This is a genomic window from Bacillus cereus group sp. MYBK108-1 (assembly GCF_051917185.1).
Lineage (GTDB): Bacteria > Bacillota > Bacilli > Bacillales > Bacillaceae_G > Bacillus_A > Bacillus_A cereus.
The window spans coordinates 1-46,822 of record NZ_JBQAHZ010000036.1 but is presented as its reverse complement, the minus strand read 5'-3'; the positions used below and the strand labels follow the sequence as shown (position 1 = coordinate 46,822).

Below are 46,822 nucleotides of genomic sequence, written 5' to 3'. Positions count from 1 at the left end.
ATGATGGCAGAGAGGTCACACCCGTTCCCATACCGAACACGGAAGTTAAGCTCTCTAGCGCCGATGGTAGTTGGGACCTTGTCCCTGTGAGAGTAGGACGTCGCCAAGCAAGAACCTAAGTTATTTTGACTTAGGTTTTTTTGTGTTTATTTTTATTTACCGAATGCTATAATCCGTAAATTTAATAAAGCTACAGACGAAAAAAGAATGAAGTAGAGACTCTTTAAAATAATAGTAATGATTTTTTGTGTTCCTGATTTTCCTAATGTCGCTAAAGTAATACTTAAAATAGGACACATTATTTCTATCATAAGTATATATTTTAAATAATGAGATGCTATAAATAAATATTTAATAATTACAGAAATTACTGCAATAGAGAAAAATAAATAGGATAATAGCAAAGTTCTTTCTTTAACAGTTATCCTCCTTAGAAATTAAATCGTTATAATAATACAAGAGTGTATATATTTTGATTAAAAACATACTGAAGTGCTATTTAAACGATAAATACATAAAATAGATCTCTAGAAATATATATTCTAATTCCCTTTTCTTCTTGTATATAGTTGCAATTCTTCTTTTGAATATAACTAAAACACGAACGTTATTGACTGCTAATAAAAAAACATTCGATTATTTATTGACATTGTTTATGAAATATTGTTAATATAGCCATAGAAACAATAATATAAGACCTCATATAATCGCGGGGATATGGCCTGCAAGTCTCTACCTAACGACCGTTATTCGTTAGACTATGAGGGAAAGTCACTCGGTATTTTTCTATTCACAAGGGATACGTATGCCTGAGTAGAGCGCTTTCTCTCATAGTAAAAGAGAAACTGTTCTATTTCAGGCTTTTTTTATTTGAATCGGGGGGATTCTAATATGAAATCACTAGTTGGAGTCATAATGGGAAGTACGTCAGACTGGGAAACAATGAAATATGCTTGTGACATTTTAGATGAATTAAATATACCGTATGAGAAAAAAGTTGTATCCGCTCATCGGACTCCGGATTATATGTTTGAATATGCAGAGACGGCTCGTGAACGTGGATTGAAAGTTATTATTGCTGGAGCTGGTGGAGCAGCACATTTACCAGGAATGGTTGCAGCGAAGACAAATCTTCCTGTAATTGGAGTTCCAGTTCAATCAAAAGCATTAAACGGCTTAGATTCATTATTATCCATCGCCCAAATGCCAGGAGGTGTTCCAGTTGCAACTGTTGCAATTGGTAAAGCCGGTTCAACGAATGCTGGATTACTTGCCGCACAAATACTTGGATCATTCCATGATGATATACATGATGCATTAGAATTGAGACGAGAAGCGATTGAAAAAGATGTGCGTGAAGGTAGTGAGCTAGTATGACGAGAATCATTTTACCTGGAAAAACAATCGGTATTATTGGAGGCGGCCAGCTAGGAAGAATGATGGCATTGGCAGCTAAGGAGATGGGATATAAAATTGCTGTTTTAGATCCTACAAAGCATTCGCCATGTGCACAAGTTGCTGATATTGAAATTGTTGCACCATATGATGATTTAAAAGCAATTCAGCATTTAGCAGAAATAAGTGATGTTGTCACATATGAATTTGAGAATATTGATTATAGATGTTTACAATGGCTTGAAAAACATGCGTACTTACCACAAGGTAGTCAGTTGTTAAATACAACGCAAAATCGTTTTACAGAAAAGAATGCGATTGAGAAGGCTGGGTTACCAGTAGCAACGTATAGATTAGTTCAAAATCAAGATCAGCTTACAGAAGCAATTGCTGGGTTATCATTCCCTTCCGTCTTAAAAACGACGACAGGTGGATATGATGGGAAAGGGCAAGTTGTTTTAAGAAGTGAAGCTGATGTTGAGGCAGCAAGAAATCTTGTGGATAAAGCAGAATGTATTTTAGAGAAATGGGTGCCTTTTGAAAAAGAAGTATCAGTTATTGTGATTCGTAGTGTAAGTGGTGAAACAAAAGTGTTTCCAGTAGCAGAAAATATTCATGTAAATAACATTTTACATGAATCTATCGTTCCAGCTCGCATTACAGAAGAGCTTTCTCAAAAAGCAATTGCGTATGCAAAGGTACTTGCGGATGAATTAGAACTTGTGGGAACACTAGCTGTAGAGATGTTTGCTACAGATAATGGTGAGATTTATATTAATGAATTAGCGCCAAGACCTCACAATTCAGGACACTATACACAGGATGCATGTGAAACGAGTCAATTTGGTCAACATATTCGAGCAATCTGTAATTTACCTCTAGGAGAAACAAATTTGTTAAAACCAGTTGTCATGGTAAACATTTTAGGCGAACATATAGAAGGGGTCCTAAGACAAGTGAATAGATTAACCGGGTGCTATTTACACTTGTATGGAAAAGAAGAAGCAAAAGCACAGCGAAAAATGGGGCATGTTAATATTTTAAATGATAATATTGAAGTCGCTCTAGAAAAAGCGAAGAGTTTGCATATTTGGGACCATCAAGAACAACTGTTGGAGGGAAAAAGATGATTAGTCGTTATACACGCCCTGAAATGGGTGCGATTTGGACGGAAGAGAACAAATTTAAAGCGTGGTTAGAAGTTGAGATTTTAGCTTGTGAAGCATGGGCTGAGCTTGGCGATATTCCAAAAGAAGATGTTAAAAAAATTCGTGAACATGCATCATTTGATATTGATCGTATTTATGAAATTGAAAAAGAAACACGTCATGACGTAGTTGCATTCACTCGTGCTGTATCAGAAACGCCAGCATTAGGCGAAGAACGTAAATGGGTTCATTACGGTTTAACATCTACAGATGTAGTAGATACAGCATTATCTTACATCTTAAAACAAGCGAATGAAATTATATTAAAAGACTTAGAGAACTTTGTAAGCATTTTAGCTAACAAAGCGAAAGAGCATAAATACACAATCATGATGGGAAGAACACACGGTGTTCATGCAGAACCAACGACATTTGGTTTAAAACTTGGTCTTTGGTATGAAGAGATGAAACGTAACGTAGAGCGTTTCAAACAAGCTGCTGATACAGTTCGTGTTGGTAAACTATCTGGTGCGGTTGGTACATATGCAAATATCGATCCATTCGTAGAAAAATATGTTTGTGAAAATTTAGGATTAGAAGCAGCACCAATTTCAACACAAACATTGCAACGTGATCGTCACGCACACTACATGTCAACACTTGCACTAATTGCAACATCTATCGAAAAGATGGCAGTTGAGATTCGTGGTTTACAAAAGAGTGAAACACGTGAAGTTGAAGAAGCTTTCGCAAAAGGTCAAAAGGGTTCTTCTGCAATGCCACATAAACGTAATCCAATTGGTTCTGAAAATATGACTGGTTTAGCTCGTGTTATCCGCGGTTATATGATGACAGCTTACGAAAATGTTCCATTATGGCATGAGCGTGACATTTCTCACTCTTCGGCAGAACGCGTAATTTTACCAGATGCTACAATCGCATTAAATTACATGTTAAATCGCTTTGGTAATATTGTTAAAAACTTAACTGTATACCCAGAGAATATGAAACGTAATATGACAAGAACATACGGCTTAATTTATTCTCAGCGCGTAATGCTTACACTAATCGACAAAGGTATGGTACGTGAAGAAGCTTATGATATCGTACAGCCTAAAGCGATGGAAGCTTGGGAAACACAAGTACAATTTAAAGAGCTTGTAGAAGCTGATGAGCGTATTACAAGCAAGTTAACACAAGAAGAAATTAATGAATGCTTCAACTATGAGCATCATATGCAACACGTTGATACAATCTTTGAACGCCTTGGATTAAACGAAGCGTAAAATTTCATATGGCACAGAATAGAGTCATTCTGTGCCATTCTTTATAAAAATATTATTCACATTTTTCAAACTACAGGGGGCTTGCGAAATGCAAAAGCTAGAATTGCTGTATGAAGGTAAGGCAAAAAGAATTTATCGTACAGAATCAGCAGATATGGTTTGGGTAGAGTACAAAGATAGTGCGACTGCTTTCAATGGGGAGAAAAAAGAGACGATTACAGGAAAAGGTCGTTTGAACAATGAAATTACAACTTTATTGTTCAGAAAGTTACAAGAAGTGGGAATTAAAACACATTTTGTTGAGAAGTTATCTGAGACAGAACAACTTGTTAAAAAAGTGAGTATTATTCCTTTAGAAGTTGTCACAAGAAATGTAATTGCAGGAAGTCTTTCAAAACGATTAGGAATGGAAGAGGGAACTGTACTTGCAGAACCAATCGTAGAATTTTACTTCAAAGATGATGATTTAGGAGATCCGCTTGTAACGGAAGATCATATTCGTGTATTAAACGTTGCATCGCCAGAGCAAGTAAGTGTATTACGAGATATGGCTCTACAAATCAATCAAGTGTTGATTGATCATTTCGCAAGCTGTCGTGTAAGATTAGTAGATTTCAAATTAGAGTTTGGTGTAACGGAAGAAGGAGAAATCATTTTAGCGGATGAAATTTCACCAGATACTTGCCGTTTATGGGATGAAACGAGCAATGAAAAGTTTGATAAAGACGTATTCCGTCGTGATCTTGGAAATTTAACAGATGCTTATGAAGAGATTTTAAAACGTTTAGGGGGAATTTCACATGTATAAAGTTAAGGTATATGTAACATTAAGAGAAAGCGTATTAGATCCACAAGGAACAGCAGTAAAAGGAGCACTTCATAGTCTTTCATTCACAGAAGTACAAGACGTTCGAATCGGAAAGTACATGGAACTAACAATTGATAAATCTGTATCTGATTTAGATAGCAAGGTAAAAGAAATGTGTGAAAAACTATTAGCGAACGTTGTAATGGAAGACTTCCGTTATGAAGTTGAGGAGGTTGTCGCACAGTGAAATTTGCCGTAATAGTATTTCCGGGTTCGAACTGTGATGTCGATATGTTCCATGCAATTAAAGATGAGCTTGGCGAAGAAGTAGATTACGTTTGGCACGATACAGAGAATTTAGATGAATATGATGCAATTCTACTACCAGGTGGATTTTCTTATGGTGACTACTTACGCTGCGGTGCTATCTCTCGCTTTGCTAATGCAATGAAAGCAGTGCAAAAAGCTGCTGAGCAAGGAAAGCCGATTTTAGGTATATGTAATGGATTCCAGATTCTTGTTGAATCAGGATTACTACCAGGAGCGTTAATGAGAAACGAAAACTTAAAATTTATGTGTCGCACTGTTCAGTTACGTGTTGAAAATAATGAAACGATGTTTACATCACAATATGGAAAAGATGAAATAATTAATATTCCAATCGCGCATGGTGAGGGGAATTACTATTGTGATGAAGCGACTCTTAAACAATTAGAAGAGAACAATCAAATCGCATTCCGTTACGTAGAAAACCCTAACGGTAGCGTTTCAGATATTGCTGGTATTGTAAATGAAAAAGGAAATGTACTTGGTATGATGCCACACCCAGAGCGTGCTGTAGATGAATTACTTGGCGGTGCTGAAGGGTTAAAAGTCTTTCAATCTATCTTAAAACAGTGGAGGGAAACATATGTCGTTAATGCTTGAACCAAATCCAACACAAATTAAAGAAGAGCGTATATATGCGGAAATGGGGCTAACAGACGAAGAGTTTGCCATGGTTGAAAAGATTTTAGGTCGTCTGCCAAATTATACAGAAACAGGGTTATTCTCTGTAATGTGGTCTGAACATTGTAGTTATAAAAATTCAAAACCAGTGCTTCGAAAATTCCCAACAACAGGTGAGCGTGTTCTACAAGGGCCTGGGGAAGGTGCTGGAATTGTAGATATCGGTGATAATCAAGCAGTTGTATTTAAAATGGAAAGTCATAACCATCCTTCAGCTATTGAACCATATCAAGGAGCTGCAACAGGTGTTGGTGGTATTATTCGTGACGTATTCTCTATGGGAGCACGTCCGGTAGCTCTATTAAACTCACTTCGTTTCGGTGAATTACAGTCACCACGTGTGAAATATTTATTCGAAGAAGTAGTAGCAGGAATTGCAGGATACGGTAACTGCATCGGTATTCCGACTGTTGGCGGCGAAGTACAATTTGATCCATGTTACGAAGGAAATCCACTTGTAAATGCAATGTGCGTAGGTTTGATTAACCACGAAGACATTAAAAAAGGACAAGCACATGGTGCTGGTAACACAGTAATGTACGTAGGAGCATCAACTGGTCGTGACGGTATTCACGGTGCAACATTCGCGTCGGAAGAACTATCTGAAAGCTCAGAAGCGAAACGTCCAGCGGTTCAAGTAGGGGATCCATTTATGGAAAAACTTCTTATTGAAGCGTGTTTAGAATTAATTCAATCTGATGCACTTGTTGGAATTCAAGATATGGGTGCGGCTGGTTTAACATCATCATCTGCAGAAATGGCAAGTAAAGCAGGAATGGGTATTGAAATGTACTTAGATGATGTACCACAGCGTGAAACAGGAATGACACCATATGAAATGATGCTATCTGAATCACAAGAGCGTATGTTAATTGTCGTGAAAAAAGGTAGAGAACAAGAAATAGTAGATTTATTTGAGAAGTATGGTCTTGCAGCGGTTACGATGGGGAAAGTAACAGAAGATAAAATGCTTCGTTTATTCCATAAAGGTGAAAAGGTAGCTGAAGTTCCAGCAGATGCTTTAGCAGAAGAAGCACCAATTTATCATAAGCCATCAAAAGAAGCAGCATACTTTGCTGAATTCCAAGCAATGAAAATGGAAACGCCAAAAGTAGAAAATTATAAAGAAACGTTATTCGCTTTATTACAGCAACCAACAATTGCAAGTAAAGAGTGGGTATACGATCAATACGATTACCAAGTTCGCACAAGCACAGTTGTTACGCCAGGTTCAGATGCTGCAGTTGTACGTGTACGCGGTACAGAAAAAGGATTAGCAATGACGACAGATTGTAACTCTCGCTACATTTATCTAGACCCAGAGATGGGCGGTAAAATTGCAGTAGCAGAGGCAGCGCGTAATATCGTATGTTCTGGCGGAGAGCCACTTGCAATTACAGATTGCTTAAACTTCGGTAACCCAGAAAAACCAGAAATCTTCTGGCAAATTGAGAAATCAGTAGACGGTATGAGTGAAGCTTGTCGCACATTACAAACACCAGTTATCGGCGGAAACGTATCGATGTATAACGAGCGTAGTGGTGAAGCTGTATATCCAACACCAACTGTTGGGATGGTCGGACTTGTGCATGACTTAAAACATGTAACAACACAAGAGTTTAAGCAAGCTGGTGATTTAGTGTATGTAATTGGTGAGACGAAAGCTGAGTTTGGCGGAAGTGAATTACAGAAAATGATTCACGGCAAAATTTTCGGTCAATCACCAAGTATCGATTTAGATGTAGAATTAAAACGCCAAAAACAAGTATTAGAAGCAATTCAAGCTGGTCTTGTTCAATCTGCACATGATGTTGCTGAAGGTGGTTTAGCAGTTGCGATTTCAGAAAGTGCAATTGGTGCTAAAGGCTTAGGTGCTACTGTGAAATTAGATGGAGAAGCAACAGCTGCATTATTCGCTGAATCACAGTCTCGCTTCGTGATAACTGTAAAACGTGAAAATAAAGAGGCGTTTGAGAAAGTGGTAGAAGCAATCCAAGTTGGAGAAGTAACAAGTACAAATGAAGTAACAATTCATAATGAAGAAAATGAAGTATTACTTACAGCAAATGTAGATGAAATGAGAAAGGCTTGGAAAGGGGCAATCCCATGCTTGCTGAAATAAAGGGGTTAAACGAAGAATGTGGCGTTTTCGGAATTTGGGGGCATGAAAATGCAGCACAAGTTTCATACTACGGATTGCACAGTTTACAGCACCGTGGGCAAGAAGGTGCAGGCATTGTCGTAAATAATGGGGAAAAAATCGTCGGTCATAAGGGGTTAGGTTTAATATCAGAAGTGTTTTCAAGAGGTGAGCTAGAAGGATTAAATGGAAAATCAGCAATCGGACATGTACGATATGCAACAGCTGGTGGAAGTGAAGTTGCTAACGTTCAACCATTGTTGTTCCGTTTTTCCGATCATAGTATGGCGTTAGCTCATAACGGAAATTTAATTAACGCAAAAATGCTTCGTCGTGAATTAGAAGCAGAGGGCAGTATTTTTCAAACTAGTTCAGATACAGAAGTACTTTTACATCTTATTAAACGTAGTACGAAAGATTCTTTAATTGAAAGTGTAAAAGAGGCTTTAAATAAAGTGAAAGGTGCGTTTGCGTATCTTTTACTAACTGGAAATGAAATGATCGTTGCATTAGATCCGAATGGGTTCCGTCCGCTTTCAATTGGAAAGATGGGGGATGCTTACGTTGTAGCATCTGAAACATGTGCTTTTGATGTAGTAGGTGCAACATACATTCGTGATGTAGAACCGGGTGAATTACTTATCATTAATGATGAAGGAATTCACGTAGATCGTTTCACAAACGATGTAGAACATGCAATTTGTAGTATGGAATACATTTACTTTGCACGACCAGATTCTAATATTGCAGGCGTTAACGTTCATGCAGCACGTAAGAATATGGGGAAACGTTTAGCGGCAGAAGCTCCTATTGAAGCAGATGTTGTTACTGGTGTACCAGACTCTAGTATTTCAGCTGCGATTGGCTATGCGGAGGCGACAGGTATTCCATATGAGTTAGGATTAATTAAAAATCGTTACGTTGGACGTACGTTTATCCAACCTTCTCAAGAACTGCGCGAGCAAGGGGTTAAGATGAAGCTTTCCGCAGTAAGAGGTGTAGTTGAAGGGAAACGAGTTGTTATGATTGATGACTCTATCGTAAGAGGAACGACAAGTAAACGAATTGTTCGTATGCTTCGGGAGGCTGGAGCGACAGAAGTTCACGTAAGAATTGCTTCACCACCTCTGAAATATCCATGTTTCTATGGCATTGATATTCAAACGAGAAAAGAATTAATTGCAGCAAATCATACAGTAGAAGAAATCCGTGAAATGATCGGAGCAGATTCTTTAACATTTTTAAGTGAAGATGGATTAGTAGATGCAATTGGACGTCCATATGAAGGAAAATATGGCGGCCTATGCATGGCTTACTTTAATGGGGACTATCCAACAGCTCTTTATGATTATGAGCAAGAGCTTTTAGAAAGTATGAAATAAGAAAAGTGAGAAAAGCTTCTACTTCTTTTGATGTAGAAGCTAGCTCCTTTCTTAAAATAGCCCGCCCTGGATGGGGAGAAATTAAAAGACGAGGTGTAAATAACGATGGCGAATGCATATAAGCAAGCAGGAGTAGATATTGAAGCTGGATATGAAGCGGTATCTCGCATGAAAAAACACGTACAAACAACTATGAGAAAAGAAGTACTAGGCGGTTTAGGCGGTTTTGGAGGTATGTTTGATCTATCAAAATTTGCATTAGAAGAACCTGTATTAGTATCTGGAACAGATGGCGTGGGAACGAAATTGATGCTCGCTTTTATGGCAGATAAACATGACACAATTGGTATTGATGCAGTAGCAATGTGTGTAAATGATATTGTTGTCCAAGGAGCAGAGCCGCTTTTCTTCCTTGATTATATTGCTTGCGGTAAAGCTGAACCTAGTAAAATTGAAAACATCGTCAAAGGTATATCAGAGGGCTGTCGCCAAGCTGGTTGTGCATTAATCGGTGGAGAAACAGCTGAAATGCCAGGAATGTATTCTACGGAAGAATATGATTTAGCTGGTTTTACAGTTGGGATTGTTGATAAAAAGAAAATTGTAACAGGTGAAAAGATTGAAGCTGGTCACGTGCTAATTGGCTTAGCATCTAGCGGTATTCATAGCAATGGTTACTCTTTAGTACGAAAAGTGTTACTAGAAGATGGGGAACTATCTTTAGAGCGTATTTATGGCCGCTTAGAACTACCTCTTGGTGAAGAATTATTAAAACCAACGAAAATTTATGTCAAACCTATTTTAGAACTATTGAAGAAACATGAAGTATACGGTATGGCGCATATTACAGGTGGTGGATTTATTGAAAATATTCCACGCATGTTGCCAGAAGGAATCGGTGCCGAGATTGAACTAGGATCTTGGGAAATTCAGCCGATCTTTAGTTTGCTTCAAGAAGTTGGAAAACTGGAAGAAAAAGAAATGTTCAATATTTTTAACATGGGTATTGGTATGGTAGTAGCAGTGAAGGAAGAAGATGCAAAAGATGTTGTTCGTCTTCTTGAAGAGCAAGGAGAAATGGCTCGTATTATTGGACGTACTATACAAGGAGCTGGCGTTACTTTTAATGGGGGCACAGCACTATGAGTAGATTAGCAGTTTTTGCTTCTGGAAGCGGATCTAACTTTCAATCTCTCGTTAATGCGGTAGAAGAAAAAAGATTGGATGCAGAAATTAGTTTATTAGTATGTGATAAACCAGAAGCACGCGCTGTTGGACGGGCAAATTATCATCATATTCCGTGTTTTGCTTTTTCAGCGAAAGCATATGAGTCAAAAGAAGCATTTGAAAAAGAGATATTAAAGAAGCTAGAAGAATATGAAATTGATTATGTTATTTTAGCTGGATATATGCGGTTAATCGGGCCGACGTTACTAGAAGCATACGGCGGGAAGATTATTAATATTCATCCATCATTACTACCGAGCTTTCCGGGTAAAGATGCTGTCGGTCAAGCGTTAGAAGCAGGTGTGAAAGTAACTGGAGTAACAATTCATTATGTAGATGCAGGTATGGATACAGGGCCAATTATTGCGCAAGAAGCAGTGGTTGTTTCTGAAGGGGATACGAGAGAAAGTTTACAAAAGAAAATTCAACAAGTTGAACATAAATTATACGTAAATACAGTGAATCAAATTGTTCAGTCTGTGAAAGAATCAACTGTTAACTAACATACAACCAGGGGTGAAGGATAAATGAAAAAGCGTGCATTAGTAAGTGTTTCAGATAAAACAGGAGTAGTAGAATTTGTTAAAGGGTTACTAGAACAAGGGATTGAAGTTATTTCAACAGGTGGTACGAAAAAGTTATTAGAAGAAAACGGTTTACAAGTAATTGGTATTTCTGAAGTAACTGGTTTCCCTGAAATTATGGATGGCCGTGTGAAAACGTTACATCCAAATATTCATGGTGGTCTATTAGCAGTTCGTGATAATGAAACACATGTAACACAAATGAATGAATTAGGTATGGAGCCAATTGACTTTGTTGTTGTTAACTTATATCCATTTAAAGAAACAATCGCTAAGCCTGATGTAACATTTGCTGATGCAATTGAAAATATTGATATCGGTGGCCCGACAATGATTCGCTCTGCTGCGAAAAATCATAAATTCGTATCTGTAATTGTAGATCCAGTAGATTATGATATTGTGTTAGCAGAACTGAAAGAGAACGGTGAAGTAGCAGAGGAAACAAAACGTAAACTAGCAGCGAAAGTATTCCGTCATACAGCAGCGTATGATGCGTTAATTTCTAACTACTTAACAGAGAAAATGGGTGAAGAAAGTCCAGAAACATTAACTGTGACATTTGAGAAAAAGCAAGACTTACGTTATGGCGAGAACCCACATCAAAAGGCAACTTTCTATAAAGCGCCATTCGCAGCAACTTCTTCTGTTGCATACGCAGAACAATTACACGGTAAAGAATTATCGTATAACAATATTAATGATGCAGACGCAGCACTTAGCATCGTAAAAGAATTTACAGAACCAGCAGTAGTAGCAGTAAAACATATGAATCCATGTGGTGTTGGAGTAGGAACTGATATTCACGAAGCATATACTCGCGCTTATGAAGCAGATCCAGTATCAATTTTCGGCGGTATTATTGCAGCAAATCGTGAAATTGATAAAGCTACAGCAGAAAAGTTACATGAAATTTTCTTAGAAATTGTTATCGCACCTTCGTTCTCGCAAGAAGCTTTAGAAGTGTTACAAAGTAAGAAGAACTTACGTTTATTAACTATAAATATTGAAAAAGCGACAAGTGCAAGCAAAAAACTAACTTCTGTACAAGGTGGACTTCTCGTTCAAGAAGAAGATACGTTATCATTAGATGAAAGTACAATTTCAATTCCAACGAAACGTGAACCTTCAGAGCAAGAATGGAAAGATTTAAAACTAGCTTGGAAAGTTGTAAAACATGTGAAATCAAACGCAATTGTTTTAGCGAAAGATGACATGACAATTGGCGTCGGTGCGGGACAGATGAACCGTGTAGGTTCTGCAAAAATCGCAATTACACAAGCTGGTGAAAAAGCACAAGGTAGCGCACTTGCATCTGATGCTTTCTTCCCAATGCCAGATACATTAGAAGAAGCAGCAAAAGCAGGAATTACAGCAATCATTCAACCAGGCGGATCAATCCGTGATGAAGATTCTATTAAAGTGGCAGATACGTATGGGATTGCTATGGTGTTCACTGGCGTACGTCATTTCAAACACTAATAGAGGATGTTTAAAAAGTCCGGTTAAGATAACCTTCGCATGTCGTCGTTGCATCGCCAGTGCGGTACTCATGTAGGAAAGCTACACTCCGTGTCCTCCTGGCAAATGCGCCTAGACCTGCTCGGTTCTCTTAATCCTCCTTTTTAAACCTTTATTGAGATGGATGTTTAAAAAGTCCGGTCGAGATAACCTTCGCATGTCGTCGTTGCATCGCCAGTGCGGTACTCATGTAGGAAAACTACACTCCGTGTCCTCCTGGCAAATGCGCCTAGACCTGCTCGGTGCTCTTGATCCTCCTTTTTAAACCTTTATTGAGATGGATGTTTAAAAAGTCCGGTCGAGATAACCTTTTATTGATATGAAAAAGCAAACTAGGAGCATAGCTTCTAGTTTGTACTTATTTAATTATTGGGGGATGAAATATGAATGTTTTAGTAATTGGCCGCGGTGGGCGTGAGCATGCTTTAGCTTGGAAGTTTGCACAATCTGAAAAAGTAGAAAAGGTATATGTAGCACCAGGTAATGAAGGTATGAGAGATGTTGCAACACCAGTTGATATTGATGAAAATGATTTTGATGCATTAGTTTTATTTGCAAAAGAGAATAATGTTGAGTTAACTTTCGTTGGACCAGAAATTCCGCTTATGAATGGAATTGTTGATTGTTTTAAAGAAGAGGGACTTCGCGTATTTGGTCCGAATAAAGCGGCTGCTGTTATTGAAGGTAGTAAAGCTTTTACAAAAGAGCTTATGAAAAAGTATGATATTCCAACTGCGGCGTACGAAACCTTTACAGATTATGAAGAAGCAGTACAGTACATTCAAAAAGTTGGTGCACCAATCGTTATTAAAGCTGACGGCCTAGCTGCGGGTAAAGGGGTAACGGTAGCAATGACGCTTGAAGAGGCATTACAAGCTGTGAAAGAAATGCTACAAGATGTGAAATTCGGCGCGGCAAGTAAGAAGGTCGTTATTGAAGAGTTTTTAGATGGACAAGAATTTTCATTAATGGCATTCGTGAATGGAACAACTGTACATCCAATGGTAATCGCCCAAGATCATAAAAGAGCTTTTGATGGTGATAAAGGTCCAAATACGGGCGGAATGGGTGCATATTCTCCAGTACCACAAATTCCAGAATCAGCAGTTCAAGAAGCGATTCAAACCGTATTACATCCAACTGCTAAGGCGATGATTGCAGAAAACCGTTCGTTTACAGGTATTTTATACGCAGGTCTTATTTTAACAAATGATGGTCCGAAGGTAATTGAATTTAATGCACGCTTCGGTGATCCTGAAACAGAAGTTGTATTACCTCGCTTAGAAAATGATTTAGTTGACGTATGTAACGCTGTATTAGATGAAAGTGAACTAACGTTACAATGGTCAGAAGAAGCTGTAATCGGTGTTGTACTTGCTTCTAAAGGATATCCAGAAGCATATAAAAAAGGTGATATTATTAGTGGACTAGATGCACTGCAAGATGTGATTGTTTTCCATGCAGGTACAGCAATGAAACATGGGGACTTTGTAACGAACGGTGGCCGTGTATTATTTGTTGCTTGTAAGGCAAATAGTTTACAAGAAGCAAAAGATAAAGTATATAAAGAAATCGGTAAAATTGAGAGTGATGGTCTATTTTATCGAAGTGATATAGGATATCGTGCAATTGGGCATGAGATGACGAAAAGTTAATATGTAAAAATCCCGCTGAGGAATCAGCGGGATTTTTTATGCATCTTTATCTTTTTTTAATTTCCCTTTTTGCTTTGCCATTTCTCGAAGTAAATACTCGATGTGTGCATTGACGCTACGAAATTCATCATTTGCCCATTTTTCGATGACTGCGTGTAATTCAGGATCAATACGTAATGGAAAGCTTTTCTTTTTAGCCATAATTACTTATAGCCCTTAGTATAGGCTTCCTGTATTAATAACTGGTTGCGCACCTTTATCTGAAACGATGGCAACTAATAAGTTGTTTACCATATTTGCTTTACGCTCGTCATCGAGTTCTAGTACGCCTTCTTCATCTAACATATGGATGGAATCTTTCGCCATCTTCACAGCACCTTCAACAATTTCTTTTCTAGCAGCTAATACTGCTTTTGCTTGCTGGCGTTGTAGCATTGCATGGGCAATTTCTGTTGCGTAAGCTAAGTGCGTTAAACGAGTTTCTAATACTTCTACACCAGCAATTTCAAGACGCGCCTCTAACTCACGTTTTAATTCTTCAGAGATTTCTTCAGTATTTCCGCGTAACGTAACGCAGGTTTCATCTTGGAAATTGTCATAAGGATATTTTGTTGCAACATGGCGGATTGCCGTTTCGCTTTGAATTTCTACAAATCGATCATAATGTTCAACACCAAACATTGCTTTTGCAGAATCAACAACTTTATATACGATAACAGCTGCAATTTCAATTGGATTTCCATCAACGTCATTTACTTTTAATTTTTTACTGTTAAAGTTTTCAACACGTAAAGATACAGTTTGACGGAATGCGAACGGAATCGTTAAAAATAAACCGTTTTGACGAATTGTTCCTAAATAATTACCGAAGAACGTAATAACCTTCGCTTGATTCGGTTGAACAATACCGATACCTGTAGCGAGAACTGCGGCTAATATAATAGTTAGTGCCGCTCCTATGAAAATTTCTTGTGCAAGGAAAAATACACCGATAGCAGCTAAAATCAAAATTCCAATAATACCGAGAAAACCATTTACATAAAATACTTGTTTTTCTTTCATATGATCGCCTCCTGATATAAAAATGATATCACTTTTATATCATTTTAAGCAAGAGGTATGCACCTAATTTTCTGAATTTTATTGATTGATATCTTTTATATACATTTTAAGGTCTAAAAAGAGAATGTACGTTCTGTTTTATGGTAAAATAAAGAAGACTTAACCGCCCACTGCAGCAGCTAAGTCCCTTTGAGAGCATCTTGCATCGTGACAAATGATTCAAAGCGGTTTTGCCAGGATTATATTTTCAATCGCTGACTCAATCTCTTTGTCAGAAGCGTCATAACTTCCTTTTGACTTTGGCTTGTCATGAGTGGAAGTTTGATTCACTTCTTCTTTAGCATGTCCTTTTTCAGCAAAATTCATGCTAGGCATTTTAAATGCCCCCATATTCATGTATTTTCCGAATTTCCACATTTCAACAACAGGGCAGAAACGAACAATTCCTTCTGCAACTTTCATTGCACCAATCCATAGAAAAATGTTAGACCAAGTGCACCACGGCTTGCGTACAAGTTTAGTTGCACTACATCCGAAGAGGACAAGCCCAAGTGTAATTCGAATTAGAGCGTTTATTGTCCCGATATTTTGCTTCATTAGAAAAACACTCCTTTTTATGAAAGTTGAAATAGATAATACTATTTCTTTTATTAGTATCCCGTTTGATTTTTGGGATATGTAATCCAACATTTGACGTGGAAAAAGATGTTGGAATGTGCGTGTGTGTAAGTAACTTTTTTTGTTATAATGAAAGAATGCATAAAAGGAACTTCAAAATTAAATCCTCTAGTTTAAAAAATATGGAAGAGGTAATTCCAAACTTAATTCTCCGTTTTAAACAAATATTTAAGATGAAGTTAAAACAATAATGATGAAAATAAACTGTTATTTTGAACAGAAATATATATAACTAGAGAAAAGGAAGGGTGTTTTCATGTACGATATTTCCGGATGGAAACATGTATTTAAGCTTGATCCAAATAAGGAGTTAAGCGATGAACATTTAGAAATGATTTGTGAGTCTGGAACTGATGCGGTTATTGTAGGCGGAAGTGATGGAGTTACAATTGATAACGTATTACACATGCTAGTTAGCATTCGTAGATATGCAGTTCCTTGTGTATTAGAGGTTTCTGATGTAGAAGCAATTACACCAGGATTTGATTTTTATTACATCCCAAGTGTTTTAAATAGCCGAAAAGTAGAATGGGTAACAGGTGTTCATCATGAGGCATTGAAAGAATTTGGGGATATTATGGACTGGGACGAAATTTTTATGGAAGGGTATTGTGTTTTAAATCCAGAAGCGAAAGTAGCCCAGCTTACAGAAGCGAAATGTGATTTAACAGAAGATGACGTTATTGCATATGCTCGTTTAGCAGACAAGTTATTACATTTACCGATATTTTATTTAGAATATAGCGGTACGTATGGAGATGTTGAACTTGTTAAAAATGTAAAAGCAGAATTGAAACAAGCTAAGTTATACTATGGCGGTGGTATTTCTAATGCAGAACAGGCGAAAGAAATGGCACAATATGCTGATACAGTAGTTGTTGGAAATATTATTTATGATGATATAAAATCGGCGTTAAAAACAGTTAAAGCAGTAAAAGGAGAGTAGGTGCAGGCGTATATGAGTATGACAGATAGATTATTAAACGGTTTAAATCCACAGCAACAAAAAGCAGTCCAAACAACGAATGGACCACTTCTATTAATGGCAGGTGCAGGTAGTGGTAAGACACGTGTGTTAACACATCGTATTGCGTATTTACTTGGTGAAAAAGGTGTAGCACCATGGAATGTACTGGCTATTACCTTCACAAATAAAGCAGCTCGTGAAATGCGTGAGCGTATTGATACACTTGTGGGACCAGAAGCAGAAGATATTTGGATTTCGACGTTCCACTCTATGTGTGTACGTATTTTACGACGGGATATCGATCGTATTGGTATTAATCGTAACTTTACAATCTTAGATTCAGGCGATCAGCTAACTGTAGTCAAAAAAATTATGAAAGAGCGCAATATTGATCCGAAGAAATTTGAGCCGCGCTCTATTTTAGCGGGTATTAGTAATGCGAAAAATGAACTGTTATCTGCGGATAAATATGCAAAAAAAATTACAATGGCTGATCCATATGAAAAATTAACGAGCGATGTATACACAGAGTATCAAAAACGTCTTTTGAAAAATAATTCATTAGACTTTGATGATTTAATTATGACCACGATTCAGTTATTTGAACGTGTTCCAGAAGTATTAGAGTTTTATCAGCGTAAGTTCCAATATATTCACGTTGATGAGTATCAAGATACGAACAAAGCGCAATATCTTCTTGTTAAACATTTGGCAGCGCGTTTTAAAAATCTTTGCGTTGTAGGTGACTCTGACCAGTCTATTTATCGCTGGCGTGGTGCAGATATTTCTAACATTTTGTCGTTCGAAAAAGACTATGAGAATGCACAAGTAATTTTGTTAGAACAAAACTATCGTTCGTCACAAAATATTTTAAATGCAGCGAATGCTGTTATTGAAAAAAATACGAATCGTAAGCCGAAGAAATTATGGACAGACAATCAAATTGGAAGTAAAATCTCGTATTATCGTGCTGCAACTGAAAAGGACGAAGCGTATTTTGTTGCGAAAAAAATTCGTGACGATATTCAAATGGGGAAACGAAAATATACTGATTTTGCAGTGTTATATCGTACGAATGCTCAGTCTCGTATGGTCGAGGAGATTTTCCTTAAATCTAACATTCCGTATAAAATTGTCGGAGGTACGAAGTTCTACGATCGTAAAGAGATTAAAGATATTTTGGCGTACTTACGTTTAATCGGTAATCCAGATGATGAAATTAGTTTTGCACGTATTATTAACATGCCAAAGCGTGGTATTGGTGCGACTTCTATCGATAAAATTATTAATTACGGTGTGCAAAACGGAATTTCATTAACTGCTGTATTTGATGAAATTGAGCATGTTGGAGTAAGTGCAAAAATTACAAAGGCAGTAAAAGAATTTGCGAATTTATTAAATAACTGGGTAAATATGCAAGAGTATTTATCTGTTACAGAATTAGTAGAAGAAGTTATTGAAAAAACAGGCTATCGCGATATGTTGAAAAATGAACGTTCTTTAGAAGCGGAAGGTCGTTTAGAAAACTTAGACGAGTTCTTATCTGTTACGCAAACATTTGAATCTCAAAGCGAAGATAAGAGCCTTGTTGCATTCTTAACAGATTTAGCACTTGTTGCTGATATTGATCGTGTAGATGAAGACCCAACTGCTGGTGAAGAAGTTATTTTAATGACGATGCACTCAGCGAAAGGATTAGAGTTCCCGGTTGTCTTTATTGTTGGCTTAGAGGAAGGGATATTCCCTCATACTCGTTCTCTTATGGAAGAGGATGAAATGCAAGAAGAACGTCGTCTTGCTTATGTAGGTATTACCCGTGCAGAAGAAGAGCTATATTTATCTAACGCGCAAATGCGTACTTTATTTGGTAGAACAAGTATGAACGCTCCGTCTCGATTCATTACAGAAATCCCGACAGAACTAGTGGAATCATTAAATGAAACAGCGCCAAAGCGTGAAACATCGTTTGGTGCAAAAGGCAGAACGGCAAGTAGCGGCAAAACGACAATCACAACGACAACACGCTCTCGTTCAGCTTTCGCGCGCCCTGCAGCTAAGACGACAGGCGGCGAACAAATTGGCTGGGCAGTAGGAGATAAAGCTTCCCACCAAAAATGGGGAGTCGGTACAGTTGTAAGTGTAAAAGGTGAAGGTGATGCAAAAGAATTAGATATTGCATTCCCAAGCCCAATTGGTGTTAAACGTTTGTTGGCAAAATTTGCACCTGTGACGAAACAATAGAAAGGAATGAGGATATGTCAAAAGAGATAGCAAAAAAACGTATAGAAGAACTGCGTGATTTATTAAATACATTTAACTATCAATATCACGTATTAGACAATCCTTCTGTTTCTGATGCGGAATATGACCGTAATATGCAGGAGCTTATAAAATTAGAAGCAGAGAACCCAGAGTTTATGAGTGAAGATTCTCCCTCCGTTCGCGTTGGGGGGACTGTTCTTGATATATTTGAAAAAGTAACACATAAGTCACCAATGTTAAGTTTAGGAAATGCATTTAACGAAGGAGATTTACGTGATTTCGACAGAAGAGTACGTCAAGGAATTGATAGTGCGAATGTAAGATATATATGTGAATTAAAAATTGACGGGCTTGCCGTTTCGCTTCATTATGAAAAAGGACGCTTCATTCAAGGGGCGACACGTGGTGATGGTGTAACGGGTGAAGATATTACTCAAAATTTAAAAACGATTAAAGCTATCCCACTTCGTTTAAATGAAGAAGTAACGTTAGAAGCACGAGGCGAAGCTTATATGCCGAAGCGTTCATTCGTTAAACTAAATGAAGAAAAAGAGCAAAATGGAGAAGATGTATTTGCGAATCCGCGTAATGCAGCAGCAGGTTCAATACGTCAACTTGATCCGAAAATTGCAGCGAAGCGTAACTTATCTATGTTTGTGTATGGTCTTGCGAATGTAGAAGAAAAAACAATTCCATCACATAGTGAATCGCTTGATTTCTTAGGTGAACTTGGATTTAAGACAAATCCAAATCGCCGTACATGTGAAACAATTGAAGAAGTTATAGCTTATGTAGAAGAATGGCAAGAAAAACGTCCGCATCTTGATTATGAGATTGATGGAATCGTTATAAAAGTAGATGATGTTGCCCTTCAAGAAAGTCTAGGAACTACAGCGAAGAGTCCAAGATGGGCGATTGCTTATAAATTCCCGGCTGAAGAAGTTGTAACGAGATTAACAGGCATTGAATTAAGTGTTGGCCGAACAGGAGTTGTAACACCGACTGCAGAACTAGAGCCAGTGAGAGTTGCTGGTACGATTGTTCGTCGTGCTTCTTTACATAACGAGGATTTAATTCGTGAAAAAGACATTCGAATTGGTGACTACGTTGTTGTGAAGAAGGCTGGAGATATTATTCCTGAAGTTGTGAACGTTATTTTTGATAAGCGTACTGGTGAGGAAGAAGAATACCGCATGCCAACTCATTGTCCAGCATGTGAGAGTGAACTTGTTCGTTTAGAAGAAGAAGTAGCACTTCGTTGTATAAATCCAACTTGTCCTGCTCAAATTCGAGAAGGGTTAATCCATTTCGTTTCAAGAAATGCAATGAATATTGATGGACTTGGAGAACGTGTCATTACACAACTCTTTGATGCTGATTACATTCGTACATTTGCTGATTTATATGCATTGACGAAAGAGCAATTATTACAGTTAGAACGTTTTGGTGAAAAATCAGCAACAAACTTAATACAAGCAATTGAAAATTCTAAAGAAAACTCGTTAGAGCGATTATTATTTGGTCTTGGAATTCGCCACGTTGGAGCGAAAGCAGCACGTACATTTGCAGAGCACTTTGAAACGATGGATGAGCTTGTAAAAGCAACGGAAGAAGAACTAAAAGCAATTAATGAAATTGGCGAAAAAATGGCTCAATCTGTTGTGACATATTTTGATAATGAAGATGTATTAGAGTTATTACAGCAGTTTAAAGAGTATGGCGTGAATATGACATACAAAGGTATAAAAATTGCAGATTTACAAAATGTTGAATCTTACTTCGCAGGAAAAACGGTTGTTTTAACAGGTAAGCTAGAAGTTATGGGGCGAAGTGAAGCGAAGAAGAAGATTGAGGCATTAGGTGGAAAAGTAACGGGAAGTGTTAGTAAGAGTACGGATTTAGTTGTTGCAGGTGAAGCGGCTGGTTCGAAATTAGCACAAGCGGAGAAACATAATGTTGAGGTTTGGAATGAAGAGAGGTTCTTACAAGAGCTAAATAAGTAAGAGGTGCAAACTTACCATGAAAAAAATAGCATTAGCGGTATTAAGCCTTGGCCTACTTGTAAGTGGGTGTAGTGCAGGTGCCGACAAAGATGAAAAAGTGGCTGAGAAATCGGGGAAAGCAAAAGAACAATCAGTTGTTCCAAAATACGCTATGTCGGATGAATATTATAAGACGACTATTCCATTTGATGGTGGAAAGGCACGTGGTTTAGTCGTGCAAGGAGTAAATAATCGTCTTGATATAGATGAATTTGAAACAGGATTAATGCGTATTGCGAAGGAATCATTTAGTACGAAAGATTATTTCTTTAAAGGCGGAGATACCCTAGAGGCTCAATATGTACAAATGCTTGTCAAAAGAAAGCGTACAAATGCTGAACAGAAAGAACTAGAAGACACATTAAAAAAAGATGCAGTTAAATTTCCAAACATAGGATTAAATCCAGCTTTAGGTGAAGGATCTGAAATACTAGAAGAAAAAAACAAAAAAAATCCAATATATATTTCCAATATTTTAGAGCATGATTATTATGTGAAAAACGGCGACAAAGATGAGCGTAGCGGCATTGTAGTTGGATTAGCAATGAATTCAGTTCATTATTATAATGAAGAACATGGTTACCCGCGTGAAACTACAATCTCGAATGAAAAAATGTTAGCTGAAGGGAAAAAAATGGCGCAAGAAGTCTTGAAGTTTATGCATCAAAAAGATCCTGCAACAAAAAACCTTCCGATAACATTTGCAATTTATCGTCAGGCTCCGAAGGCTTCACTTGTGCCAGGTAACTTTGTTTCTTATGCGAATGTTGAAAAAGGTAGTGAAACGGTTGAAGATTGGAAACAAATTAATGAAAAATATTATTTGTTCCCATCAGAGCAAGCGAAAACAGATAATAAACGTGAAGACCTTGCAAGAGTATCCAACTTTAAGGCAAAACTAAGCGATTATTTCCAAGGCGACTATACAGCTGTTATTGGTACTGGTATGTATAGAGATGATGAATTAAGAGAAATGAAGCTTGATATTCCTGTCCAGTTTAATGGAAAAGCTGAAATAGTTGGTTTTACACAATATGTGGCAGGGCTTGTTATGGAATACTTCCCGAATTATATGAAAGTACAAGTAACGATTAAATCTGTAGAACGCCCAGAAGCTATTATTATACGTGAAGCAAAACAAGATGAACCACTTGTGAAGATTTTAGATTAAATATGAAGGCTGTTCCTCTATGGAACAGCTTTTTTTCTTATGTAATTTTGTTATAATTTAAAATGTTGTAAAAAATAGGGGTAAGGGGTAAATCTCATGGAAGAATTAAGTTTTCAAGTCATTATTTTATTAATTGCATTCGGTTTTTTAGCAGCTTTTATTGATTCCGTTGTTGGAGGAGGAGGGTTAATTTCGCTTCCTGCGCTTATGTTTGTTGGCTTATCGCCAGCTTCGGCAATTGCAACGAATAAATTAGCGGCAACAATGGGGACGTTTACGAGTGCGATGTATTTTATTCGATCAGGAAAAGTTGATTTTAAAATTGTAGGAAAGTTAATCCCGTTAACTATTGTTGGAGCTGTTGCAGGTGCTTTAGTAGTAAAATTTATTCCACCGGATATTTTACGCCCATTAGTACTTGTAATGTTGGTATTTATTGCTATTTATATTATTGCAAAAAAGAATTGGGGAAGTGTGTCTACCTATAAGAAGATGACGCAAAGAAAAACATTAATATTTTTCTTTGCTATTTTAATGATAGGATTTTATGATGGATTTTTTGGACCAGGGACAGGGTCGTTTTTAATTTTTGCATTTTTATTAATTGGCTTGGATTTTATTCAAGCGGCAGCATCTGGAAAACTTTTGAACTTTGTTAGTAATATTGTATCTTTAATTACTTTTTTATTTTTAGATATAATTCATTTTGAATACGGTATTATCATGGGATTATCAATGATCTTAGGTGCTTATTTTGGATCGAAGTTTGCGGTTCAAAAAGGTGTTGGATATGTAAGGACTTTATTTTTATTAGTTACTATATTATTGATCGGGAAAAATGTTTTGGAATATACTCATATTTTGTAGATTCATACGCATGTATGAATCTCTTTTTTTTATTATATTTTAAAAATTTATTAATTTTTAAAATATAAGTCTAGGAATATTTGAATAAATCTAAATTATCGTGTAGAATAATGTTGTAAAATGTAAACGTTTTTCTAAGGGGAGGCTAAAAAAAATGGTAGTAGCATACAAACATGAGCCATTTACAGATTTTTCAGTGGAGGCTAACAAATTAGCGTTTGAAGAAGGTTTAAAGAAAGTAGAATCTTATCTTGGACAAGACTATCCATTAATTATTGGGGGAGAAAAAATCACTACAGAAGACAAAATTGTTTCTGTAAACCCTGCAAATAAAGAGGAACTTGTTGGTCGTGTTTCAAAAGCAAGCCGTGAGTTAGCTGAAAAAGCAATGCAAGTAGCGGATGAAACATTCCAAACTTGGAGAAAATCAAAGCCAGAAATGCGTGCAGACATTTTATTCCGTGCTGCAGCAATCGTTCGTCGCAGAAAACATGAATTCTCTGCTATTCTTGTAAAAGAAGCAGGTAAGCCATGGAATGAGGCAGATGCTGATACAGCAGAAGCAATCGACTTTATGGAATATTATGGTCGTCAAATGTTAAAATTAAAAGACGGTATTCCAGTAGAAAGCCGTCCAATTGAATATAATCGTTTCTCTTACATTCCATTAGGAGTAGGTGTTATCATTTCTCCTTGGAACTTCCCATTCGCAATTATGGCAGGTATGACAACAGCTGCTTTAGTTTCTGGTAACACAGTATTACTAAAACCAGCTAGTACAACTCCTGTAGTAGCAGCGAAATTTATGGAAGTATTAGAAGAAGCTGGATTACCAGCTGGCGTAGTAAACTTCGTTCCAGGTAACGGTTCTGAAGTTGGTGACTACTTAGTAGATCATCCTCGTACACGTTTCGTAAGCTTCACGGGATCTCGTGATGTAGGTATCCGCATCTATGAGCGTGCAGCGAAAGTAAACCCAGGACAAATTTGGTTAAAACGCGTTATCGCTGAAATGGGCGGTAAAGATACAATCGTTGTTGATAAAGAAGCAGATCTTGAATTAGCAGCTAAGTCTATCGTTGCATCAGCATTCGGATTCTCAGGACAAAAATGTTCTGCATGTTCTCGTGCAGTAATCCATGAAGATGTATATGATCATGTATTAAATCGTGCTGTTGAATTAACAAAAGAATTAACAGTTGCTAACCCAGCAGTATTAGGTACAAACATGGGTCCTGTTAATGACCAAGCTGCATTCGATAAAGTAATGAGCTATGTTGCAATTGGTAAAGAAGAAGGTAGAATCTTAGCAGGTGGCGAAGGAGACGATTCTAAAGGCTGGTTCATCCAACCAACAATCGTTGCTGACGTTGCAGAAGATGCTCGCTTAATGAAAGAAGAAATCTTCGGACCAGTAGTAGCATTCTGTAAAGCGAAAGACTTCGATCATGCACTTGCAATTGCAAATAATACGGAATACGGTTTAACAGGTGCTGTTATTACTAACAACCGTGACCATATTGAAAAAGCACGCGAAGACTTCCACGTTGGTAACTTATACTTCAACCGTGGATGTACTGGTGCAATCGTAGGTTACCAACCATTCGGTGGCTTTAACATGTCTGGTACAGACTCTAAAGCTGGTGGACCTGATTACTTAGCACTTCACATGCAAGCAAAAACTACTTCTGAAACTTTATAAGAAATAGTAGAGGAGCTCTTCACAGAATGTGAAGAGCTCCTTTTAAAATTGAAATCCTATATATTACCATCGTTCGAAGGGAATGAGCTAAAACCTATTAATAGCGGGATAAACATGTGAACAGAAATAAAATGATGAGAAAAGTTGACTTATTAGTCATATTTTTTAGTATTCATTTTGAGAATTTCCTGTATAATACAATTTGAAAGAAAATCTATGGTTCGACAAGGAACACTCCTTTCGGTTTTGCTCACTGAAAGGAGTGTTTTTTTATGTAGCTAAAAATTCTTGCGTGCTTATTACATTTGCATATACGCCATTTAAACTAGCTAAAATTGTATTGTGAATGTAAACAGCTGGTATAGTAGCGTTCTTAAAAGACAGGTCTTTTGTAGCACAAGCATCATGTATAACGGTACATTGAAAGCCAAAATCGAATGCAGCCCTTACTGTAGCATCGATACACATATGAGTCATCATCCCACATACAACGACATGTTCAATATTTAAACGTTTTAATTGCTCTAGAAGATTAGTTTCTCGGAAGCTATTTGGATAATGTTTGACTATAACTGTTTCTTCTCTAAGTGGACGTACGCTTTCGTGAATATGTACACCTTCTGTATTAGGTAGGAAAAAAGTAGCGTCATCTTTTATAGCTACGTGTTGGATATGAAAAATAGGTTCGCTGTTTGTTCTAAAGTGTTGTAATAACTGATTAGCATATTCGCTTGCTTCTATTGGATTACGCAATTCCATCTTTCCATTTGGAAAATAATCGTTTTGAATATCGATGAGTAAAAGAGCTGTTTTCATATATTTATCTTCCTCCGAGTTTCATATTCAAATAAATTTATTCAATTCGTAGAGAAGATTCTCCTGTTTAAAAATATGAGGAAGAAGAATTTTAAATAACCTTGAAAGTTACTATTTTCTTATGAATTTTCATCTGAAAATTTTAATAAAGGAATAATTAATGTTTTTCTAAAAAATGTATTGACTCTTATTATTCTGAGTTCTATAATGAGAATTAATTAAACGACAATTAAATCGATACATTCTTATCCAGAGAGGTGGAGGGACTGGCCCTACGATACCTCAGCAACGGGTTTTTTTAATACCGTGCTAACTCCAGCAAGCCATATAAAGGCTTGGAAGATGAGAAGATGTGAACGAGTACATATAAGTGCTCTCCTTCTTATCTTTATGGTTGATAAGAAGGAGAGCACTTTTTATTTTACCTCGAAAGCTCTACTTCAAGTTTTTACAGCATATAGGAGGGGAAAAAATGATTTCTTTTAACAATGTAAGTAAAGTGTATGAATCAGCTGGGCAATCTGTTCATGCGGTGGAGGATGTAACATTATCAGTTGAGAAAGGCGAAATTTTTGGCATTATTGGTTTTAGTGGCGCTGGAAAGAGTACGTTATTACGCTTAGTAAATATGTTAGAGAGACCGACGACAGGAACGATTTCAATAGATGATAAAGATATTACATCATTATCGACGAAAGAATTACGTAAACTGAGACAAAGAATTGGAATGATTTTCCAAAGTTTTAATTTATTTAATTCAAGAACAGTATTTGGAAATATTGCTTATCCATTAAAGTTAGCGAAAGTACCAAAGAATGAGATAAAAGAAAGAGTAAATGAACTGCTGAAGTTTGTAGGGTTAGAAGATAAAGCAAACTATTACCCAGAGCAGCTATCAGGTGGACAAAAGCAGCGTGTGGGCATTGCTAGAGCACTTGCGACATCGCCAGATATTCTTATATGTGATGAGGCAACATCAGCCTTAGATCCAGAAACAACGACAGAAATTCTAAACTTATTAAAGAAAGTAAATAGAGAATACAATTTAACAATTCTTCTTATTACACATGAAATGCATGTTGTGAAAGAAATTTGTCACCGTGTAGCTGTAATGGAGAAGGGAAAAGTTATTGAAGAAGGAAAACTGTTTGATGTTTTCACGCAACCAAAAACAAAGACGACTCAAAACTTTGTACGTTCTGTCATTAATGATCATTTACCGGAAAGTGTTCTAGCGAAAATTCAAAATGGTGGTCAAATTTATCGTCTAACATTTACTGGTGAGGAGACAGGACAGCCGGTACTATCATATATCGCAAAAAACTATAACGTCGATGTAAATGTACTGTACGGAAATATTATTGAACTTCAAAATGTGCTATTTGGAAATCTTCTTGTAGAGTTGCAAGGTGAGCAGAGGGAAATTCAAAAAGCATTACAACATCTAAGACTGCAAGTGCAGCTGAAGGAGGTAGAAGCTCATGCGAGTTGATTGGAGTATATTTTGGCCGCGCATACTAGATGCGACGGGGGATACCCTCTTAATGGTAATTGTAACCCTTATATTTGCTACAATTCTTGGTATACCGCTAGGTTTACTTTTATATGTAACGAGAAAAGGAAACTTTTTAGAAAATAAATGGGTCTTTTCTATTCTTAACATCATAATTAATACAATTCGTCCGGTACCATTCATTATCTTTTTAGTAGCGTTAAGTCCACTAACGAGAAGTGTTATCGGAACGACGATTGGAACAGCAGCAGCAATTTTCCCGATGACGTTAGTCGCATCAATTGGTATTGCTAGAATGGTTGAAACAAACCTTGTTTCCGTTCCGAAAGGAGTAATTGAAGCAGCGCAAGCAATGGGCGCCTCGCCAATTAGAATTGTTTTTGAAATCCTTGTACCAGAAGCGTTAGCACCATTAATCTTAGGTGTCACATTTATGACAGTTGGTTTAATTGAATTTTCTGCAGTTGCTGGGCTTGTCGGTGGTGGCGGTCTTGGTGATTTAGCAATGACATATGGTTATCAACGTTTTGATACATCAGTTATGTTCGTAACGGTCGTGTTACTTATTATTCTCGTACAGATAGCTCAAAATTTAGGGAATTACTTTGCGAAAGTCTTGTTACGCAGATCATAAAAAGGAAGAGAGGAAAAGAGAATGAAGAAAATTTTAGCATTTGCATTATCAGCGATTGTAGGAGTCTCAGCATTAAGCGGCTGCTCAAGTGGAGACACGGGTGCAGGAGCGAAAGAAAAAGTAGTTCGCGTCGGTGTAACTGGAACGGATGGAGACGCTTGGGAAATTTTGAAGAAAAAAGCTGAAAAAGAAGGGATTAAGATTAAACTGGTGGAGTTCTCCGATTACACAACGCCAAATAAAGCGTTAGCTGATGGAGATATTGAACTAAACTCATTCCAGCATATTGCGTTCTTAGAGCAATTTAAAAAGGAACATAAGTTAGATATTACAGCTGTTGGTACAACACAAATTGCACCAATGGGTTTATACTCTGAAAAATATAAGAAATCAAATGAAATCCCAGATGGTTCAGAAATTGCAATTCCAAACGATCCAACGAACCAAGCACGTGCATTAAAACTTCTTGATGCAGCTGGATTATTAAAGCTGAAAAAGGATTTTGGTCTATTTGGAGATCCAAGTGGTATTGCTGAAAATCCGAAGAAATTAAAAATTACACCGGTTATCGCACAGCAAACACCTCGTGTGTTAAAAGATGTAGCGGCATCAGTTATTAATAACGGTGTTGCTGGTCAAGCTGGATTAGATCCAGCGAAGGATCCTATTTTCTTAGAAGATCCAAAGAATGAAAATGCGAAGCCTTATATTAATATTTTCGCAGCTCGTACGAAAGATAAAGATGATCCAACACTGAAAAAAGTAATTGAATTATACCATTCAAAAGAAGTAACAGATGCAATTAAGAAAGAAACAAATGATGGTTCAATTTCAGTAGATCTTTCACTTGAGGAGCTTGAAAAAATCGTAAAATAATGATTGGGTTTAATGGACTAACAGAAGGAACCCCTCCGCTGTTAGTTCGTTCAACATATAAACTTAACAAACAAACCCTAATTCTGTACCTTCCAATTTTGTATAACGTAGAATCCAATGTTTGTTAAGTAGAGTAATGGACCAGGAGTTTTCCTGGTCTTTTTTTATGAATGAAAATAGCTAGCGAACAGTAAGGTAATCCAAATTATAATGGGATAAGAAAATAAGCTGAAAAGGAGTGTAATTACGAATTGCTTTTGATGAATTAAGTGTTTTTTGGATAAAAAAAAGAAAATAGAAAAGAGAGTAATGAAAAATGCTGATATTACGCCGGGGTTATAGGAGCGATAAATGAAAAACAAAATAATATGTTGAACAGAGTTAAAGAAGATGGCCCCTTGTATAAAAATAATCCAGCATATAGAAGACAAGAAGTTAAGTTGATATAGAAAGACGATAAGTAATACAAAGATTGTTAATACGGAAATGGCAATGAAAAATTGTTGGCTAGTTATAAGACGGATTGAAAATTGATTAGCAAGATATTGTGGCATTTGGAAAGCTTCTTCAAGGTTATGAATGAAAAATAATAAGGGAATGATCCAGAGTATAGTAGTGGAATGCTTTTTCATCAACTTACATCACTCCAATAAAGTATAGAAAGCCTAAAAAAGGCCCTCTATACAGAGATAGTTATTCAATTATGATATTTTTTAAATTAACTTCATGATGATCTCGTTCTTTCGGATAAGCAGCTAGCTCCTCTTGCAAAATATTTAATATTTGCTTAGCTGATTGCTGGATTGGATTAGGTAGCTCTTCTAATATATGCATCCCGACTTTTACTTTTGTACGAATTACCCTTCGTAGTAGTTCCTCATGCATGCACTACACCTCCAAACCGAATGTTTAGTATATCTTCTTCAAATTTTGCCCCTTGAATAGAAAGGTGTGTTAACGTTTTTGGCAATGTAATATTTCGTTTCACAGAGCCAGCTCGAATAATTAGCTCATCACCTTTTTGATTTAATGAAAGTTCACTTTTGTTTGAGAAGGGAATAGAAAGAATGAAAATATAATCATCGCCATCTTTTCTTACATATTGTGTGCGGCCGTTAAATTTCACTTCAGTAGGACAATGATCAGTTTTAAATAAAGCATCTCCTACACGCTCTAACATAGGTAAACCAACAACTTCTTGTTCAAACATTGGAGCTTCGTAAATAGGAAGTGGATCAAAACTATTTTGAATTAATGTTTTATATTTCTTTTGCGTATCTTTCCATGCTTGAAAATAAGGATCGGTGACGGTGTTAGGGATGACGCGATTAATCATAATGGCATCTACGTTATAATCGTATAAATTTAAATAAGTAAAGCTACGCTGAGCTTCTTTAATGACCATTTTTTCAGGATTTACAACGATGCGGATACTTGTTACTTCTCGGTTTGATAAAATATCTCTCATTTCTCCGAGCTGTTCAAGTGTATTTGTTAATTCGTCCATAATATCATCGGTTGGAAGAGGGACACCAAGGAGTGGTTGAGCTACAGGACGAACGACTTTTAAAACTTTTCTTTTAATAGGAAACAATTTTTCCATCCACCAGCCGAGCATGTCTGGAAAGCTTAGCATTGCTAATGTTTCTCCTGTTGGAGCACAATCAATAATGATAACATCATATGTGTTTTGTTTATAATAATCGAGTACGCGAAGTAAGCTAATTAAATCTTCCATACCAGGAAACATCGTTAATTCTTCTGTTGTAATATCATCGGCTGCTTTGGAAGTGAAGAGTAGTGTAATATATTTCTGTAATTTTCCCCATCCTTTTTCCATCTCATAAATCGTATTAATTTCTTGTGCCCACAAATTTTCACGAATTTCTAATGGATCAGAAGATAGCTTTATACCAAATGAATCTCCTAAACTATGAGCGGGATCTGTACTCATGACTAAAGTTTTTAATCCTTGTTTTGCGCTTTGAATTGCTGTTGCTGCTGAAATGCTAGTTTTTCCTACGCCGCCTTTACCTGTATACAAAATAATTCTCATCATTCATATCTCCTTTGTTTCGAATATCGAATATTACGAGTGTCGAAGTAAATGATTGAATAAAAACCCAGATAGGGTTTTATTCAATCGGAATGTTTTTCATTTTAGGTGTAGAAACTTTTTCTTCTGTTTTTTGCTGTGACGTAGCAATGTGATTCATAATCTTTTGGAAGGTTTGTAGTAAGAATGCTTTTTCTTCTTCTGACAATGCTTCTGTCACTAAGCTAAAGTAGTGGGCTGCATTTTGTTTTACTTCTTGAACGAGCATTACGCCGTTTTCTGTTAACCGAATTAATACAATACGTCGGTCGTTTTCATCACGGTAGCGCTCAATATATCCCTTTTTTACAAGGCGATTTACAACGCCCGTCGTTGTACTCATCGGTATATCAAGAAGGTCAGCAATTTTCGTCATTGTAATATCTGTATTTCGTTCCATCCAAAGTAAACAAAATACTTCTGTTTTAGAAAGTGTTAAATCTAGGCTTACCCATTCTTCAGGATAGAAAAGTTTCTTGGCGTTATCTAGCAGTAAGTCTAAAAAATGTTCATATTGCAACAATTAATTCCACTCCCGTATATTTCGAGGTTCGTAATATTTATTTTTATTTTATGTAGAATAGAAAAAATTGTCAATGATTTTAATTATTTTTTCAGATTAGACAGAAAACTTTCTTTAAAATAGTATTCTTTTATGATAGATTTATAAATATAAAACTAGAATTTACATAAAAATCCATCATGGTAAATATACTTATCTATAATGGGTATACAGCTAACGAGGGGGAGAACGATGAGAAGACGTAATACGCAAGCGTTCACATTTTTAGCATGGACTTCATTTGTTTGTGCGCTTTCAGGTATGCTAATTGGGATTTATACGTTAGATGAAACGCTTAGTGTAAAAGGATACTATTTAATTGGAACATTATTTTTAACGATGTCTTGTTTTGTATTACAAAAAACAATTCGTGATAATGAAGAAGATAACGAGAGATTTCCAAAAAATAAACCGTTAGATAAAGAGTAAATTGTAAAGAAAGGCATTTGCCTTTCTTTTTTTATGTAAAAATGGCGTAAGTACTCTGTGTTGACTTGCTTGAAGTACTGAAAATTTGGTATCATCAATAGTATTGTAGATTGAACGATATATTATGGAGGTGGCCTAGCCGTGTCAAGAATTTCCGTTGAGAATGTAAAGCACGTAGCACATTTAGCACGTCTTGCAATTACTGATCAAGAAGCAGAAAAATTTCAAAAACAACTAGATGCAATTGTTACATTTGCAGAACAGTTAAATGAATTAGATACAACAGATGTAAAACCAACAACTCATGTATTAACTATGAAAAATGTTATGCGTGAAGATGTACCAGAAAAAGGTTTACCAGTTGAAGAAGTATTAAAAAATGCACCGGATCACAAAGATAATCAAATCCGTGTTCCAGCAGTATTAGAATAGAGGAGGGGAATTTCGATGTCATTATTTGATCATTCAGTATCAGAGTTACATAAGAAGTTAAACAACAAAGAAATTTCCGTTACGGATTTAGTAGAAGAATCTTACAAACGTATTGCGGATGTTGAAGATAACGTAAAAGCCTTTCTTACATTAGATGAAGAAAATGCACGCGCAAAAGCGAAAGAATTAGATGCAAAAATCGGCGCTGAAGATAATGGTTTATTATTCGGTATGCCAATTGGTGTAAAAGATAACATTGTAACTAACGGTCTTCGTACAACTTGTGCAAGCAAAATATTAGCAAACTTCGATCCAATTTATGATGCGACAGTTGTGCAAAAGCTAAAAGCTGCTGACACAATTACAATCGGTAAATTAAACATGGACGAGTTCGCAATGGGTTCTTCAAATGAAAACTCAGGATTCTACGCTACGAAAAACCCATGGAACTTAGATTACGTTCCAGGCGGATCTAGTGGTGGTTCTGCAGCAGCTGTAGCAGCAGGAGAAGTACTATTCTCTCTAGGTTCTGATACGGGTGGTTCTATCCGTCAGCCAGCTGCATATTGCGGTGTTGTAGGTTTAAAACCAACTTACGGACGCGTATCTCGTTACGGATTAGTAGCATTCGCATCTTCACTTGACCAAATCGGACCGATTACACGTACAGTAGAAGACAATGCATACTTATTACAAGCTATTTCAGGTATTGACCGCATGGATGCAACTTCTGCAAACGTTGAAGTTGGAAACTATTTAGCTGGTTTAACAGGCGATGTTAAAGGTTTACGCATTGCTGTACCGAAAGAATACTTAGGCGAAGGTGTTGGCGAAGAAGCTCGTGAGTCAGTACTAGCTGCTTTAAAAGTATTAGAAGGTATGGGCGCAACTTGGGAGGAAGTATCTCTTCCACACTCTAAATACGCTCTAGCAACGTATTACTTACTATCTTCTTCTGAAGCATCTGCTAACCTTTCACGCTTTGATGGCGTGCGTTACGGTGTTCGTTCTGATAATGTAAATAACTTATTAGATCTTTACAAAAACACACGTAGTGAAGGTTTCGGTGATGAAGTTAAACGTCGTATTATGCTTGGTACATTTGCTCTTAGCTCTGGTTACTATGATGCATATTACAAAAAAGCACAACAAGTACGTACATTAATTAAGAACGACTTTGAAAATGTATTTGCTAACTATGATGTTATTATTGGACCAACAACACCAACTCCGGCATTTAAAGTGGGAGAAAAAGTTGATGATCCAATGACAATGTATGCAAATGACATTTTAACAATCCCAGTAAACTTAGCGGGTGTTCCAGCGATTTCTGTTCCATGTGGATTCGGTGCTAACAACATGCCACTTGGTCTACAAATCATTGGTAAACACTTCGATGAAGCGACAATTTACCGCGTTGCACATGCGTTTGAGCAAGCAACAGACTATCATACAAAAAAAGCAAGTCTGTAAGGAGGCGAGCATAGATGAATTTAGAAACAATTATTGGTTTAGAGGTTCACGTTGAGTTAAAAACAAATTCGAAAATTTTCTCTGCGAGTCCAACAGAATTCGGAGCGGAGCCAAATACACAAACAAGTGTAATTGACTTAGGATACCCAGGGGTACTTCCTACTTTAAATAAAGAAGCAGTTAACTTTGCAATGAAAGCTGCAATGGCATTAAACTGTGAAATCGCAACGGAAACAAAGTTTGACCGTAAAAACTATTTCTATCCAGATAACCCGAAAGCTTACCAAATCTCTCAATTTGATAAGCCAATTGGTGAAAATGGTTGGATTGAAATCGAAGTAGACGGTAAAAAGAAACGTATCGGTATTACACGTCTTCATTTAGAAGAAGATGCTGGTAAATCAACGCATACAGCTGATGGTTCATTAGTAGACTACAACCGTCAAGGTATGCCTTTAATCGAGATCGTATCTGAGCCAGATATGCGTACGCCAGAAGAAGCATATGCATACTTAGAGAAGTTAAAATCAATCATTCAATACACTGGTGTATCTGATTGTAAGATGGAAGAAGGTTCCTTACGTTGTGACGCGAACATTTCTCTTCGTCCAGTTGGACAAGAGAAGTTCGGTACAAAAGCGGAACTGAAAAACTTAAACTCATTCACTTACGTACAAAAAGGTCTTGAGCACGAGCAAGTGCGCCAAGAAAAAGAACTGTTATCTGGTGGTATCATCCAACAAGAAACACGTCGTTATGATGAAGCAACGAAGAAAACAATCTTAATGCGTGTGAAAGAAGGATCTGACGATTACCGTTACTTCCCGGAGCCAGACTTAGTTGAACTTTACATTGATGATGAGTGGAAAGAAGCAGTTCGAGCTTCTATTCCAGAACTTCCAGATGCACGTAAAGCTCGCTACGTTGCAGAACTAGGCTTACCAGCTTATGATGCACACGTGTTAACATTAACGAAAGAGATGTCTGATTTCTTTGAAGCAACTGTTGCAGACGGTGCTGATGCGAAATTAACATCGAACTGGTTAATGGGTGAAGTACTTGCATACTTAAACAAACAACAAAAAGAATTAAAAGACGTTGCATTAACGCCTGCTGGTTTATCTAAAATGGTTCAATTAATTGAAAAAGGTACAATTTCTTCTAAAATCGCGAAGAAAGTATTTAATGAATTAATTGAAAAAGGTGGAGACCCAGAAGAAATCGTTAAAGCGAAAGGTCTTGTTCAAATTTCTGACGAGGGTACACTTCGTAAAGTTGTAACAGAAATTCTTGATAATAATGAGCAATCTATTGAAGACTTTAAAAACGGTAAAGACCGTGCAATTGGCTTCTTAGTTGGTCAAATTATGAAAGCTACAAAAGGACAAGCAAATCCACCGCTTGTTAACAAAATCTTACTTGAAGAGATTAATAAGCGATAATAGTAGTAACTTTTAAAGATTAAGCAGAAAAACACCCGTACATGGGTGTTTTTCTAGGTTAATCAAACGTTTGTTTAAATGAGACAAAATCGTTTAAACAAACGTTTGATTAACTGTCAAAAGTGGAAAAATGTTTGTATAGCAACTATGGTATGATAGTTGCAAAAAGGTGGGAATAATGATAAATCTAAACATAGAGGTTTTTTTCATCTCATGAAATAATAGATAGTTATTATTCGTTATATGTAAATTTTTATGGAAGAATGGATAGAAATAAAGTGAAACTTTAATCAGTGGGAGGTTCATCCAACACTGATTATTAGCCCTCACCAATCGGGCATTTACTGCCCGCAAATAGCGGGATAAATTTTGGGGTCAAATAAAAAACCATTGAAATGAATATTTACTTTTGATGGACTACACGAATCGGGTTCTTACTGCCTGTTTGAGCGGGATAAAAGAAGGATAGCAAGATGAGAGGAGGTAGGCATGGGAATACTGAATAGAAGTTCAGTATGTTCTTTTTCGATACATAAAGAAATTTCCTGTGCTAATAAATGATGAAGCGAGCAAGAATTATTTATAATCCTACTTCTGGGCGTGAGCTATTTAAGAAGAGCTTACCAGAAGTATTACAAAAATTAGAACAAGCTGGCTATGAGACATCTTGTCATGCGACAACGGGTCCTGGAGACGCTACTGTCGCGGCGAGGCAAGCTGCGGATCGTAAGTTTGATGTTGTTATTGCGGCTGGTGGCGACGGTACGTTAAATGAAGTAGTAAACGGTTTAGTTGGGCATGAATTCCGTCCGAAATTTGGAATTATTCCAGTTGGAACGACAAATGACTTTGCACGTGCAATTGGTGTACCTCGTTCTATTGAAGAGGCAGCAGATATTATTTGCGAAGGAAAAACAGTGCCATTAGACCTTGGTAGAGCGAACGATACATATTTTATTAACATCGCTGGTGGCGGTCGTATTACAGAATTAACATACGAAGTACCGAGTAAGTTAAAGACAGTATTAGGGCAGCTTGCTTATTACCTAAAAGGTATCGAGATGTTACCATCATTGCATCCGACATATGTTGAAATTGAGTATGATGGAAAGTTACTACAAGAAGAAATTACGATGTTTTTAATTACGAATACTCGTTCAGTAGGTGGATTTGAAAAGGTAGCACCGTATGCATCTATTAACGATGGGTTATTTGACCTATTAGTACTGAAAAAAGGTTCTATCGCTGATTTAATTAAAGCAGCAACACAAGCACAACGTGGTGAACATATTAATAATCCAAAAGTGTTATATACACAAGCGAACCGAATTAAAGTACATTCACCAGATAAACTAATGATTAATTTAGATGGTGAGTATGGTGGAGATGCACCGATGGAATTCGAAAATATATATCATTGTTTAGAACTATTTGTTCCTGAACATCAAGAGGATGCCCTGTAAAGGCATCCTTTTTTACTTTGTTAAAATGAATTGTAAATTGGGAGTTAGTTTGATTTTTATGGTATTTTTACAATTCTTTTATTTTACATCCATACTTTATTGATACACTGGAAGAGATAAGAAATGAGAGGTAGGATGCTATGGAGAAGGTAAAAGCAATATTATTTGATAAAGATGGGACATTAATGGATTTTCATTCAATATGGATAAAAGTAGCTGAAGAACTTGTAGCTGAATGTATAAGTTTATATCATTTACCAAGTACAATGCGGCAGACCTTATTAGAAGAGATTGGTGTAGAGGGAGCATTTGTTAATCCAAGGAGTGCAATAGCTGCTGGAACAAGCCTTGATGTAGCGAAGGGGCTTTGTAATTATATTGAGTCTGCTAGAGAAGAAGAGATGCATCAGTGGGTAAGTGAGAAGTTATTTTCCCTTATGTATGAGCATCGTTCGCATATGAAAATGACCGCAGACTTACCGAAAGTGTTACAGGCATTAAAAGATAAAGGATTTATATTAGGGGTTGTCACGGCGGATGATTTCGCACCAACAGAATTATTTTTAAAACAATATAAGTTGGAGAACTTTTTTGATTATATTATAGCCTCGGATACATTCCCTGCGCAAAAACCAGATAAAAAGATTATAGAAGTGTTTTGTGAGAAATTTAATTTAGAATCATGTGAGGTTGCGGTTGTTGGAGATACGCCAACTGATTTACATTTAGCTAAAAATGGCGATTGCTATGCAATTGGGGTGCTATCTGGTACAGGAGACCGTCCAACATTAGAACCACTTGCTGATTTAGTGTTAGATTCTGTTGGAGAGTTTATTTCTCAATCGGGTGAGTTTTTCTGGGAGAAAGAAAAGTCTAATGTGTAAGGAAAATAAGTCTATAAAGACTCTTAATGAGTCTTTATAGACTTATTTTTTATGCCTGGATACAAAGAATATAGGATAAATGCTAGAAAAGAAAGTTGGCATATATTTTGCAATAAAAAGAGAAAATAATGTAAAGAAAAGGATGGGGTACGCAATGAACACAAAAAAATTTGCTAAAGTAAATGAACAAATTCCAGGACCGAAAGCGGCATCTTTATTAGAACGCCGTCAAAATATAGTACCAAAAGGAGTAAGTAACGGCATCCCAACGTTTGTACAATCTGCCAATGGTGCTCTTGTAACAGATGTTGATGGCAATCAGTACATTGATTTTGCAGGAGCAATCGGGACAATTAACGTAGGGCATTGTCATCCAACGGTTAAAGAAGCGCTCCATAAACAAGTCGATCAATACATTCATACTGGATTTAACGTCATGATGTATGAGCCATATATTGAATTAGCAGAAAAGCTTGCGGCATTGGCACCAGGAAGTTTCGATAAGCAAGTCCTGTTTTTAAATAGTGGTGCAGAAGCAGTTGAGAACGCGGTGAAAATCGCTCGTAAATATACGAAGAGACCTGGTATTATCGCATTTTCTAAAGGTTTCCACGGGCGTACATTAATGACAATGACGATGACAAGTAAAGTGAAGCCATATAAATTTGGGTTTGGTCCCTTTGCTCCAGAAGTATATAAAGCGCCATTTCCATACGAATACCGTCGCCCAGAGGGATTAACGGAAGAGCAGTATGATGATTTTATTATTGAAGAGTTTAAGAACTTCTTCATATCGGAAGTAGCACCAGAAACAATTGCAGCTGTTGTAATGGAACCTGTTCAAGGGGAAGGTGGATTTATCGTCCCAAGTAAGAAATTTGTTCAAGAAGTACGCCGCATTTGTTCAGAGAACGGCATCTTATTTGTAGCGGATGAAATACAAACAGGCTTTAGTCGTACAGGAAAATATTTTGCAATTGATCACTATGATGTCGTTCCAGATTTAATTACAGTGTCTAAATCATTAGGTGCTGGTGTACCGATAAGTGGTGTCATTGGACGTAAAGAAATTATGAATGAGTCTGCACCAGGTGAACTTGGTGGAACGTATGCAGGAAGTCCATTAGGATGTGCGGCTGCATTAGCTGTTCTCGATGTAATAGAAAATGAGAAATTAAATGATAGAGCGATAGAATTAGGAAAAGTCGTAATGAACCGATTCGAAGAGATGAAAAATAAATATCATTGCATCGGTGATGTGCGTGGGTTAGGCGCAATGTGTGCATTTGAGGTCGTTCAAGATCGTAAGACGAAAGCACCTGACAAAACGTTAACGGCTAATCTATGTGCAGAAGCAAATAAGCGTGGGTTACTGTTATTATCAGCAGGGACATATGGAAATGTTATCCGTGTGTTAATGCCTTTAGTTATTACAGATGAGCAACTTGAAGAAGGTTTAACAATAATTGAAGAATCATTGCAAGCTTGTTATGAGCAAACAAACATCGCTCGCGTTTAAAAACTGAAGTATAAATAGCAAACATTCTAGCTGACTCTATATTAAATGCAGAAAATTCACTTTATAATAAAGGTAGTGAAGTGGATCGATGGATTTGAAGTTAGGAGTGGCTAGGATGGTTGCAGAAAAGGAACGAGTGTTAATGGATTTAAAAGATGTATTTGAATATGCGTTTGACGAAATTTTTGTTACAGATGAGCAAGGGATCGTTGTACGTGTAAATAGTACATGTGAAAGGCACTACCAACTAGCTGCAGAAGAGTTAGTTGGTAAGCATGTAAAAGAACTACAAAAGGATGGAATCTTTTATCCATCAGCGACATTAGAAGTGATTGAAAAAAAGAGGCCAATTGAACTCGTTCAAACTACAAAATCAGGAGAGTATTTACACGTTCGTACAAGGCCTGTTTTTGATGATGAGGGAAATTTAAGAAGAGTGATTAGTTATTCTCGCGACCTTACTGAACTCTATCAATTACGTCAAAAGGTAGAGGAAATGGATAATCAGCTAAAAACATATAAAAAAGAATTAAGAGAAACATATGAGCATGAAGGACTTATTTTTAAAAGTCTAGCTATGCAAAAAATAGTCGATACAATCAAAAAAGTATCTGTAGTGGATAGTACTGTTCTCGTTTTAGGCGAGACTGGAGTAGGAAAAAGTCGATTAGTACGCCATTTACATGAAGTGAGTCACCGTAAGCATGAAAGTTTCTATGAAATTAATTGTGCGGCATTACCAACTAATTTAATTGAATCGGAGCTTTTTGGATATTCAGGTGGATCTTTTACAGGTGCGAATCGTGAAGGGAAAAAGGGACTATTAGAATCCGCGCATAAAGGAACTCTTTTTTTAGATGAAATCGGTGAAATGCCGCTTGAAATTCAAGCGAAGCTTTTGCAAGTATTGCAAGAAAAAACATTTCGTCCTATAGGCGGAAGAGAATTAAAAAAAGTAGATGTTCGAATTGTGGCGGCAACAAATAGAGATTTAAGCGAGATGGTGAAACAAGGAACATTTCGGAAAGATTTATACTATCGTTTGAATGTCATTCCAATTGCAATTCCCCCGCTTAGGGAAAGAACAGAAGATATTTTGCCGCTTATTTATCATTACTTGCAGCACTTTAATAAAAAGTACGGACGTGATGTGAAACTAGCGCCGAGTACGTTACAAATGTTTGTTGGATATCCGTGGGAAGGGAACAATAGAGAAATAGAGAATGTAATTGAGAGAATTGTTATTACTGTTGATGATGTTGTAACGGTAGAGGATTTGCCACTCTCTATGCAAGAGGCTGCAGTTGAACAATCGGGGCAAAGCCTTTATAAAATGCTGGAAGAGGTAGAGAGAAATATAATTCTTAAAGCGTATAAAACGTATGGATCAAGTTATAAAGTGGCTGAGTTTTTGCAAATTAGTCAATCTGCTGCTACTAGAAAAATTAAGAAGTTCATAGAGGAGGAAGAAAACATTGGATAAAAAGGCGACTTTCGTAAGTATAGATAAAAAGGCGATGTATATAAATGGTGAGTGGATTACACTACAAGAACAAATTGAAGTAAATAATCCTGCGACGAAGGAAATATTTGCAACTGTACCAAAAGGCGGAGTAACAGAGGCAAAGCAAGCTGTTGATGCTGCACATGAAGCTTTTAAAACGTGGTCTAAGTTAACGGCAGCAGATCGTGCAACGAAGTTAAAAAAGTGGTTCATGCTTATTGATGAAAATAAAGAAGAGATCGCAGCGATTATGACGAAGGAACAAGGGAAGCCGTTTGCAGAAGCGCTTGGTGAAGTAAATTATGCAAACAGTTTTGTTGAATGGTATGCAGAAGAGGGGAAACGCGTATATGGTGAAATGATTCCTGCTGCTCATCCGAATAAGCGCATTTTAGTTATGAAGCAACCAGTTGGCGTTATGGCAGCTATTACACCTTGGAACTTCCCAGCTGCTATGATTACGAGAAAGGTAGCCCCAGCGCTTGCAGCAGGCTGTACAGCCGTTGTGAAACCGGCGAGTCAAACGCCATTAACTGCATTGAAATTAGCTGAATTAGCCCATGAAGCAGACATTCCAAAGGGTGTAATCAATATCGTAACAGGTAGTGCAAAAGCAATTGCTGATACATGGATGGAAGATAGTCGCGTTCGAAAAGTATCCTTTACAGGGTCAACGGAAATCGGGAAAGAGTTAATGGCTAGTGCGGCGCAAACGATGAAAAAAGTTTCGCTTGAGTTAGGGGGCCACGCTCCGTTTATCGTAATGAATGATGCGGATTTAGATAAAGCAGTGGAAGCGGTGATTGGTTCGAAATTCCGTAACGCAGGACAAACGTGTATATGTACAAACCGAGTATTCGTTCAAGAAGAAGTATACGAAGTATTTGTAGAGAAGTTCGAAAAGGCAGTAGGGCAGTTGAAAGTAGGAGACGGTTTCGATGACGGAACGACTGTCGGGCCACTTATTGATGAGAATGCAGTTTCAAAAGTACAAGAACATATTGAAGATGCTATTCAAAAAGGTGGAACAGTTTTATATGGTGGTCAAAAGGTCGTAGAGTTAGAGGGACATTTCATTCAACCGACTGTAATTGGGTTGGCAAATGATACGATGCTTTGTATGAATGAAGAAACATTTGGGCCAGTGGCACCAGTTGCGAAATTTAAAACAGTTGATGAAGTAATCGAACGTGCAAACAATACACCATACGGTTTAGCTGCGTATATTTTCACGAAAGACATTAGCCAAGCATTCCAAATTAGTGAAGCGTTAGAGTACGGTATTATCGGTCTAAACGATGGTCTTCCATCAGTTGCACAAGCACCATTTGGTGGATTTAAAGAAAGTGGTATCGGTCGTGAAGGAGGCCATTTCGGCATCGAGGAATATTTAGAAATTAAATATATTTCATTGGGACTATAAGTAGTATACTAGAATCTCTATAAGGTAACAGAGAAGGAGATTCTAGTATGGTATATTGGCTATTATTACTTGTTACAATTATTTTTGAAGTAGCTGGAACAATTGCGATGAAACTATCAAATGGTTTAACAAAGCTCGTTCCAAGTGTACTGATTTTCGTGTTTTATGGGATTTGTTTCAGCGTGTTTGCCATCGTTGTGAAAAAGATTCATTTAAGTATTGCTTATGCTATTTGGTCTGGCGTTGGAACATTACTTATTACAATCATTAGTGTGTACTTTTTTAAAGAGCATATTAGTTTATTTCAAGCATTTTGTATTCTTTTTATTGTTTTGGGTGTCATTGGGCTTAAGGTTTCATCGGCATCATGAAAGCTATCTTTTGTAGAAGATAGCTTTTTCTATTTGTGCAGTTAACAATTAATACGACAAAATATGACAAGAAAGAGTAAAGCGTTTTGTTATGATACATATGAAATATTGTCTTATGTGGAGGAAAGAGTATGTTAAAAAAGGTAAGTCAAATTGTTTTAATTTTTGGCATAGCTTTTAGTTTAAGTGCTTGCACTGAGACTAAAGATAGTAATGAAAGTAAACAAGAAGATGTTCAAGATAAAGTGTATAAAATAGGGGAGACAGTAGACGTAGATGGTTTGCAAGTAACTATCGATTCAGTTAAATTAGGATATCCGGATTATGATGAGAATAAAAAGAAAGAGGAGATTTTGGGGATTATTTTCAAAGTGGAAAATAATAGTAAAAAGGAAATACCTTTTGCATTTTATGAATTTGAGATTACCGATAAGAAAGGTACAAGATTTAAAGAATATAATAACCCTGATAGCTTTATTAGTAAAAAGCTAGCACCAGATGAAAAAATTCAAGATATCATGCTATTTGACGTAGCGAAAGAAAATACGTATATCGCTACGTATAGACCGGAGTTTACGCATGAAAATAGAACGATAAAATTTGAATTGAGACCAAATAAATAAAGAAACACATTGGATTATCCAATGTGTTTCTTTATGGTAATAAATTTAAAACGCCCAGTTACCTTTACGGAAGATAGGCTCATGTCTGCCATCAGCAGTAATACCGTCAATATCAAGCTCAGCTGATCCAATCATGAAGTCGTTGTGTGTGATACTAGCGTTTGCGCCGTTTTCAGCAAGTTCTTCTTTAGACATTGTTTTTCCGCCAACTAAGTTAAATGCATAAGCATTTCCGATTGCAAGGTGGCAAGATGCATTTTCGTCAAATAGTGTATTGTAGAATAAAACATTTGTGTTTGAAATTGGTGAATCATGAGGTACTAAAGCTACTTCTCCTAAGAAGTGAGACCCTTCATCTGTTTCTACTAAATGTTTTAAAGCTTCTTCACCAGCTTCAGCTTTATAGTCTACGATACGCCCGTTTTCAAATGTTAACGTGAAATTATCGATAATATTACCTGCAAATACTAACGGTTTTGTACTAGAAACTTGGCCGTTTACACCTGTTTTAAGTGGCATTGTAAATACTTCTTCAGTTGGAATATTAGCCATAAATGGTACGTTCTTTTCATTTAAGCTACCAGCACCAGCCCATACATGTTTTTCTGGAAGTTCGATTGTTAAATCTGTTCCAGGACCTGTATAGTGAAGAGCTTTATAATGCTTTTCGTTTAAGTAATCCACTTTTGTATGTAATGTTTCATCATGTTCTTTCCATGCTTCTACAGGATTTTCTAAATCAGCACGAGTAGCTTTGAAAATAGCATCCCATAACTTTGCTTCTTGTTCTTCTGGCGCTACGTCAGGGAATACTTTCGCAGCCCATTCTTTCGTAGGAACAGAAATGACACACCAACTTACTTTATCTGCTTGTACGTAATCACGGTATACTTTCATTGCTTCTCCAGCTACTTTATGAGCTGTTGCAATACGCGATGCTTCTACACCTTTTAATAAATCAGGGTTTTCTGCATAGATAGACATAAATGCAGCGCCTTCTTTTGCTAATTCTTCACGAGCATGTGCTTTCCAAGATGGAAATTCAGCGAAAGCTTCTTCAGGAGCTAGATCGAACTTTAAGCGTGTTAACGTCTCATCATTCCAATCTACATATACGTGTTTTGCACCAGATTTATATGCTTTTTCTGTAACGAGGCGTACAAATTGTACAGCTTCAAGAGGTGCACTAATTGATAAAGTTTGTCCAGGTTGAATATTAACACCAACATTAACTGCAAGAGCAGCATATTTCTCTAACGTTTGTTCAAATGACATATGTATAATCTCCTTTAATTTGAAAGATTTCTTACTATATATAATACAAGAAAATTCTAAAAATATATATAAATATAAAGTAAAAAGAGAGCTCAAAATGTATTGAGCCCTTATATTTACTTAATTGAAGAAGCAAACTGCTCTACAGTCGTTGTATGGTGTATACGAACGCGCTTCATCTTTAACAATTCATCAGGTTCACCCTTCGTAATGAATTGCCCAGGCTTTGTCGTCGTCGCAAATTGATAATACTTCTTCGTTTCTGTAACAACCTTATCATCTACATGACCGAATGGATAAGCAATCGCGATAACAGGCTTACCTGTTATTTTTTCTAGTTTTTCTTTTGAACCTTTTAACTCTTCCTCATAGTTTGTAATTTTCGGTAAGTCTGCATGTGTTGCAGTATGAGATTGCACCGAGAAAATGCCGGAATCAACCATTTCTTTTATTTCAGAAGTAGACAATGCTCCTTCTACATCAACGTTATCAACAATCATATATTCTGTTGCTGCCGGTTTAAAAGTATCATCTTTTAGCTTTTGTAAAACGCGAAATGCATTCATATTATTTTTCATACCGTCATCAAATGTAACGAAAATCGGCTTATTTACTTTATTTATATCACCCCAGCGTTCAAACGTTAAAAGCGTATAACCATTGTCTTTTAAATGTTTCATTTGTGCTTCAAAGTTAGCTGGTGATACGAATAAGTCTTTAATACCTTGACCATGATAATCATCGATTGCGTGATACATAAGAACAGGAACCTTTTGTTCGAAAGTAATAGTAGATTTCGTAAGCGGGATTGTTTTCCCATCTTCTTTCATTCCTGTTGCTTCAATTTGGAACTCACCGCGTTTTCCTTCAAATTCTTTTATGTCAAAAGGAATTGTAAATTGTTTCTCCTTTTCTTTAGAAGAAAAAGATTTAGCACGTTCCTTTCCATCAGCTGTGCGCCAAATTTTATATTGTACTTCATTTAAAGAATCTTTTAAGTCTGTAATATGAATACTTGTGTTTGTAGATTCGTGTGTGATGGGAGTATAAGAAATTTTACCTTGTTCTTGTAGAGCCTCTTTTTGTATAGCTACTTCTTGAACCTTTTTCTCTTTTTTAGGTTCTTGGCTTACATTGCTAGTATTGCAGCCTGCTAGAATGGCAGACGTACATAAAGCAATTGCTGCGTATTTTCTCATAAAAATCACCTTCTATTGTGTAGTATGTTGCATATTGACATTAAAATCCCCACCGCTATAAGAGTGATGGGGATTTACCCTTGTTCATCATATCATTTGAAGAAAATGAGGGGAATATGATTTTTAGGAGGCTATTAAGGTAATAGATTAGTGACTTTGAATAGATGTATTTTTTTGTTTCTTATTAGAATTAATAATAATATAACCGACTACAAAGATAAGAGGAATAATGAAGACATAGATAGGCATTCCCCATACATAATAGCTTTTCAGCGTTAAGACTAGTAAATGTAAGAAATCGAAAATTGCGTGGGCTTTCATAATATCCTCCAATGGTTTTTTGAAAATTATAACATTTTTAACTTGTTATTTGTATAATTTGGAAAGTGATTTAAGCTAATTTTAAAGTAAGAAGAATACATATTAATATGCAATTTTGCATAAGGATATGTATTTTATTAAAATATAAAGATTTTATACTATAATGAAAACCGCTATAAAACTAAGTAAGAATAATGTATGGAGTGGAGAATAGAAATGAAATATAAAAAAATAATATATATCTTTTTCATATCGCTATTTATAGTTGGTTGTCAAAGTGAAGTGAGTAAAGCGAATAGCGTGGAAGAGTATATTCCATCGCATCTTATGAATGCGGAAGTGACGGCGGATATTATGACAATAGAATTTCCTTATGAGATAAAAGAGAAATTAGAGAAAATCGGAAATAAAATGAGCAATAGTATTACAAATAATTTAGATTGGTATTTGAAGTATGCCGAAGAAGAAATTATACCGAAAAAAACGTTTCCTTATCATCAAAACTTAGGTATTACAAAAGAAGAATATGATTTTATGATAGATAAAATGGATAATGCAGAATATATAAATACCAAAGACGGAAAACTCTTTTTTAAAAAGAAAGATCATGAAATTCAAATTCTCTCTGATGAAAATTTGAAGCTAATTAAAAATATTCGAATTGATACAGAGAAGAATACAATTAAAACTCCTTTGGGAGAATGCGAATATGAAGGTGAAATAAAGGCGTCGGATGAACAAAAAGCTACTGGTCCATGGAGTGGGAAGATGTGGACTTTAAAAAGCGATGGATTACTTTATCATTTTTCATTAGGAAAGTTAAAAAATATAAACAAATCTATCATTTACATTTCAATAAAAGGTATATATAAAGATAGGATTATCAATACAGAAGAAGCAGTTGAATTTCACTCGGTTTCATAAAGAATCAAAAAAAACACCTTACTTGTTAAAGTGAAGTGAACCCCGAAAACGGGACACCAATCAAAACACCTAAACCACTTGTTCCCTAAATTCTTTAGGGGATAGGTGGTTTAATTTTTCTTGAATTCGCACACAATTGTAG

45 protein-coding genes, 1 rRNA gene, 1 pseudogene and 2 riboswitches are annotated in these 46,822 nt (G+C 36.5%); of the genes and pseudogenes, 34 read left to right on the top strand and 13 right to left on the bottom strand.

Annotated features, from left to right (window positions below):
• Window positions 1-109: ribosomal RNA gene (rrf, locus tag ACTFSL_RS28605) — 5S ribosomal RNA — on the top strand; the annotation flags it as partial.
• 43 nt (window positions 110-152) lie between these two features.
• On the opposite strand, the gene ACTFSL_RS28600 is transcribed toward rrf, so the two are convergent.
• Window positions 153-404, bottom strand: coding sequence for a hypothetical protein (locus ACTFSL_RS28600; RefSeq protein ID WP_000927500.1), 252 nt, complete (start codon window positions 402-404; stop codon window positions 153-155).
• A 275-nt stretch (window positions 405-679) separates the two neighbouring features.
• A riboswitch (purine riboswitch) is annotated at window positions 680-781 on the top strand.
• A gap of 110 nt (window positions 782-891) precedes the next feature.
• Here ACTFSL_RS28600 and purE point away from each other — a divergent pair.
• The 12 genes from purE to purD all read left to right on the top strand — a co-directional run bounded on the left by purE (window position 892) and on the right by purD (window position 14,151).
• Window positions 892-1,377, top strand: coding sequence for a 5-(carboxyamino)imidazole ribonucleotide mutase (gene purE, locus ACTFSL_RS28595; protein ID WP_000839365.1), 486 nt, complete (start codon window positions 892-894; stop codon window positions 1,375-1,377).
• Window positions 1,374-2,525, top strand: coding sequence for a 5-(carboxyamino)imidazole ribonucleotide synthase (gene purK, locus ACTFSL_RS28590; protein ID WP_000196774.1), 1,152 nt, complete (start codon window positions 1,374-1,376; stop codon window positions 2,523-2,525). Before purE ends, purK begins: the two co-directional genes overlap by 4 nt.
• Window positions 2,522-3,829: an adenylosuccinate lyase gene (purB, locus tag ACTFSL_RS28585; RefSeq protein WP_000625682.1), complete on the top strand. Its 1,308-nt coding sequence runs from the start codon at window positions 2,522-2,524 to the stop codon at window positions 3,827-3,829. Before purK ends, purB begins: the two co-directional genes overlap by 4 nt.
• 88 nt (window positions 3,830-3,917) lie before the next feature.
• Window positions 3,918-4,637, top strand: a complete 720-nt coding sequence (purC, locus tag ACTFSL_RS28580; protein WP_001170544.1) for a phosphoribosylaminoimidazolesuccinocarboxamide synthase — start codon at window positions 3,918-3,920, stop codon at window positions 4,635-4,637.
• On the top strand, window positions 4,630-4,884 hold the full coding sequence (purS, locus tag ACTFSL_RS28575) for a phosphoribosylformylglycinamidine synthase subunit PurS (protein ID WP_000278823.1): 255 nt from the start codon (window positions 4,630-4,632) through the stop codon (window positions 4,882-4,884). The genes purC and purS overlap by 8 nt, the downstream gene beginning before the upstream one ends.
• Window positions 4,881-5,564, top strand: a complete 684-nt coding sequence (purQ, locus tag ACTFSL_RS28570) for a phosphoribosylformylglycinamidine synthase subunit PurQ (protein ID WP_440042800.1) — start codon at window positions 4,881-4,883, stop codon at window positions 5,562-5,564. The genes purS and purQ overlap by 4 nt, the downstream gene beginning before the upstream one ends.
• Entirely contained in the window at window positions 5,548-7,767 is a 2,220-nt protein-coding gene (gene purL / locus ACTFSL_RS28565; RefSeq protein ID WP_000055564.1) for a phosphoribosylformylglycinamidine synthase II, read from the top strand. The genes purQ and purL overlap by 17 nt, the downstream gene beginning before the upstream one ends.
• Window positions 7,752-9,167, top strand: a complete 1,416-nt coding sequence (purF, locus tag ACTFSL_RS28560) for an amidophosphoribosyltransferase (RefSeq protein WP_000879025.1) — start codon at window positions 7,752-7,754, stop codon at window positions 9,165-9,167. Before purL ends, purF begins: the two co-directional genes overlap by 16 nt.
• 105 nt (window positions 9,168-9,272) lie before the next feature.
• Window positions 9,273-10,313 (top strand): phosphoribosylformylglycinamidine cyclo-ligase, encoded by a 1,041-nt coding sequence (gene purM, locus ACTFSL_RS28555; protein ID WP_001262439.1) that lies wholly within the window; start codon window positions 9,273-9,275, stop codon window positions 10,311-10,313.
• Entirely contained in the window at window positions 10,310-10,897 is a 588-nt protein-coding gene (purN, locus tag ACTFSL_RS28550; RefSeq protein WP_000088589.1) for a phosphoribosylglycinamide formyltransferase, read from the top strand. Before purM ends, purN begins: the two co-directional genes overlap by 4 nt.
• 24 nt (window positions 10,898-10,921) lie before the next feature.
• Window positions 10,922-12,457, top strand: a complete 1,536-nt coding sequence (gene purH / locus ACTFSL_RS28545) for a bifunctional phosphoribosylaminoimidazolecarboxamide formyltransferase/IMP cyclohydrolase (RefSeq protein WP_440042799.1) — start codon at window positions 10,922-10,924, stop codon at window positions 12,455-12,457.
• A gap of 422 nt (window positions 12,458-12,879) precedes the next feature.
• Complete coding sequence (gene purD / locus ACTFSL_RS28540; RefSeq protein WP_048657235.1) at window positions 12,880-14,151, top strand: phosphoribosylamine--glycine ligase; 1,272 nt, start codon at window positions 12,880-12,882, stop codon at window positions 14,149-14,151.
• A 36-nt stretch (window positions 14,152-14,187) separates the two neighbouring features.
• Here purD and ACTFSL_RS28535 read toward each other — a convergent pair whose 3' ends face one another.
• The 3 genes from ACTFSL_RS28535 to ACTFSL_RS28525 form a co-directional block, all read right to left on the bottom strand.
• Entirely contained in the window at window positions 14,188-14,352 is a 165-nt protein-coding gene (locus tag ACTFSL_RS28535) for a toxin-antitoxin system HicB family antitoxin (protein WP_001085171.1), read from the bottom strand.
• 15 nt (window positions 14,353-14,367) lie between these two features.
• Window positions 14,368-15,213, bottom strand: a complete 846-nt coding sequence (locus ACTFSL_RS28530) for an SPFH domain-containing protein (RefSeq protein WP_000660669.1) — start codon at window positions 15,211-15,213, stop codon at window positions 14,368-14,370.
• 219 nt (window positions 15,214-15,432) lie between these two features.
• Window positions 15,433-15,810, bottom strand: a complete 378-nt coding sequence (locus ACTFSL_RS28525) for a YgaP family membrane protein (protein WP_000812346.1) — start codon at window positions 15,808-15,810, stop codon at window positions 15,433-15,435.
• A 337-nt stretch (window positions 15,811-16,147) separates the two neighbouring features.
• Between ACTFSL_RS28525 and ACTFSL_RS28520 the strand changes: the two genes are divergently transcribed.
• The 6 genes from ACTFSL_RS28520 (at window position 16,148) to pruA (ending at window position 24,902) form a co-directional block, all read left to right on the top strand.
• Window positions 16,148-16,837, top strand: a complete 690-nt coding sequence (locus ACTFSL_RS28520; protein ID WP_000272099.1) for a heptaprenylglyceryl phosphate synthase — start codon at window positions 16,148-16,150, stop codon at window positions 16,835-16,837.
• Window positions 16,838-16,849: 12 nt separating this feature from the next.
• Entirely contained in the window at window positions 16,850-19,099 is a 2,250-nt protein-coding gene (pcrA, locus tag ACTFSL_RS28515) for a DNA helicase PcrA (protein ID WP_440042796.1), read from the top strand.
• A gap of 14 nt (window positions 19,100-19,113) precedes the next feature.
• Window positions 19,114-21,123, top strand: a complete 2,010-nt coding sequence (ligA, locus tag ACTFSL_RS28510) for an NAD-dependent DNA ligase LigA (protein WP_000031455.1) — start codon at window positions 19,114-19,116, stop codon at window positions 21,121-21,123.
• Between the two features lie 16 nt (window positions 21,124-21,139).
• On the top strand, window positions 21,140-22,333 hold the full coding sequence (locus ACTFSL_RS28505) for a CamS family sex pheromone protein (protein WP_063535523.1): 1,194 nt from the start codon (window positions 21,140-21,142) through the stop codon (window positions 22,331-22,333).
• 96 nt (window positions 22,334-22,429) lie between these two features.
• On the top strand, window positions 22,430-23,200 hold the full coding sequence (locus ACTFSL_RS28500) for a TSUP family transporter (protein ID WP_000391974.1): 771 nt from the start codon (window positions 22,430-22,432) through the stop codon (window positions 23,198-23,200).
• Window positions 23,201-23,354: 154 nt separating this feature from the next.
• Window positions 23,355-24,902, top strand: a complete 1,548-nt coding sequence (gene pruA, locus ACTFSL_RS28495; protein WP_000259555.1) for an L-glutamate gamma-semialdehyde dehydrogenase — start codon at window positions 23,355-23,357, stop codon at window positions 24,900-24,902.
• 250 nt (window positions 24,903-25,152) lie between these two features.
• Here pruA and ACTFSL_RS28490 read toward each other — a convergent pair.
• Window positions 25,153-25,718: pseudogene (locus ACTFSL_RS28490) on the bottom strand (cysteine hydrolase family protein).
• Between the two features lie 242 nt (window positions 25,719-25,960).
• A riboswitch (SAM riboswitch) is annotated at window positions 25,961-26,067 on the top strand.
• 123 nt (window positions 26,068-26,190) lie between these two features.
• Between ACTFSL_RS28490 and ACTFSL_RS28485 the strand changes: the two are divergent.
• The 3 genes from ACTFSL_RS28485 to ACTFSL_RS28475 are packed head-to-tail and all read left to right on the top strand — an operon-like array spanning window position 26,191 to window position 28,741.
• Window positions 26,191-27,210 (top strand): methionine ABC transporter ATP-binding protein, encoded by a 1,020-nt coding sequence (locus ACTFSL_RS28485; protein WP_440042795.1) that lies wholly within the window; start codon window positions 26,191-26,193, stop codon window positions 27,208-27,210.
• Window positions 27,200-27,865 (top strand): methionine ABC transporter permease, encoded by a 666-nt coding sequence (locus ACTFSL_RS28480; protein WP_001261865.1) that lies wholly within the window; start codon window positions 27,200-27,202, stop codon window positions 27,863-27,865. Before ACTFSL_RS28485 ends, ACTFSL_RS28480 begins: the two co-directional genes overlap by 11 nt.
• A 21-nt stretch (window positions 27,866-27,886) precedes the next feature.
• The gene (locus ACTFSL_RS28475) at window positions 27,887-28,741 is read left to right on the top strand and encodes a MetQ/NlpA family ABC transporter substrate-binding protein (protein ID WP_000721599.1); all 855 of its coding nucleotides are present in this window, start codon (window positions 27,887-27,889) and stop codon (window positions 28,739-28,741) included.
• A 164-nt stretch (window positions 28,742-28,905) separates the two neighbouring features.
• On the opposite strand, the gene ACTFSL_RS28470 is transcribed toward ACTFSL_RS28475, so the two are convergent.
• From ACTFSL_RS28470 to ACTFSL_RS28455, 4 genes are all read right to left on the bottom strand, one after another.
• Complete coding sequence (locus tag ACTFSL_RS28470) at window positions 28,906-29,373, bottom strand: HXXEE domain-containing protein (protein ID WP_002182395.1); 468 nt, start codon at window positions 29,371-29,373, stop codon at window positions 28,906-28,908.
• Between the two features lie 61 nt (window positions 29,374-29,434).
• On the bottom strand, window positions 29,435-29,626 hold the full coding sequence (locus ACTFSL_RS28465) for a DUF3926 domain-containing protein (RefSeq protein WP_000544106.1): 192 nt from the start codon (window positions 29,624-29,626) through the stop codon (window positions 29,435-29,437).
• Entirely contained in the window at window positions 29,619-30,800 is a 1,182-nt protein-coding gene (locus ACTFSL_RS28460; RefSeq protein WP_440042793.1) for an ArsA family ATPase, read from the bottom strand. Before ACTFSL_RS28460 ends, ACTFSL_RS28465 begins: the two co-directional genes overlap by 8 nt.
• 76 nt (window positions 30,801-30,876) lie before the next feature.
• Window positions 30,877-31,359 (bottom strand): MarR family winged helix-turn-helix transcriptional regulator, encoded by a 483-nt coding sequence (locus tag ACTFSL_RS28455; protein WP_065381960.1) that lies wholly within the window; start codon window positions 31,357-31,359, stop codon window positions 30,877-30,879.
• Between the two features lie 231 nt (window positions 31,360-31,590).
• Here ACTFSL_RS28455 and ACTFSL_RS28450 point away from each other — a divergent pair, with 231 nt between their 5' ends.
• From ACTFSL_RS28450 to ACTFSL_RS28400, 11 genes are all read left to right on the top strand, one after another.
• The gene (locus ACTFSL_RS28450; protein WP_001254393.1) at window positions 31,591-31,827 is read left to right on the top strand and encodes a YiaA/YiaB family inner membrane protein; all 237 of its coding nucleotides are present in this window, start codon (window positions 31,591-31,593) and stop codon (window positions 31,825-31,827) included.
• Between the two features lie 141 nt (window positions 31,828-31,968).
• The gene (gene gatC, locus ACTFSL_RS28445; RefSeq protein WP_000086999.1) at window positions 31,969-32,259 is read left to right on the top strand and encodes an Asp-tRNA(Asn)/Glu-tRNA(Gln) amidotransferase subunit GatC; all 291 of its coding nucleotides are present in this window, start codon (window positions 31,969-31,971) and stop codon (window positions 32,257-32,259) included.
• 15 nt (window positions 32,260-32,274) lie between these two features.
• On the top strand, window positions 32,275-33,732 hold the full coding sequence (gatA, locus tag ACTFSL_RS28440; protein ID WP_000051433.1) for an Asp-tRNA(Asn)/Glu-tRNA(Gln) amidotransferase subunit GatA: 1,458 nt from the start codon (window positions 32,275-32,277) through the stop codon (window positions 33,730-33,732).
• 14 nt (window positions 33,733-33,746) lie between these two features.
• Window positions 33,747-35,174: an Asp-tRNA(Asn)/Glu-tRNA(Gln) amidotransferase subunit GatB gene (gatB, locus tag ACTFSL_RS28435; protein WP_001047685.1), complete on the top strand. Its 1,428-nt coding sequence runs from the start codon at window positions 33,747-33,749 to the stop codon at window positions 35,172-35,174.
• A gap of 557 nt (window positions 35,175-35,731) precedes the next feature.
• Window positions 35,732-36,637, top strand: a complete 906-nt coding sequence (locus ACTFSL_RS28430; RefSeq protein WP_000977679.1) for a diacylglycerol kinase — start codon at window positions 35,732-35,734, stop codon at window positions 36,635-36,637.
• Window positions 36,638-36,777: 140 nt separating this feature from the next.
• Complete coding sequence (locus tag ACTFSL_RS28425) at window positions 36,778-37,521, top strand: HAD family hydrolase (protein WP_000416672.1); 744 nt, start codon at window positions 36,778-36,780, stop codon at window positions 37,519-37,521.
• A 154-nt stretch (window positions 37,522-37,675) separates the two neighbouring features.
• Window positions 37,676-39,040, top strand: a complete 1,365-nt coding sequence (gene gabT / locus ACTFSL_RS28420) for a 4-aminobutyrate--2-oxoglutarate transaminase (protein WP_001093019.1) — start codon at window positions 37,676-37,678, stop codon at window positions 39,038-39,040.
• 115 nt (window positions 39,041-39,155) lie between these two features.
• Window positions 39,156-40,523, top strand: a complete 1,368-nt coding sequence (locus ACTFSL_RS28415) for a sigma-54 interaction domain-containing protein (protein ID WP_000225136.1) — start codon at window positions 39,156-39,158, stop codon at window positions 40,521-40,523.
• Window positions 40,516-41,967: an NADP-dependent succinate-semialdehyde dehydrogenase gene (gabD, locus tag ACTFSL_RS28410; protein WP_440042791.1), complete on the top strand. Its 1,452-nt coding sequence runs from the start codon at window positions 40,516-40,518 to the stop codon at window positions 41,965-41,967. The genes ACTFSL_RS28415 and gabD overlap by 8 nt, the downstream gene beginning before the upstream one ends.
• A 47-nt stretch (window positions 41,968-42,014) precedes the next feature.
• Entirely contained in the window at window positions 42,015-42,338 is a 324-nt protein-coding gene (locus ACTFSL_RS28405) for a DMT family transporter (protein ID WP_000263262.1), read from the top strand.
• 131 nt (window positions 42,339-42,469) lie between these two features.
• On the top strand, window positions 42,470-42,961 hold the full coding sequence (locus ACTFSL_RS28400; protein ID WP_000915110.1) for a DUF4352 domain-containing protein: 492 nt from the start codon (window positions 42,470-42,472) through the stop codon (window positions 42,959-42,961).
• A gap of 45 nt (window positions 42,962-43,006) precedes the next feature.
• Here ACTFSL_RS28400 and ACTFSL_RS28395 read toward each other — a convergent pair whose 3' ends face one another.
• From ACTFSL_RS28395 to ACTFSL_RS28385, 3 genes are all read right to left on the bottom strand, one after another.
• Entirely contained in the window at window positions 43,007-44,236 is a 1,230-nt protein-coding gene (locus ACTFSL_RS28395) for an aminopeptidase (RefSeq protein WP_000007349.1), read from the bottom strand.
• 116 nt (window positions 44,237-44,352) lie between these two features.
• A complete protein-coding gene (locus ACTFSL_RS28390; protein ID WP_001233731.1) occupies window positions 44,353-45,435 on the bottom strand; it encodes a polysaccharide deacetylase family protein in 1,083 nt (360 codons plus the stop codon).
• A gap of 147 nt (window positions 45,436-45,582) precedes the next feature.
• Window positions 45,583-45,756: a hypothetical protein gene (locus ACTFSL_RS28385; RefSeq protein ID WP_000643592.1), complete on the bottom strand. Its 174-nt coding sequence runs from the start codon at window positions 45,754-45,756 to the stop codon at window positions 45,583-45,585.
• A gap of 216 nt (window positions 45,757-45,972) precedes the next feature.
• On the opposite strand from ACTFSL_RS28385, the gene ACTFSL_RS28380 reads away from it, so the two are divergent.
• On the top strand, window positions 45,973-46,680 hold the full coding sequence (locus tag ACTFSL_RS28380) for a hypothetical protein (RefSeq protein WP_000875591.1): 708 nt from the start codon (window positions 45,973-45,975) through the stop codon (window positions 46,678-46,680).
• A 69-nt stretch (window positions 46,681-46,749) separates the two neighbouring features.
• Here ACTFSL_RS28380 and ACTFSL_RS28375 read toward each other — a convergent pair.
• The coding region (locus tag ACTFSL_RS28375; RefSeq protein ID WP_326245104.1) for an IS3 family transposase at window positions 46,750-46,822 on the bottom strand (73 nt) is incomplete at its 5' end.

Excerpts from the sequence above, each read along its gene's own strand:
- purE (WP_000839365.1), top strand. The coding sequence starts at position 892 with ATGAAATCACTAGTTGGAGTCATAATGGGAAGTACGTCAGACTGGGAA.
- purK (WP_000196774.1), top strand. The coding sequence starts at position 1,374 with ATGACGAGAATCATTTTACCTGGAAAAACAATCGGTATTATTGGAGGC.
- purB (WP_000625682.1), top strand. The coding sequence starts at position 2,522 with ATGATTAGTCGTTATACACGCCCTGAAATGGGTGCGATTTGGACGGAA.
- purC (WP_001170544.1), top strand. The coding sequence starts at position 3,918 with ATGCAAAAGCTAGAATTGCTGTATGAAGGTAAGGCAAAAAGAATTTAT.
- purS (WP_000278823.1), top strand. The coding sequence starts at position 4,630 with ATGTATAAAGTTAAGGTATATGTAACATTAAGAGAAAGCGTATTAGAT.
- purL (WP_000055564.1), top strand. The coding sequence starts at position 5,548 with ATGTCGTTAATGCTTGAACCAAATCCAACACAAATTAAAGAAGAGCGT.
- purF (WP_000879025.1), top strand. The coding sequence starts at position 7,752 with ATGCTTGCTGAAATAAAGGGGTTAAACGAAGAATGTGGCGTTTTCGGA.
- purM (WP_001262439.1), top strand. The coding sequence starts at position 9,273 with ATGGCGAATGCATATAAGCAAGCAGGAGTAGATATTGAAGCTGGATAT.
- purN (WP_000088589.1), top strand. The coding sequence starts at position 10,310 with ATGAGTAGATTAGCAGTTTTTGCTTCTGGAAGCGGATCTAACTTTCAA.
- purH (WP_440042799.1), top strand. The coding sequence starts at position 10,922 with ATGAAAAAGCGTGCATTAGTAAGTGTTTCAGATAAAACAGGAGTAGTA.
- purD (WP_048657235.1), top strand. The coding sequence starts at position 12,880 with ATGAATGTTTTAGTAATTGGCCGCGGTGGGCGTGAGCATGCTTTAGCT.
- ACTFSL_RS28535 (WP_001085171.1), bottom strand. The coding sequence starts at position 14,352 with ATGGCTAAAAAGAAAAGCTTTCCATTACGTATTGATCCTGAATTACAC.
- ACTFSL_RS28530 (WP_000660669.1), bottom strand. The coding sequence starts at position 15,213 with ATGAAAGAAAAACAAGTATTTTATGTAAATGGTTTTCTCGGTATTATT.
- ACTFSL_RS28525 (WP_000812346.1), bottom strand. The coding sequence starts at position 15,810 with ATGAAGCAAAATATCGGGACAATAAACGCTCTAATTCGAATTACACTT.
- ACTFSL_RS28520 (WP_000272099.1), top strand. The coding sequence starts at position 16,148 with ATGTACGATATTTCCGGATGGAAACATGTATTTAAGCTTGATCCAAAT.
- pcrA (WP_440042796.1), top strand. The coding sequence starts at position 16,850 with ATGAGTATGACAGATAGATTATTAAACGGTTTAAATCCACAGCAACAA.
- ligA (WP_000031455.1), top strand. The coding sequence starts at position 19,114 with ATGTCAAAAGAGATAGCAAAAAAACGTATAGAAGAACTGCGTGATTTA.
- ACTFSL_RS28505 (WP_063535523.1), top strand. The coding sequence starts at position 21,140 with ATGAAAAAAATAGCATTAGCGGTATTAAGCCTTGGCCTACTTGTAAGT.
- ACTFSL_RS28500 (WP_000391974.1), top strand. The coding sequence starts at position 22,430 with ATGGAAGAATTAAGTTTTCAAGTCATTATTTTATTAATTGCATTCGGT.
- pruA (WP_000259555.1), top strand. The coding sequence starts at position 23,355 with ATGGTAGTAGCATACAAACATGAGCCATTTACAGATTTTTCAGTGGAG.
- ACTFSL_RS28485 (WP_440042795.1), top strand. The coding sequence starts at position 26,191 with ATGATTTCTTTTAACAATGTAAGTAAAGTGTATGAATCAGCTGGGCAA.
- ACTFSL_RS28480 (WP_001261865.1), top strand. The coding sequence starts at position 27,200 with ATGCGAGTTGATTGGAGTATATTTTGGCCGCGCATACTAGATGCGACG.
- ACTFSL_RS28475 (WP_000721599.1), top strand. The coding sequence starts at position 27,887 with ATGAAGAAAATTTTAGCATTTGCATTATCAGCGATTGTAGGAGTCTCA.
- ACTFSL_RS28470 (WP_002182395.1), bottom strand. The coding sequence starts at position 29,373 with ATGAAAAAGCATTCCACTACTATACTCTGGATCATTCCCTTATTATTT.
- ACTFSL_RS28465 (WP_000544106.1), bottom strand. The coding sequence starts at position 29,626 with ATGCATGAGGAACTACTACGAAGGGTAATTCGTACAAAAGTAAAAGTC.
- ACTFSL_RS28460 (WP_440042793.1), bottom strand. The coding sequence starts at position 30,800 with ATGATGAGAATTATTTTGTATACAGGTAAAGGCGGCGTAGGAAAAACT.
- ACTFSL_RS28450 (WP_001254393.1), top strand. The coding sequence starts at position 31,591 with ATGAGAAGACGTAATACGCAAGCGTTCACATTTTTAGCATGGACTTCA.
- gatA (WP_000051433.1), top strand. The coding sequence starts at position 32,275 with ATGTCATTATTTGATCATTCAGTATCAGAGTTACATAAGAAGTTAAAC.
- gatB (WP_001047685.1), top strand. The coding sequence starts at position 33,747 with ATGAATTTAGAAACAATTATTGGTTTAGAGGTTCACGTTGAGTTAAAA.
- ACTFSL_RS28430 (WP_000977679.1), top strand. The coding sequence starts at position 35,732 with ATGATGAAGCGAGCAAGAATTATTTATAATCCTACTTCTGGGCGTGAG.
- ACTFSL_RS28425 (WP_000416672.1), top strand. The coding sequence starts at position 36,778 with ATGGAGAAGGTAAAAGCAATATTATTTGATAAAGATGGGACATTAATG.
- gabT (WP_001093019.1), top strand. The coding sequence starts at position 37,676 with ATGAACACAAAAAAATTTGCTAAAGTAAATGAACAAATTCCAGGACCG.
- ACTFSL_RS28415 (WP_000225136.1), top strand. The coding sequence starts at position 39,156 with ATGGTTGCAGAAAAGGAACGAGTGTTAATGGATTTAAAAGATGTATTT.
- ACTFSL_RS28405 (WP_000263262.1), top strand. The coding sequence starts at position 42,015 with ATGGTATATTGGCTATTATTACTTGTTACAATTATTTTTGAAGTAGCT.
- ACTFSL_RS28400 (WP_000915110.1), top strand. The coding sequence starts at position 42,470 with ATGTTAAAAAAGGTAAGTCAAATTGTTTTAATTTTTGGCATAGCTTTT.
- ACTFSL_RS28395 (WP_000007349.1), bottom strand. The coding sequence starts at position 44,236 with ATGTCATTTGAACAAACGTTAGAGAAATATGCTGCTCTTGCAGTTAAT.
- ACTFSL_RS28390 (WP_001233731.1), bottom strand. The coding sequence starts at position 45,435 with ATGAGAAAATACGCAGCAATTGCTTTATGTACGTCTGCCATTCTAGCA.
- ACTFSL_RS28385 (WP_000643592.1), bottom strand. The coding sequence starts at position 45,756 with ATGAAAGCCCACGCAATTTTCGATTTCTTACATTTACTAGTCTTAACG.
- ACTFSL_RS28380 (WP_000875591.1), top strand. The coding sequence starts at position 45,973 with ATGAAATATAAAAAAATAATATATATCTTTTTCATATCGCTATTTATA.